The following is a 57,671-nucleotide window of genomic DNA, read 5'->3' as shown; positions in this document are numbered from 1 at the left end:
TAGCGCTCAACCATTAACGGAAAGGCTGGCTTATCCAGCACGCGCAGATCATTCAGCAGGCCGTAGCGCATTTCACCTCGCCAGCCGATGCGCTGTTTGATGCCAGCAAAGAAAGGCACTAACGCCGATTTAAACGAGTTAGGCAGGATATAAGCACGATCATAGCCCTGTATGCTTAGCGCCTTACCCAGGCGACGGCGCTCGGCAATTTCCAGCGCGCCATGTCCCAGCGGCATTGCCAGCGCCTCGTTGACTTCCGGCATGCGGGACAATAGGGGACGGCACCACGCAGGCGCCATCACGTCAATCACCGCCTCAGGATGTGCAGCCTTCAGCGTGCGATACAGACTTTGCGACATCATCATGTCGCCGACCCATGACGGCCCGATCACCAGAATTTTCATCGACGAGATTGCCTTCCTTATGCGTTATGCGTCGCGGTTCAGCCAGGCCATATATTCAGCCACACCTTCAGCTACGGTTTTAAACGGCTTGTCATAGCCCGCAGCACGCAGCTTAGTCAGATCGGCAAGGGTAAATGCCTGATAACGGCCTTTCAGTTTTTCCGGGAATGGCACATATTCAATTTCACCTTTCTGGTGATAATTCAGCGCGGCATCCGCTACTTCCTGGAAGGATTCAGCACGGCCGGTTCCGCAGTTGAAAATGCCGGAGACACCATTTTTCCAGAACCACAGGTTCACTGCCGCCACGTCTTCAACGTAGATAAAGTCGCGTTTAAAGCCGTCGCTACCTTCAAACAGTTTCGGGTTTTCGCCGTTATTCAGCTGGGTATTCAGGTGGAAAGCCACGCTGGCCATGCTGCCTTTATGGCCTTCACGCGGACCATAAACGTTGAAGTAACGGAAACCACAAATCTGCGATTCGGCTTCTGGCAGGATCTGGCGCACATATTGGTCAAACAGTACTTTAGAGTAGCCGTAGACGTTCAGCGGCTGCTCATACTGGCGCTCTTCGATAAAGTCAGTGTTGCGACCGCCGTAAGTGGCGGCAGAAGAGGCGTAGAGGAACGGGATTTCACGCTCCAGACAGAAGTGCAGCAGCTCTTTAGAGTACTGATAGTTGTTATCCATCATGTACTTGCCGTCCCACTCGGTAGTCGAAGAGCAGGCGCCTTCATGGAAAACCGCTTCAATGGTGCCGAAGTCATCGCCGGCAACCACGCTGGCGATAAAATCTTCTTTATCCATATAGTCAGTGATATCTAAATCCACCAGATTGACGAACTTGGTGCCGTCTTTCAGGTTGTCCACTACCAGAATGTCATTAAAGCCGTCTTTATTGAGTGCTTTAACAATATTGCTGCCAATAAAGCCAGCGCCGCCAGTCACGATAATCATGAGCTTAACCTTAACCTTGAACAGTGGCATGAAACAGGAGGTTTCATGCGCTTATAACACTCATCATAACATTTCATTGGCGGGCAGACAGCCAGATGAGTCCGTAACGGAATGTAACTGATGTCTGATGGCGTGATATATGCTGCAAAATTGACAATCGGTATGGTGAATTGTCGTGTATGTAACTTCTCTTCAGTAATATGTGCCGCAGGTGGGCTAATAATGGAGGACAAACATGAGCGGGAATTTTTATCGTCAAATCAATGATCAACTGGCGGAAAGCCGTCGGGAAGGTCTGTTCAAAGAAGAACGCATTATTACTTCCCCGCAACAGGCCGATATCGAAGTGGGCGACGGGCATCATGTCGTCAATTTTTGCGCTAATAATTATCTCGGGCTGGCTAACCATCCGGCGCTGATTCTGGCGGCCAAAGAGGGCATGGACAGTCACGGCTTTGGTATGGCTTCGGTGCGTTTTATCTGCGGCACTCAGGATAGCCATAAACAGCTGGAAAAACGGCTGGCAGAATTTCTCGGTATGGACGACGCCATTCTCTACTCCTCCTGCTTTGACGCCAATGGCGGCCTGTTTGAAACGCTGCTGAGCGCTGAAGACGCCATTATCTCGGATGCGTTAAATCATGCCTCGATTATCGACGGCGTGCGGCTGTGTAAAGCCAAACGCTATCGCTACGCCAATAATGATATGAGTGAGCTGCAGGCGCGGCTGGAAGAGGCAAAAGCGGCAGGGGCACGGCATATTATGATCGCCACTGACGGGGTGTTCTCTATGGATGGCGTTATCGCCAATCTGCGAGGCGTTTGCGATCTGGCTGATCAGTATGGCGCGCTGGTGATGGTAGATGACTCCCATGCCGTCGGTTTTGTCGGCGCCAACGGGCGCGGCACCCATGAATACTGCGAAGTGATGGGCCGTGTTGATATTATTACCGGCACGTTGGGTAAAGCGCTCGGTGGCGCATCCGGTGGCTATACCGCGGCAAAAAAAGAGGTAGTGGAGTGGCTACGTCAGCGTTCACGGCCCTATCTCTTCTCCAACTCGCTGGCGCCGGCGATTGTTGCAGCCTCCATTCGCGTGCTGGATATGCTGGCTGAAGGCGATGGTTTGCGCCAGCGTCTGTGGGATAACGCCCGTTACTTCCGTGAAGAGATGACCAAAGCCGGATTTACCCTTGCCGGAGCCGATCACGCGATTATTCCGGTGATGCTGGGTGAGGCGGCGGTGGCGCAGGAGTTTGCGCGCCTGCTGCAGCAGGAGGGGATCTATGTCACCGGCTTCTTCTATCCGGTGGTGCCGAAGGGTCAGGCACGGATCCGCACGCAGATTTCAGCTGGCCATAGTCAGCAGCAGCTGGTACGTGCGGTGGAAGCGTTTACACGAATTGGTAAGCAACTTAACGTTATTGGCTGAGAGGTGAGGCGATGAGAGCACTGGCAAAACTAAAAGCGGAAGCCGGCATCTGGATGACCGAAGCGCCGATTCCGCAGCCGGGCCATAACGATCTGCTGATTAAAATCCGCAAAACCGCCATCTGTGGTACTGATGTGCATATCTACAACTGGGATGAGTGGTCGCAGAAGACCATCCCGGTGCCAATGATTGTCGGCCATGAGTATGTTGGTGAAGTGGTGGCGATTGGCCAGGAGGTAAATGGCTATCAGATCGGCGACCGCGTGTCGGGCGAAGGTCATATCACCTGTGGTCACTGCCGTAACTGTCGTGCCGGACGTACCCATTTATGTCGGAATACCGTCGGAGTTGGCGTCAATCGACAGGGTTGCTTTGCCGAGTATCTGGTAATCCCGGCCTTCAACGCCTTTAAAATCCCCGATAATATTTCCGATGAGCTGGCGACGATTTTCGATCCGTTCGGTAACGCAGTACATACAGCGCTCTCTTTCGATTTAGTCGGTGAAGATGTGCTGATATCGGGCGCCGGGCCAATTGGTATTATGGCCGCTGCGGTGTGTAAACATGTTGGCGCACGTCATGTGGTGATCACTGATGTCAATGACTATCGCCTTGATCTGGCACGTAAAATGGGTGTGACGCGCGCGGTAAATGTTAATCAGGAAAACCTCAATGAGGTGATGAACCAGCTGGGAATGACCGAAGGGTTTGATGTCGGACTGGAGATGTCCGGCGCACCGCCGGCGTTTCGTACTCTGCTGGCGGCGATGAATCACGGTGGCAGGATTGCGCTGCTGGGTATTCCACCTTCGGAGATGTCAATCGACTGGAATCAGGTGATCTTTAAAGGGCTGTTTATCAAAGGCATCTATGGTCGCGAGATGTTTGAAACATGGTACAAAATGGCGGCGCTGATTCAGTCCGGCCTTGATTTAACACCGATTATTACCCATCGATACAGTATTGATCAGTTTCAGCAGGGGTTTGACGCTATGCGTTCCGGGCAGTCCGGCAAAGTGGTGTTGAGCTGGGATTGATTTTTTTCGCTATGGGCGGCGTTATCGCCGCCCATGCCCAATCAGAACAAACTTTTTAGCGTTTTCACCGGATAACTGTCGGCAATACTGTCGCCAATCACGCCCAGCGCACGGGTGGCTGGCACGGGGTGTAGCGCGTGTTTATTGACGCACTGCTCACCGCCGCGAAATGGGTTACGGGGTTTGGGTTTGCTTTCCGGCGACAGTGGCTGGCTATGGGTACGCTGCGGTTCGTTAAGCAACTGGCTCGGACGCACTAACGTAATATCCGCTGGCAGCGTGGGCAGCATCTGCTGCAACACTTTTACTGTAGTCGGATGGGGATGCCCGATGGCGATAGCTGAACCATCGCGCTGCGCCAGCCGCACCGCGCGGGTAAATTGCTTGCGGATCTCGGCTTCATTCTGGCTGTCATCAAGGAAGACGCGTCGCTTAATCACTTTTACGCTGGTGCCCGCCGCCGCACGCGTTGACTGGCTGTTGGCGATAGTCATGCTGTCGAGAAAGTAAAAGTTATAGTGATCGAGTACCTGCATCACTTTCTGCATGCCAGGCAGGCTGGAGGTCATCGCACTGCCCATATGGTTGTTCAGACCCACCGCCCAGGGGACATCCTTCACCGCTTCGCTGATAATGCGTGCGATTTCGTCGCTGCTCATATCCGGGCGCAGGGTATCTTTTTCCAGCGGTTGCTTGCTGAGTGGCGCCATTGGCAGATGGATCAGGACTTCATGGCCTCGCTGATGGGCTTTGGTCGCCATCTCGCGGGCATGGGGGGCGTTTGGCAGCACGGCGACAGAAATCGCGGGTGGCATCTGCAAAACCTGATTTTCCTGAGCGGGACGATAACCGAAATCGTCAATCACGATAGCCAGTTTCCCGGCATGGGCTGAGCAGGTAAACAGCAGACAGCTCAGGAGTCCGGTGAGTTTTAGGCGCTGAAACAAGACTTATCTTCCTAACCACGGCAGTGGATTGACGGCCTGTCCTTGTCGTCTGATTTCAAAATAGAGTGAAGGCGTGCCCCGGCCGCCGCTGGTACCGACCAGCGCGATTGGCTCTCCTGCCTTAACCTGGGTTCCCACGCTCACCAATGCACTTTGGTTGTAGCCATACAGACTCATATCGCCTTTACCGTGTTCGACTACGACAACCAAACCATAGCCCTGCAGCCAGTCGGCCATTAACACGCGACCATCAGCGATGGCTTTTACTTCGGTGCCTTCCGGTGCGTTAATCACCAGGCCTTTCCAGCGTAGCTCGCCTTGCATGGCTTCGCCAAAGCGATGCTCAATATTGCCGCGCACCGGCCATACCGCCTGGCCTCCGGCGCGACCCAGCCCACCGGTACGAGACATCAGTGAGCGTTCGCTCTCTGTTGGTTTGTAAGTGGTGCCTTTGCTCTTCGCCTGTTGCTGGCGGGCACGGACGCGTTCAGCTTCTTTCGCTTCACGTTCGGCACGGGCGCGAGCTTCGCGCTCGGCTTTGGCGATTTTATCCTGCAGACGTGCCTGGTTCTGACGCATTTCTGCCAGCTGGGCCTGATCTTTTTCCAGCGACGATTCCAGCGTGGTGATGGTTTTCTGGCGGGCGACACGCGCCTGTTCCAGTCTGGTTTGCTGGTTCTGCTGCTCGCCAAGCAGGGATTTCTGTTGCGCCTGTTTATCGACCAGCGATGCTTTCTGCGCCGTGAGTTGGCTACGCGTCTGCTGTAAATCGTCGATATTCTTCTGACGCGCTTCGTTCAGATAACCGAAATAGGCAAGGATACGTTCGCTGCGCTGGCTCTCTTCGCCGCTCAGTACCAGCTGCAAACCGTTGTGCTGACCCTGACGAAACGCGGCGTCCAGCTGTTGAGCGAGCAGTTTTTCCTGCTCAACCTGCTGTTTTTGCAGTTTGCTGATCGACGCGTTTAACGCCTCGATCTCTTTATTGAGTGAGGTTAGCGAAATTTGCGTGCTGCGCAGTTTGCGGCTGGCTTCGGCAATGCTTTTTTCCTGGCTCTGCAGTTGATTGAGCAGCTGACTACGTTGCTGCTTTTGTAATTTGACGCTCTTTTCCTTCTCCGCGATGTCCTGCTGGATGGATTTGAGCTGCGACTTACTATCGTCGGCCGCCTGGCTATAAACAGGCAACAGCAAAACGCCAGCGCATAATACGCTGGCGGACAGAGTGGACAATCTTGAGAGTGACGATACGCGCCTGGCCAATCCGTTACCCTGGGTCCGTAAAGATGAAACTGTCGCTTTTTCCCGCATGGGGAAGGATTATTCCACGATGAACAGCGGCTTACCAGTCATCTCTTTGGGGATTTCTATTTCGGATGGTGACAGTATTGTGATGATCGGGCGCAGTCGGCATCTTCAGCGCTGTGCAGTAATACAGCAGCCAGCCAGATAGCCGCGGCAAAAACATCAGTGCAACCGGCGGTTAACATCCTAAAATCCGCATTAATCCCGATTCACTGACTGGAAGCAGCGAAACCTTTACTTACAAATGGCAGGGTTATCCGGGGCGCCATTAATGACTGCTCAGGAACGCAACAGCACGGCCGGCAATATCCGTTTTCAGTGCGATCACACTTTTTTTTGGAATCTACCGCATAAAACGTAACTCTGGCGCCTTCGCGACTGTACATGAGAAGTGGCGCAGGTATACTCAGAAACCTTGTTTTAGCTTATTAACCCGGTCGGGAGTTGTTACCCCTCATGCAAGAAATTATGCAATTCGCAAGCAATCACCCAATATTAGGTATGGCGTGGGTTGTCTTGCTGGTTTTGGTGATCGTGACCACAGTTAAGGGCATGTTCTCTAAAGTAAAAACTATCAGTCGTGGTGAAGCAACGCGTCAGATCAACAAAGAAGATGCGGTTGTGGTCGACGTCCGTTCACGTGATGATTATCGTAAAGGTCATATCTCTGGCGCACTGAACGTGGTTGCGGCAGATATTAAGAAAGGCAATTTAGGCGAGCTGGAAAAGCATAAAGCGCAGCCTGTAATTGTCGTTTGCGCCACCGGAACGTCGGCAGCAGAGTCTGCAGCCCAGCTGAGTGCTGCCGGATTTGCTCAGGTTTCGGTGCTTAAAGAAGGTGTTGCGGGCTGGAGCGGCGATAATCTGCCCCTCGTTCGTGGAAAATAACCGATTCGAGGTACTGTAAATGGCTAACGTAGAGATCTATACCAAAGCGACCTGCCCTTTTTGCCATCGCGCAAAAGCACTGTTAAGTGAGAAAGGCGTGGCGTTTCAGGAAATCCCCATTGATGGCGATGCCGATAAGCGGGAAGAGATGATTAAACGTAGCGGCCGGACGACCGTACCTCAAATCTTTATCGATGCGCAGCACATTGGTGGCTGTGACGACTTGTATGCGTTGGATGGACGCGCAGGGCTCGACCCGCTGTTGAAATGATGCTCCGCCAGCGCGATGATGGATTATTAACGAATAGGATTGAGTAAAATGTCAGAACAAAGCTCCAGCGAAATGTCTTTCCAGATTCAGCGTATCTACACTAAAGATATCTCTTTTGAAGCGCCGAACGCGCCACAGGTTTTCCAGAAAGAGTGGGAACCGGAAGTGAAACTGGATCTGGACACTGCTTCCAGCCAGCTGGCGGATGGCGTTTTTGAAGTGGTTCTGCGTGTGACCGTCACGGCTACTGTTGAAGAAGACTCTGCATTCCTGTGTGAAGTGCAGCAGGCAGGTATCTTCAGCATCTCCGGTATCGACGGCAACCAGATGGCGCATTGTCTCGGCGCATACTGCCCGAACATTCTGTTCCCGTATGCGCGTGAGTGCATCACCAGCCTGGTTTCCCGCGGTACTTTCCCGCAGTTGAACCTTGCGCCAGTAAACTTCGATGCGCTGTTTATGAACTATCTGCAGCAGCAGGGTGAAGGTGAAGGTGCAGAACCCCGTCAGGATGCCTGATGAAAAATCTTAACGCGTCTATGACCGTTATCGGTGCCGGCTCGTACGGCACCGCACTGGCAATTACGCTGGCCCGCAACGGCCACAATGTGTTGTTGTGGGGGCACAACCCGCAGCACCAGGCACAACTGCAAGCCGATCGCTGTAATGTCGCTTTCCTTCCTGATGTTCCCTTTCCCGATACACTGCTGTTAGAGAGCGATCTCCAGTACGCCATTGCCGCCAGTCGTGATTTACTGGTGGTGGTGCCGAGCCATGTGTTTGGTGACGTATTGCGTCAGATTAAGCCGTTTTTACGCGCTGATTCACGCATCGTCTGGGCAACCAAAGGGCTGGAAAAAGAGACCGGACGTCTGTTGCAGGATGTGGCGCGTGAGATCCTCGGCGATGCCATTCCGCTGGCAGTGATCTCCGGCCCAACCTTTGCCAAAGAGCTGGCGGCCGGGTTGCCGACTGCTATCGCGCTGGCAGCGACGGATGCGCAGTTTGCCGAAGATTTGCAGCAGTTGTTGCATTGCGGAAAAAGTTTCCGCGTCTATAACAACCCGGACTTTATCGGTGTGCAACTGGGCGGGGCAGTGAAAAACGTGATTGCGATTGGTGCCGGTATTTCCGATGGCATCGGCTTTGGCGCCAATGCGCGTACTGCGCTGATTACCCGTGGATTAACGGAGATGACGCGTCTCGGTACCGCGCTGGGTGCCGATCCTGTTACCTTTATGGGAATGGCGGGATTGGGCGATCTGGTGCTGACCTGTACCGACAATCAGTCGCGTAACCGTCGTTTCGGCATGATGCTGGGACAGGGTGTGGATGTTGAGAGCGCCCAGAACACCATCGGCCAGGTAGTAGAAGGTTACCGTAATACTAAAGAAGTTAAAGCGTTAGCTGCTCGCTGTGGCGTTGAAATGCCAATAACTGAGCAAATTTTTCAGGTGTTGTATTGCGAAAAAAGCGCTCGCGAGGCAGCATTGACGTTACTGGGTCGCGCAAGGAAGGACGAAAATAGCACCAGCTGATGCAGGAAGCACAGCACCTTCACCTGTAGCGTACCGGTTTTGCCGGGCGCTGTTTTTTTATCGGGAGAGAGCAATGCCGTCTGAAGAGTTAGAACTGGTCTGGAATAACATCAAAGCTGAAGCCCGTACACTTGCGGACTGTGAGCCGATGTTGGCCAGTTTTTACCATGCGACATTGCTGAAGCACGAAAATCTCGGCAGCGCGCTGAGCTATATGCTGGCGAATAAACTTGCCAACCCGATTATGCCCGCCATTGCCATTCGCGAAATTATTGAAGAAGCTTACAGCCGCGATCCTTCGATGATCGCCTCGGCAGCCCTTGATATCCAGGCGGTGCGTCTGCGTGACCCGGCGGTGGATAAATACTCCACGCCACTGCTCTATCTGAAGGGCTTTCACGCGCTGCAGGCCTACCGTATCGGCCACTGGTTATGGAATGAAGGACGTCGTGCGCTGGCGGTCTATCTGCAAAATGAAATATCCGTCTCGTTTGCGGTCGATATCCATCCTGCCGCCCGCATCGGTCACGGCATTATGCTCGACCACGCGACCGGCATAGTGATCGGTGAGACAGCGGTGGTGGAAAACGATGTTTCCATCCTGCAATCGGTCACCCTTGGTGGTACCGGTAAAACCAGCGGCGATCGTCATCCGAAGATCCGTGAAGGGGTGATGATTGGCGCCGGAGCGAAGATCCTCGGTAATATCGAAGTAGGGCGCGGGGCGAAAATTGGCGCCGGCTCGGTAGTGTTACAACCGATTCCGCCACATACTACGGCCGCCGGCGTACCAGCACGTATTGTCGGTAAGCCTGGCAGTGAGAAACCTTCGATGGAGATGGATCAGCACTTTAATGGCATGGTGTCCGGATTCGAATTTGGCGACGGGATTTGATGCTGTTTGTAGGGGCGGCGTTATCGCCGCCCTTATTCAGCAGGCACTGTGCAAATCATCGGCACGGGCGGCGAAAATGGCGCCCCTACGTCTAAATTATCTAATTACCGCACCCGCATAATCCAGCTGCCGCCACGCTTCATACACCACCACTGACACCGCATTCGACAAATTCATACTGCGACTGTCGGGCTGCATCGGGATGCGAATCTTCTGCTGCGCGGGCAGGGCATCCAGAATGGTCGCGGGCAGGCCACGGGTTTCCGGGCCAAACAGCAGATAATCCCCTGGCTGATAGCTAACCGCGCTGTGTGCAGGCGTGCCTTTGGTGGTCAGCGCAAACAATCGTTGCGGCGCTTCTGCCGCGAGGAAAGCAGGGTAATCGGCATGACGCTTAATATGGGTGAATTCGTGATAATCCAGACCCGCGCGTCGCAGGCGTTTATCGTCCCAGGCAAAGCCCATCGGTTCAATCAGATGCAGCTGAAAGCCAGTATTAGCACACAGGCGAATAATGTTGCCGGTATTCGGTGGGATTTCAGGTTCAAACAGTACGATATTTAACATCTGTAGCGGCCCTCAATAGCGAGGGCCGCAGGATAGCAAAATATCAACGGCTGGAGTACAGCGGCAGCCAGATTGTCAGGCGTAAACCGCCTAACGGGCTGTCATCAGCCTTCACCCAGCCACGATGCTGCTGAATAGCGGTTTCAACAATCGCCAGCCCCAGCCCGGTGCCGCCTGATTCGCGGTCGCGTGCTTCGTCGGTACGATAGAAAGGACGGAAAATCTGTTCGCGATCTTCCGCGCTGACGCCCGGGCCATCGTCATCGACATGCACGGTAATTCCCTGATTGTCGACAGAAAAACTGACGGAAATACGGGTATGTGAGTAGCGCAATGCATTACGCACAATATTTTCCAGCGCGCTGTCCAGCGCATTGGGGTTACCGTACAGCGGCCATGGCCCCGGTGGATAGGGCACTTCGAGGGTTTTGCCCATCTGTTCGGCTTCAAATTTTGCGTCGTCCAGCACGCCAGCCCACAGCTGATTCGCTTTCATCGCTTCACTGACCAGTGCATTTTTATGCTGAGTACGCGACAGCACCAGCAGGTCATTAATCATGCCGTCCAGACGCTGGGCTTCCATCTCAATGCGTTGCAGCTCTTTGCCTTCACCATGACGACGACGCATCAGGGCGGTCGCCAGCTGCAGGCGCGTCAGTGGCGTGCGCAGCTCATGGGAGATATCCGACAGCAGGCGTTGCTGCGCGGTCATCATTCTTTCCAGCGCGCTAACCATCTGGTTAAAGCTCGAACCGGCGGCGAGGAACTCTTGTGGGCCTGCCTCTAACTCGGGATGTTGTCGCAGGTTGCCGCTGGCGACTTCATCCGCCGCGTGTTTAAGCTTACGCGCGGGTTTCGCCAGGCTCCAGGCCAGCCACAGCAGCAGAGGGGAGCTGATTAGCATAGTGACAATCAGCAGCAGTAACGGACGGTCAAACAGCAGATTGATAAAATCCAGCTGTGAACTGCCCGCCGGGCGGATTAAATAGAGCTGATAATTATCTTCACCATCGCGCACCGAGAAAGGGCCAACCAGTTCGACACGGCCATATTTCTTTTTCTGCGGGTGATCGGAATTATCAGACTGACCAATAAAGTTGCGGATAATCTGCATTTCATTGTGCTGGGCGCCAATAACGCGACCTTCGCTGGTCACCAGCAGCAGGCGCTGGCCAGGCGGCGCCCACTTATCAATCGCGCGAAACAGGCGACGCCACCACATCAAATCATTGGGTGGATCGTGGCCCAGTTCGGCTTCAACATGCTGCTCAATCATGATCCCCTGGCGCTGCTCACTTTCGAGCAGCGAGGTCATTTGACGGGAATCGAGTTTCGGAACCATCAGTACCAGCATCAACACCAGCGCCAGGGTTAACCAGAAAATGGCGAAGATGCGGGTGGTCAAACTACTTATCATGTTGCGGAGACCATTAAATACCCGCGTCCACGTAACGTTTTAAACCACGGATGCCCGTCACGGCGCTCAGGCAGTTTGCGGCGAAGATTAGAGATATGCATATCAATAGCGCGATCAAACGGTGTCAGGCGCTTACCCAGTACTTCCTGGCTGAGGTGTTCTCGCGATACGACCTGGCCCAGATGCTGCGCCAGTAAGTAAAGCAGAGTGAACTCAGTACCGGTCAGATCTAGGGTGACGCCGTCGAAACTGGCTTCCTGACGGCCTGGATTCAGGCGCAGAAAATCGACTTCCAGTGTCGGGGAGCTATTGTCATGCTGCTGCTGTTGCTCACTCCAGTTCGAACGCCGCAAAATCGCACGTATGCGCGCGACCAGTTCACGATCGTTGAATGGCTTAGGCAGATAGTCATCTGCGCCCAGCTCAAGCCCCAGAACGCGATCCAGCTCGCTGCCGCGTGCGGTCAGCATTATCACTGGCGTTTGATGCTGTTGGCGTAATTCTTTCAAAGTGTCGATACCGTTTTTCTTCGGCATCATGACATCAAGTAATAACAGGTCGATGGAGCTGTCCAGGATATTGAGCGCCTGCTCGCCATCGCTGGCGACAACCACGTCAAACCCTTCCATTTCCAGCAACTCTTTCAGTAGCGAAGTTAATTCGCGGTCATCGTCAACCAACAGGATTTTATTCATTTTTATTTCCCTCCGCAGGCAAAATACCTTGATCCCATCGCCTCAATCCATCGCTTTACGTAGTTTTACACCCCCTGACGCTAGTTTGCAGCCATCTCCGTACACTGAACCTCGTTGAATCGAAATACGGAAACATAACCGGGAGTGAACGATGCGCAACTTAACCGCCGTCGTCATTGTTTCAGCGATGGTAGTCAGTTTCTCCAGCGCATGGGCAGCAGACGTAACGACGATTGATGAGATGCATCAAGATGACGACGGATTGACGAATCGCAGTATGGCGCAAAATTCGCAAAGTCACATGTTTGATGGCATCAATCTGACAGAGCAGCAGCGTCAGCAAATGCGAGACCTGATGCAGCAAGCGCGTCATGAGCGTTCTCCCATTAGTATTAGTGATTTAGAAACCATGCATGACTTAGTCATTGCAGACAAATTTAATGAAACGGCCGTCAAGGCTCTGGCAGAAAAGTTAGCACAAGCTCAGGTTGAAAGGCAGGTCGAAATGGCCCGCGTTCGCAACCAGATGTATCACCTGTTAACGCCCGGCCAGCAGGACGTTTTAGAAAAGCGACATCAGCAGCGCATGAAAGAGATGCGCAAGCTAACGAACGTGCAGCAGTCTTCATCGCTGCAGGCAGTGAGTAGTACCGGCAGTAACCAGTAATATAGTATCCCTGTTTTCCTTGCCATAGACACCATCCCTGTCTTCCCCCTCATGATGAGGGGGTTTTTTTTACCCTTTTTTCACCACCCCAATCACTCCGCCTCAGCCCCAGGCTGCTGAAAACTGTGCAAACTGATATGCCCGTCAGACATCCTGAAGCCGTTTTTGCCAGCGCGTTTGGTCTCATATAGCGCGTGGTCCGCATGGCGCAACCATTCCGACGCTGATGTCGCCACTTTTGCCGGTGCGATACCGATACTGACGGTGCAGCGATAGACTTCATCGCAGGGAAGGCGGATTTTTTCTATTCTTTCAAGCATCCTGGCGGCGAGCTGGAAAGCATCATGCTCATCGCTGTGATAGATGATCACCGCCAATTCATCGCCGCCAAATCTTGCCGGAACATCTTTCACGCTGATGACATCGCGCAACGCTTCAGAGACTTCGGCCAGCAGAAAATCGCCGACCTCATGACCGTAGCTATCATTCACCTGCTTAAAATTATCGACATCCAGCAGCATAAGATATGCCGCATGGGTTCCGCGCTGCGATTGCAGCCAGGCGCTCGCCAGCCGTTGTTCAAACAGGCGCCGGTTTGGAATATGCAGACGGGGATCCAGTAACGCTACCCGCTCAAACTCGCGGCTTTTATCCCGTAGTCGCACAGTCAGCTGGCGTGAGAGGATACTTAGCGCCACCAGATAAACGGTGGCTAACGGCAGAGTCAGCCACACGGTCTGCGAACTAAAGTTTAAACGGATCGGGCATCCTGTTGCTGACCAGACGATAATAAACGTCAGACAAAAAGCGAACAGCGCGGGCCTCAGCTGCTTCCATCCGCCCGCAGAGTAGCGGTCAGAAATTTGAATTGCCAGAATGATCAACGAAGGGATGGGACTGATACCCATAATCGCCACCCACATCCCACCCCACAGCGCATCAATAGTCAGATTGCGTTGTTCGACCTTGACCAGATCCTTCGAGCGGCTACTTAGCAGATAAGCCACGGCGGGCCACAGAAAGGCGTTCAGTGCCAGCATAACTAATGTCGTTTTCCCGGCGCCGTTTTCCAGCAGCACTGACATTATCGGGAAAAAACACAGAAATGTTCCCAGCTGACGCATCAGAAACATGCGACGAACAAAGCGCAAACTGCGGATCTTTAAATATTCGTCATCAGTGGGAAGCGAGAGCATGACATCAGCCTGCGGCATATGTTGATTGAGGGTCAATTTAGCAAAATTCCGCAGAGGAAAGGCACTATTTAACGGACATACAGAAATTTTCTGGCTCCGGATGCTCTGTCAGCTCTGTATAAGGCAGATAAACGCATCTTATTGCCTGGGCTGGCGGATAGCGTGACAAAAACGCCGGGGCTTTTTCCCCCTCAATTTCAGTATACTGACACACCAATAGCCTGCGGAGTGCGGCATGAATCCTCAATATGCACGTCTGGTTAATGCAGCAGCGATCGCGGCGACGATTTTGGCTTCGCTACTGCTAATTATCAAAATCTTTGCCTGGTGGTATACCGGCTCGGTGAGTGTGCTGGCGGCACTGGTCGATTCACTGGTGGATATCGCCGCCTCGCTGACCAACCTGCTGGTAGTGCGCTACTCTCTGCAACCGGCAGATGCCGAACATACGTTTGGCCATGGTAAAGCGGAGTCGCTGGCGGCTCTGGCGCAAAGCATGTTTATTTCCGGTTCAGCGCTGTTTCTGTTTCTTACTGGTATTCAGCATCTTGCGCAGCCAGCCACCATGCATGCACCGCTGGTAGGGATAATCGTTACGGTGATTGCGCTGTTCTCCACGCTGGGTCTGGTGGCTTTTCAACGCTGGGTGGTACGCAAAACCCGCAGCCAGGCGATTCGCGCCGATATGCTGCACTATCAATCCGATGTGGTGATGAATGGCGCAATTTTGATTGCACTGGCGTTAAGCTGGTATGGTTTCTCACGCGCCGATGCCCTGTTTGCGCTGGGTATCGGGGTGTGGATCCTCTATAGCGCGCTACGTATGGGTTACGAGGCAGTGCAATCGTTATTAGATCGGGCTTTACCGGACGATGAACGTAATGAGATTATTGATATTGTCTCTTCGTGGCCAGGAGTCAGTGGCGCACATGAGTTACGCACGCGCCAGTCGGGACCGACGCGCTTTATCCAGCTTCATCTGGAGATGGATGACCATTTGCCGCTGGTAAAGGCGCATCTGGTGGCCGAGCAGGTTGAACAGGCATTGCTGCGGCGTTTTCCCGGCGCGGATATCATTATTCACCAGGATCCCTGTTCGGTGGTTCCGGCTGAGCGTCAGGGGTTTTTCGAGTTATAACCTAAGGTTATTAAGCAGATAGCGGATGAATAGTTCAAAGCGTGAGGCTAAGCAGATATTTTTGCCGAAACTTGCCTGACCTGAATCAATTCAGCCAGAAGTGTTTGATATACTATGTGTCATTATCAGGCGATAAGCTCGCTGTCTGTTTTTACGCGTCGAGGCCTTCCGGCGTACTGAATTCATCATTTTGCATCAACAAGTTCAGAGGTTGTCATGATCAAAAAAATCGGTGTACTGACAAGTGGCGGTGACGCTCCGGGAATGAACGCAGCCATTCGTGGGGTCGTTCGCGCCGCACTGAGTGAAGGTCTGGAAGTTTTTGGTATTTATGATGGCTATCTGGGCTTGTATGAAGATCGCATGACCAATCTCGATCGCTACAGCGTGTCCGATATGATTAATCGTGGCGGTACTTTCCTCGGCTCTGCGCGTTTTCCTGAGTTCCGCAATGATGAAGTGCGTATGGTCGCGATTGATAATATGAAAAAGCGCGGCATCGATGCGCTGGTGGTGATTGGCGGCGATGGCTCCTATATGGGTGCCAAGCGTCTGACCGAGATGGGCTTTCCCTGTATTGGCCTGCCAGGCACCATTGATAACGATGTTGCCGGCACTGACTACACCATCGGCTATTTCACCGCGCTGGAAACGGTAGTGGAAGCGATTGACCGCCTGCGCGATACCTCTTCCTCGCACCAGCGTATTTCAATTGTCGAAGTGATGGGCCGATACTGTGGTGATTTGACCCTGGCGGCGGCAATTGCCGGTGGTTGTGAATTTATCGTGCTGCCGGAAATTCCTTACACCCGTGAAGAGCTGGTGGAAGAGATCAAAGCAGGTATCGCCAAAGGTAAAAAGCACGCAATCGTGGCGATCACCGAGCATATCTGTGATATCGACGACCTCGCGAAATTTATCGAAGCTGAAACCAAACGCGAAACCCGCGCCACGGTGCTGGGCCATATTCAGCGTGGCGGTGCGCCGGTCGCCTATGACCGCATTCTGGCTTCGCGTATGGGCGCTTACTCCATCGAGCTGCTGCTACAGGGCTACGGCGGACGTTGCGTCGGTATTCAGAATGAGAAGATGGTGCATCATGACATTATTGATGCCATCGAAAATATGAAGCGTCCGTTTAAAGGCGACTGGCTGGATACGGCGAAAAAACTCTACTGATTACGCTTTATACAGAGGCGCTGCGGGTTCAGCGCCTCTGTTATGCAAAGATATATTCCATTACGATATAAAGGTTACTTTTTAATTCTTTAAATCGCAGATAACTTTGTGTCACGCTTCTCACATAACAACTTTGGGAGTGTGTGCGATGAATAAGTGGAGTGTGGGTTTTACCCTGTTACTGGCTTCAACCAGCGTGCTGGCAAAAGATATTCAGCTGCTGAATGTGTCTTACGATCCAACGCGTGAATTATACGAGCAGTACAACAAAGCTTTCAGCGCACATTACAAGCAGGAAACCGGTGACAATGTGGTTATCCGTCAGTCACACGGTGGTTCAGGCAAACAGGCGACGTCAGTGATTAACGGTATTAAAGCCGATGTGGTCACGCTGGCGCTGGCTTCGGATGTTGATGCGATTGCCGAACGCGGCAGCATTGATAAAAACTGGATCAAACGTCTGCCAGACAACTCTGCACCTTATACTTCCACCATCGTCTTCCTGGTTCGCAAAGGCAATCCTAAACAAATCCATGACTGGCCAGATTTGGTCAAGCCGGGCGTGGCGGTGATTACGCCAAATCCGAAAACCTCGGGCGGCGCGCGCTGGAACTATCTGGCAGCGTGGGGCTATGCTCTGGATAAAAACCATGGCGATCAGGCGAAAGCACAGGCGTTTGTCAAAGATCTGTTTAAGAATGTTGAAGTACAGGATTCTGGTGCGCGCGGCGCCACCAACACCTTTGTGGAGCGTGGCATCGGTGACGTGCTGATTGCATGGGAAAACGAAGCGTACCTGGCGGTTAATAAGCTGGGTAAAGATAAGTTTGAGATTGTCACGCCAAGCGAATCGATTCTGGCGGAGCCAACGGTTTCTGTCGTCGATAAAGTGGTCGATGAGCGTGAGTCGCGCAAAGTTGCTGATGAATACCTGAAGTATCTCTACTCACCACAAGGCCAGGAGATCGCGGCGCAGAACTTCTATCGTCCGCGTGATGCTGCGGTGGCGAAGAAATATGCCAGCACTTTCCAGCCGGTAAATCTGTTTACCATTGATGGTAAGTTCGGTGGCTGGACCGCTGCGCAGAAGACCCACTTCTCTGAAGGCGGCAGTTACGATCAGATTATGAAGCGTTAATACTCCACCGGGCAGGCGGCTTTGATTGCCGCCTGCTGTGGCTTCGCAATGCGTGACTTTTATCGGCACTTCGGCGACTATTCGTCCGGGTGAAAAGATCAAAAGGTGACGCTGATGCAGCAAGGAAGAAATCGCGCGGTTACTGTTATCGTGCTGGTCATTGCCCTGCTGGTGGCAGGACTGGCGATAGCCGCATTGAGTTTGCAAAAAAATGCTGATGCGTTGTGGCAGACAATCAGTGAGAAATGTGTGCCTGGCCAGCAACAAAGCGGCAATCCTGCACCCTGCGAGAATGTCGATATGGCCCAGGGCTATGTCACCATGAAGGATCGCAACGGGCCGCTACAATATTTACTGATGCCAGTTGCCAGAATCAGCGGTATCGAAAACCCGCTGCTGCTTAATCCACGAACACCCAACTTCTTTTTCCAATCCTGGCGGGAACGCCACTTACTGGCCGACAAACGTGGCGCACCGGTTGCCGATAGCGCAATTTCGCTGGCGATTAATTCGCAGTATGGCCGCACGCAGAATCAGCTGCATATTCATATCTCTTGTCTGCGGGCGGATGTGCGTCAGCAGTTAGACCAGCTGGCGCCCTCGTTAGGCGAGCACTGGCAATCCGCCACCCTCTTAAAGCACCCTTATCTGCTCAGAACGCTGACCGTTGAACAACTGGCGCAGCAGAGTGCGTTTATCCGTCTGGCCGATGAAGTGCCCGATACGCATGCAGGAATGGGAAAGTATGGTCTGGCGCTGGCAGCACTGCCGGATGGCCGCCTGGTGCTGATGGCGATTGAACGTAACTGGCTGAAGTTAAATCGTGGGTCGGCAGAAGAGATTCAGGATCATAGCTGTAAGATCCTCGGCAAAGCGGCATAAATAACAGGGGCGACGATAACGCCGCCCGTAAACATCTTATTTCTTCGCTGCGGCAGCGGCTTTTACGATTACCGCAAAGGCGTCTGCTTTCAGAGAAGCACCACCGACCAGCGCGCCGTCGATATCGGGCTGGGTAAACAGTTCTGCTGCGTTTTTATCGTTAACAGAACCGCCGTACTGAATGATTACCTGGTTAGCAATGGTGGCATCTTTCTTCGCGATATGGTCGCGAATAAATTTGTGTACGGCCTGAGCCTGCGCAGGGGTGGCGGATTTGCCGGTACCAATCGCCCATACTGGCTCGTAAGCAACCACCACACCTTCGAACGCTGCTGCGCCCTGTGTTTCCAGCACCGCATCAAGCTGACGTGCGCAAACTTCTTCAGTCTGGCCCGCTTCGTTCTCTGCTTCGGTTTCACCGATGCACAGTACCGGAACCAGACCTGCGGCTTTCACCACAGCGAATTTCTTCGCGATAAACTCATCGCTCTCTTTATGGTAAGTACGACGCTCAGAGTGGCCGATAATAATGTATTTCGCGCCGATATCTTTCAGCATATCCGCGGAAACTTCACCGGTGAACGCGCCAGACAGGTTAACGTCGACGTTCTGTGCGCCCAGAGCAATATGGCTACCAGAAATGGCATGCTTCGCCTGGTCCAGGTACAGCGCCGGTGGTGCGATAGCAACGCCGCAACCATCAACGGTGCTCAGCTCTTTACGCAGACCTTCGATCAACTCGTTGACCATATGTTTGTTGCCGTTCAGTTTCCAGTTACCCATCACTAATGGATGTCGCATCATATCCTCCACGCTTAACGTGATACTTTGAAGTAGCACTGCCTTCCGACAGTGTTGTCTGCCAGACAGTATAGAGATCAAAACCGTGAAAGGCTTTGCTTTTCGTCATCTTTGCCTGTGCTGCTAAGGGGTTGCCAGCGATAGTTTTATCGGCTCAATGGCGAATGTCAGGCCTTTTTCACCATTATCCGCCACCACAAAGCGCAGAGCGCCCTCCGTCTGGGCAAAATAACGCGATCCTTTGCCTTTATTCAGTAAATTATTCATACGCTTAGTAGCTTCTTCCGCGGAAATTCCCGGTGCGAAAAAGCGCATCATTGCCGTCATATAAGCCAGTGCTTTCTCATGGGCGCTCTTCTCTTCCGCGCCCTGAATCGGCAGCCAGGTAATCTGTAAGGTTTTGATTTTTCCGGTGCCGTGTTCCAGCGCGGTGGAGGCATACAAGTTTTCGTTAATTTTACTGGCGGCACGGGTCAGATTGCTTTTGTCATCGCGATTATCGATGGCGCGGTATTCACTAATCGGTAACTCAGGATTGGCAAGATTATACTTTTCACGGAACTGCGCGATGGTCATATCGAAAGTGGGCGCGCCGGCCAGCAGGTAGGGGGCGGCTGGCATATGTTCAGCGCGATCCTGCGGCTCGGGATCGGCCCAGGCGGTTTGCCACAGTAAACATCCGATAATTAATGCCGTACCACGCGCTTTCTTCATTTTGTTGACCCTAACCAGTAAACTCAGCCAACGATTAGAACGGTTTTTACCCGCCAAAGTCAAAAGCTGCGGCCTTTTAATGATGCTTTTTCCGGGACGGATGCATGACTCTACAACAATGGTGCTTTTCTTATCGCGGTCGTCTGGGACGCCGTGACTTCTGGATCTGGCAGGCTGTATGGCTGATCGCAATGGTGCTGCTGTTCAGTCTGGCGGCTTATGGCTGGCTGGATACGCAGATGGCGGCGTTTGGCGTGGTGTGCCTGCTGTGGCCATCGAGTGCGGTGATGGTTAAGCGTTTGCATGACCGCAATAAAAAAGGTTACTGGGCGCTGCTGGTGATTCTGGCGTGGATACTGCTGGCGGGCAACTGGGCCGTGCTGGGTGTCAGCTGGCAGTGGGCATTAGGCCGCTTTATACCCACGCTGATCTTTATTATGGTGCTGCTCGAACTCGGGGTAATTACCGGCACCAATGGCGACAACCGCTTCGGCAGCGCAGCGCAGCCGGTAAATTACCTCAGGAAAGCGGATTACCAGTAATGCTCACTGGTCATATGACCGGGCTTACGCCGCAGATGTTTACGCATCTGACGGGTATCCTTCAGCAATTGCTGGGTATCACGCACCATCTGCGGATTACCACACAGCATAACGTGACTGGTTTCCGCATCGATCTTCAGGTCAACGGCCTGTTCCAGCTGGCCGCTCTCAATCAGTGCCGGTACGCGCCCGGTCAGTGAACCGGCAACCTCTTCGCGGCTGACTACCGTCTGAATCTGTAGTTTGCCGTTATAGCGTTGCTGTAACTGCTGCATCAGCGGCAGATAGCTGAGGTCGGCGGCGAAACGCGCGGCATGCACCAGTACAATGTGGCGGAAACGCTCCAGATCCTTGCCTTCCTGCAGAATCGACAGATAAGGGCCGATGGCGGTGCCGGTGGCCAGCATCCACAGGGTTTCGCATTCGGGGATCTCGTCGAGGATAAAGAAACCGGCGGCATCTTTGGTAATCATCAGTTCATCGCCCGGCCGCAGGGCAAACAGGCGTGGACTGAGTTTGCCTTCCGGCACCGTTACCAGATAGAACTCAAGGTTTTCATCACTGGGAGCATTTACATAGGAGTAAGCGCGCTGCACGCGTTCGCCGTCAACTTCCAGCGCCAGTTTGGCGTACTGACCGGCATTAAACGCCGCCACGGGGGCATGTACGGTGATACTGAACAAACTATCGGTCCAGTTAGTCACTTTGGTCACTTTTCCGGTGATCCATTCAGCCATGTAAACTCCTTAATGGTTGATTTTTAGCTCGCTATTCTCGTCTGCTGCCATCTTCGCCAGGCTGTAGGGGTTTTTCCACCCCCCGGCCAGCGGCAAAGCTCGTATCGACAAATTTGCCCTGCCATTAAGCACAATCTGGACTTAAACCCTGGATTACAAAATATACTGGTGCAGGTCGCTATCTTTCCGGTCAAGGTAGTGAATCGACTGAATGCGGCGAATGGTGCGCGATTTGCCACGAATCAGCAGGGTTTCGGTGGTCGCCATATTGCCGTTGCGGGTAATGCCTTTTAGCAGATCGCCGCTGGTGATGCCGGTGGCGGAGAAAATCACGTTATCGTTACGCGCCATCTCATCCAGTTGCAGCACTTCACCCGCGGTAATGCCCATTTGCTGACAGCGCGCCAGTTCCTGCTCGCCAATGCGGCGATTCTCCTGATTATCGCCTTTGACCACATGACGCGCCAGTAAACGGCCCTGCATATCGCCATCCAGCGCCCGGATCACCGCTGCGGACACTACTCCTTCCGGCGCACCGCCAATGCCATACAGCACATCAACTTCGCTGTCCGGCATACAAGTCAGAATCGAGGCGGCAACGTCGCCGTCAGGGATAGCGAAAACGCGCACACCCAGCTGCTGCATCTGACGAATAATTTCATCGTGACGCGGCTTCGCCAGGATGGTGACGGTCAGGGCGTTAAGCGGCTTGCCGAGCGCTGCGGCGATCCGCTTTAAATTCTCCGCCAGCGGCAGATTCAGATCGATACAGCCTTTGGCGGCAGGTCCGACAATCAGTTTTTCCATATACATATCAGGTGCATGCAGGAAGGTACCTTTATCGCCGACTGCCAGCACTGCCAGGGCATTGGCCTGACCCATTGCCGTCATGCGCGTGCCTTCAATGGGATCAACCGCGATATCGACCGCCTCACCATTGCCGGTGCCGACCTTTTCACCGATATACAGCATCGGTGCTTCATCAATTTCCCCTTCGCCAATCACGATTTGCCCGTCGATATCGACTTTGTTCAGCGTAATGCGCATGGCATGCACGGCGGCGCCATCGGCGGTATTTTTATCTCCGCGTCCTAACCACTTATAACCGGCCAGCGCAGCAGCTTCGGTAACACGTGAAAATTCAATGGCGAGTTCTCGTTTCATGATTTGCCTCGGGGGAATTGATGAGGCGATGAGTTTATCACAGATAGACTTTGCCGCTGGGAGTGGGACAGTGCAAAACATTGGCACGGGCGGCGAGAACGCCGCCCCTACGGGGAAAATGAACATATTGCAGGGGCGGCGTTCTCGCCGCCCGCAGGATTAATTACTCTTCGTGATCTTCCCATGCTTTCGCACGCGCCACTGCTTTCACCCAACCAGCATAACGATAGTTACGTTCAGTGGTTTCAATGCTCGGGCGGAATTCACGTTCAATTACGGCCTTAGAACGCACTTCATCCAGATCCTTCCAGAAGCCAACGGCCAGACCCGCAAGGTAAGCGGAACCCAGTGCCGTAACTTCACGAACTTCCGGGCGCTCAACGCGGGTGCCCAGAATATCGGACTGGAACTGCATCAGGAAGTTATTGGCAACTGCACCGCCATCGACGCGTAAAGACTGCAGACGCGTGCCGGCATCGGCCTGCATCGCTTCCAGAACATCACGTGTTTGATAGGCGATAGATTCCAGTGTGGCGCGAATAATATGGTTGGCATTGGCGCCGCGCGTCAGACCGAAGATAGCGCCGCGTGCATACGGATCCCAGTATGGCGCGCCCAGACCGGTAAAGGCTGGTACCACATACACGCCATTGGTATCTTTTACTTTGGTGGCAAAATATTCGGAATCTTCAGACTCGCTGATCATCTTCATCTCGTCACGCAGCCACTGAATCGCTGCGCCACCGATAAACACCGCACCTTCCAGTGCATAGTTCACTTCACCGCGCGGACCGCAGGCAATGGTGGTCAGCAGGCCATGAGTTGAGGTTACCGCTTCGGTGCCGGTGTTCATCAGCATAAAGCAGCCGGTGCCGTAGGTATTCTTCGCCATACCGGTGCTGACGCAAAGCTGACCATACAGCGCTGCCTGCTGGTCACCAGCGATACCGGCGATAGGAATACGTGTACCGCCTTTACCACCGATATTAGTCTGGCCATAGACCTCGGAAGATTTGCGTACTTCTGGCAACATCTCGCGCGGAATATCCAGAATATCCAGCATGCGCTGATCCCACTCCAGCTTGTGGATATTAAACATCATGGTACGGGATGCGTTGGTGTAATCGGTGATATGCACCCGTCCCTGCGTCATTTTCCATACCAGCCAGGTGTCGACGGTACCGAACAGCAGTTCACCGCGTTTTGCGCGCTCACGTGCGCCTTCAACATGGTCGAGGATCCACTTCACTTTGGTGCCGGAGAAGTAAGGGTTAATCACCAGCCCGGTGGTGTGGCGGATATACTCTTCCAGACCCTCTTTCTTCAGCTTTTCACAATAGTCGGCGGTACGCGGACACTGCCAGACAATCGCGTTATAGATTGGTTTACCGGTCTCTTTATCCCAGACAATCGCGGTTTCACGCTGGTTGGTAATACCAATGGCGGCGATTTGGTCGGAACTGATATCCGCTTTCGCCAGCACTTCTACTAAGGTTGAGCTTTGTGAAGCCCAGATTTCCATCGGGTCATGCTCAACCCAGCCAGCTTTAGGATAGATTTGCTGAAATTCGCGCTGTGATACGGCGACAATATTGGCGTCATGATCCAGGATTACGGCTCGTGAACTGGTGGTACCCTGGTCAATGGCAACGATGTATTTTTTTTCTGTAGTCATAATTCAATTCCTGATGGTGTAAAGGATGAGCACAATTACGCTTTACGTTGCTCAGCGCGCGCGACGGGCTTTTCTGCTTTCTCGTCATCATCTACGCAAACATCGCATGGCAGGTGACGACCAATCAAGGCACGATATCCGAATGCGCCCAGGCTTGCGCCGACTAATGGTCCAAAAATCGGAACCAGGAAGTAAGGGATGTCACGTGCGCCAGTGAAGGCGACTTCACCCCAGCCTGCTAACCAGGCGAAGATTTTAGGTCCGAAGTCACGGGCCGGATTGAGTGCAAAGCCGGTCAGTGGACCCATTGCTGCACCGATTATCGCAATCAGCAGGCCAATCAGCAGCGGCGCCAGCGGACCACGCGGGATGCCGTTGCCGTCATCGGTCAGCGCCATAATCAGCGCCATCAGTACGGCGGTAATCACCATTTCAACCAGAAACGCCTGACCGACACCAATATGTGGGTTCGGATAGGTGGAGAAGATGCCGGCAAGGTCGAGGCTTTCAGTGCTGCCGCGTACCATCTGGTGCGTTTGTTCGAAATCGATAAACAGATTGTAGTAAAGACCGTAGACCAGTGCAGCCGCGCAGAAGGCGCCGGCAATCTGCGCGAAGATATAGGGCAGAACTTTACGGCGGTCAAAGCAGGCGAACAGCCACAGCGCGACGGTAACCGCTGGGTTAAGATGAGCGCCGGAAATCGCCGAGCTCATATAGATCGCCATGGAGACGCCGAGGCCCCAGATGATGCTGATTTCCCACTGACCAAAACTGGCGCCAGCCAGTTTCATCGCGGCAACGCAGCCAGCACCAAAGAAAATAATTAAACCGGTGCCGAGAAACTCGGCGATACATTGACCTTTAAGCGTACTTGTTGCTGTCTGGCTCATAGTGAAATTCCTGAAGGCGAGGTTAAATGTTGTCGTTCTTTGTTTTCATTCATCAGTCACCCCGATCTAATGTAGGGCTGATGTAAATTTATCGTTAACGAGCATAATCGAGAAATAGCGAAATCAAAAACTGTGTACTACGTCATAAAAATGCGCGCTTTCGCGTCTTTTGGTTTTCCAAAAGCATCATAAAAGCGGTTAAAAAAGTTCCAATAGGGTTTATTGGTGCTTAAAAAAACAAAGTGCTACTTTCACCCGCTGACTTTAAGCATAAGCTGAAAATTGTTACAGACTGCACTCTGCAAGGGTTCGTTGCTGGACTTGGGGTGACAGGCTACATACAATCGGGGAATCGTTGCTATCCGCGGAGTTTTCGATAAACCTCATAGTCAGCGGCTAGCATCATCAACGCCTTGCGATTAAGGAGAGGTTATAAAGATGTCATTTGAAGTGTTCGAGAAACTGGAAGCGAAAGTCCAGCAGGCGATTGATACCATCACCCTGCTGCAGATGGAAATTGAAGAACTGAAAGAGCAAAACAATACGCTGAAGCAGGAAGTGAATCAGGTTTCGGGCAACACCGAATCACTGGTACGCGAAAACCAGCAGCTGAAAGAAGAGCAGCATGTCTGGCAGGATCGTCTGCGTGCATTGCTGGGAAAGATGGAAGAAGTCTGATCGGCGAGCAATGAAAGAACTTAGAACGGGTGCCTCAGGCACCCGTTTTGCCTTGTGAGAAAGGCTATTCGATATCCAGTGGATCCTCTGAGAGGATCATCCCGGTATTATCCGCATACAGATGATCGCCGGAGAAGAAGGTGACGCCACCGAAGTTAACCCGGATATCGCTCTCACCAATGCCTTCGCCCGCCGCACCGACCGGAATCGCGGCAATCGCCTGAATACCAATATCCAGCTCTTCCAGATCGTCGACCTGACGCACCGAGCCATAGACCACAATGCCTTCCCACTCGTTTTGCACCGCCAGACGCGCCAGCGCCGCATCAACCAGTGCGCGACGGACTGAGCCGCCGCCATCAATCAGCAGGATACGCCCGCGGCCATTCTCTTCCAGCAGATCGTAGAGCAGCCCGTTGTCCTCGAAACATTTCACTGTGATGATCTGCCCACCAAAAGAGGTGCGACCACCAAAGTTCGAAAATAGCGGTTCCACAACATTCACTTCTTCATGATAGATGTCGCAGAGTTCGGAAGTATCGTATTTCATAGGAGTTTCGTCTGTTTGCCACAGGAGCGCTAAGTATATCGCTTATTGGCTGATGTTGGCAAAATCATCAATTATCAGAAATCAGGGACATTCGTCACCTGCCGTTAACTCAGTATCAGGCCCAGCGCGAACAGCACATTAACCAGCAGCGCCATTTTTACCGTCTTCTCCAGCATCGGACGCATCGCCAGTGGGCTGGTTTCCCGCAGGATATAGCGTGCTTGCGGGTAAATCAGCGGTGTCGCTAACAGAAACAGCCAGCTGCCAGCGGATTGTGCAGCAAACAGGGCAAAAAAGGCGAAGCACAGCAGTGCGCAGGATAATAATCCGGCATGGTAGCGGCGCGCATTAACCGGCCCCAGACGCACCGCCAGCGTAAACTTGCCATTCTGGCGGTCGTTGTCGATATCACGCAGATTATTTACGTTCAGTACCGCCGCCGCCAGTAAGCCACAAGCGGTGGCAGGCAGCAGGTCAATCAGGTTCAGATGATGGGTTTGCAGATACTGGCTGCCGTTGACCCCCAGCCAGCCGAAAAAGATCAGCACCGACAGATCGCCGAGGCCGAGATAGCCATAAGGCTTCTTACCGACGGTATAGGCAATTGCCGCCACCATCGCCAGCGCGCCAAGCGCAATAAAGCCCAGCATATCGCTGAGCGTGGTGCAGGCCAGCACCACCAGCGCCATACCGCAGAACAGGGTGATCACCCCGGTTAACACTAATGCCGAGCGCATCTGTAGCGGGCTGATAGCGCCTTTCTGCATGCCGCGCAGCGGACCGATGCGTTGCGGGGTATCGCTACCTTTCTGCGCATCGCCATAATCGTTCGCCAGATTAGACAGAATTTGCAGCAGGGCGGAGGTGAGCAGGGTAAGCAGCGCGATACCCGGGGTAAAATGTCCCTGCCAGTAAGCCAGCGCCGAACCGTTGATAATCGAAGCAAAGGCCAGCGGCAGCGTACGCAGTCGCAAGCTTTCCAGCCAGGCGCGTGAGGCACTAAGACGTGGCGCCAGTTGAATATTTTCCATAGATTTCACCGGATGGTCGCAGATACGGATTGAACGCTTACCGGTAGTGTACGTGCAGGCAGGAGGGGAAAAATTAATCTTCGTCAATAAAGAAGGAGGTTGGCAAGGGATTTGCTGGTGAGACGGGAGCCGTTAACGGCTTCCTGGCAGACTACTCACGGGCGGCGTTATCGCCACCCGTGCTAACCATTACAGAATAAAGCGGCTGAGATCTTCGTCAGCAATCAGCACATCCAGATGTTTGCCAACGTAGGCTGCATCAATGGTGATCGATTCACCCTGGCGATCGCTGGCGTCGTAGGAGATATCTTCCATCAGACGTTCCAGCACGGTATGCAGACGACGCGCACCGATATTTTCGGTGGATTCGTTTACCTGCCATGCCGCTTCGGCAATACGACGGATGCCGTCGTCGGTGAAATCAACCGTTACCCCTTCGGTGCCCATCAGCGCTTTGTACTGCACGGAGATGGAGGCGTTAGGCTCGGTCAGGATACGTTCGAAGTCATTGACCGTCAGCGCCTGCAGTTCAACACGAATGGGCAGACGACCCTGCAATTCCGGGATCAAATCAGAAGGCTTGGCCACCTGGAAGGCGCCGGAAGCGATAAACAGAATGTGGTCGGTTTTCACCATGCCGTGTTTGGTTGATACGGTACAGCCTTCGACCAGTGGCAGCAGGTCGCGCTGCACACCTTCACGCGACACATCCGGGCCGGAAGACTCACCGCGTTTACAGATTTTGTCGATCTCATCGATAAACACGATGCCGTGCTGCTCGACGGCTTCAATCGCTTCCTGCTTCAGCTCTTCCGGATTAACCAGTTTCGCTGCTTCTTCTTCGATCAACAGCTTCATCGCTTCTTTGATCTTCAGCTTACGCGGTTTTTGCTTCTGGCCGCCCAGATTCTGGAACATTGACTGCAACTGATTGGTCATCTCCTCCATGCCTGGAGGCGCCATAATCTCTACGCCCATTGAGGTGGCGGCGAGATCGATTTCAATCTCTTTGTCGTCCAGCTGGCCTTCGCGCAGTTTTTTACGGAACGACTGGCGCGCAGCGGAAGGTTCCGCGGCCGCTTCGGCCTGTCCCCAGTTGTTTTTCGCTGGTGGGATCAGGACGTCGAGAATACGTTCTTCAGCCATCTCTTCTGCGCGATAGCGATTTTTATCAATGGCCGTCATCCGTACCATTTTCAGCGCGGCGTCGGTCAGATCGCGGATAATCGAATCCACTTCTTTACCAACATAGCCCACTTCGGTGAACTTGGTCGCTTCAACTTTAATAAAAGGCGCATGCGCCAGCTTGGCCAGACGACGGGCGATTTCGGTTTTACCGACACCGGTTGGGCCGATCATCAGAATATTTTTTGGCGTCACTTCATGACGTAACTCTTCGTCCAGTTGCATGCGGCGCCAGCGGTTGCGCAGGGCGATAGCCACGGCTTTTTTAGCGCCGTCCTGGCCAATGATAAATCGGTTCAGTTCGCTGACGATTTCGCGCGGAGTCATTTCAGACATAGTTAGGATCCTTACGCTTTGGACGGTAGTTCTTCGATGGTGAGATTATGGTTGGTGTAAATGCAGATATCCCCTGCAATGCCCAACGCTTTTTCCACGATATCGCGTGCGCCGATATCGGTATTTTCCAGCAGCGCGCGCGCGGCTGCCTGAGCGTAAGGACCACCTGAACCGATGGCAATAAGATCGTTCTCGGGCTGAATTACGTCACCGTTACCGGTGATGATTAGCGAGGCGTTTTCGTCGGCGACCGCCAGCAGGGCTTCCAGCTTACGAAGCATACGGTCGGTACGCCAGTCTTTCGCCAGTTCCACGGCCGCTTTAACCAGATGACCCTGGTGCATTTCCAGTTTGCGTTCAAACAGTTCAAACAGGGTAAAGGCATCTGCAGTGCCGCCAGCAAATCCGGCGATAACCTTGTCGTTGTAGAGACGACGCACTTTTTTAACATTGCCTTTCATCACGGTATTGCCGAGAGTAGCCTGGCCATCGCCGCCAATCACTACCTGGCCGTTGCGTCGTACACTTACTATTGTTGTCACGGGCAGACCCCTTGTTGTCGATCGGAAGATCCCCCCGCACACAAGGTACGGGGCTTTATGCAACAAGATATGGGGCGAGTTTGGCGGGTTTCAACCCCCGATGGCGAGGGGAATGCAGTTTGAGTGGCCAGAACTGCGCAGGCGCTTCAGGGTGCTGTCGGCGCTGGCGCGGCTGTTATACGGGCCCACCACCACACGATTCCAGCCACCGCCGGTGGTAATCCGGCTCTCGAAGCCTTCAAATGCCAGCGCGGCGCGCACAGATTCGGCCTGATCGGTGCCTTTGAAGGAGCCGCACTGCACCATCCAGCTTTGCGTCTTCGGTTTCTCTTCTTTCTCTTTGGCTTTCGCCGTTTCCTGCGGTTTGCTGGCCTGCGCAGGCGGCGCCTGGCGTACCGGCTCACGGGCTACCGGCGCAGCGGGTTGCGTCTGCTGTTGCGGCATTCGTGACTGTTGCTGCAATTGGTTTTGCTGCAACATCCGCTGTTGTTGTTGCTGAACCTGTTGCTGTTGTTGCTGATGCTGAATCGTCTGCTGACGCTGCGCCGGGGTTTGTTCGTTCCATGGCACTTCGTTTAGCTGAGTCGGCTGCTGGCGCATATCAGCCTGCATCTGCTCCAGCAGCTGGCGCTGTTCATCGGTAAGCTGAGTCTGGGAATGCACTTCTCCACCAGCAGAAGGCTCTGTCGGCGTCGGCACGCCAATCTGACGGTTTTCCAGCTCTTTGATATAGCGCCAGCGCTCTTCCGGTTTTGGCGGCAAGCCATTACCGGCGGCTTTGTGGTCAGGAATAACCGGCGTATCGTCTTTCTTATGATGAGCGAGAAACCACAAAATCCCGATAAAGGCGATCAATACGGCAACTGCCAGTACCACCATAAATTTGGAAACACCTGAGCCGTTGCTGCGTTTTTTGCTGCGGCCGGTGGTTTTTTTGCGACGCGTCCCTGTCGAACGCCCGCGGCCTACATAATCTTTTTGTGCCACTATCGTTCCGCTAATATCAAATAAGAAAAGGCACGCCGGGCAAGAATTTGCAATGCGCGTGAAAAGTCAGCACTTTATGAACCCGGCTATTAGCCCGACATGTTACTCAAGGGCTGGAAGTTTGACCAGCAGTGAGTCACCCAGGATTAGGCTGAATCTCACGCCGTCAGGAAAACCACCGGCTACTTATGCTGGGTGGCCCGTGCGCTGCTGCCGCGAATTTTTAGTTCAAAATCAAGCAGGCGCGAGCCATTGCTGACCACTTTGCCCTGTAGCTGTTCGAGTAACAATAGCATCGCTTCACGACCGATATCAAAACGCGGTTGTGCGACGGTGGTCAGTTGCGGATCGCTGTAACGAGCCAGTTCGATGTCGTCAAAGCCAACCAGCGACAGATCCTGCGGTACGCGCAGGCCGCTGTTTTTGGCCTGCGACATCGCGCCCAGCGCCATAATGTCGCTATGGCAGAACAACGCATCGGGTGGCTGCGGCAGGGCCATCAGCTGCTTCAGCGCCTTAGCGCCGGCTTCAAAAGTGAAATCACCGCGCACAATATATTCCGGGTCGACCGTCAGGCCATTGCGCCGCAGCGCCTGGATATAGCCCTGTAAGCGATAGTGACACAGCGGCATCTCTTCAGGTCCGGCAATACAGGCGATACGGCGATGTCCCAGCTGATGCAGATGATTAACCGCTTCAAATGCGGCGGTGAGGTTATCAATATGCACCGTTGGCAGTTCCAGCTCCGGGGCAAACTCATTGGCCATCACCATCGGCGGCAGATTGCGTTGCTCTTCTATCCCGGTATCAAAAGGTACCTGCGAGCCGAGCAGCACCATGCCATCGATTTGCCGCGTCAGCATCAGATTTAAAAATGAGGTTTCCTGCTGATTCTGATGGGCGCAGTCGCCAATCAGCACCAGATAGCTCTCCTGTGCAGCGGTGACTTCAATACCGCGAATAATTTCGCTGAAAAAGGGATCGCAGATATCTGGCACGATAACCAGAATGGTGCGTGATTCGCTACGCCTGGCGTTGCGCGCCAGCGTATGCGGTGAGTAGCCGACTTCGATCACCGCCTGTTCCACTTTTTGTCGCGTTGCGACTGAAACCTTCTCCGGGTTCATCAGTGCGCGTGACACGGTGGCCGTTGATACGCCTGCTCTTTCAGCCACGTTTTTCATGGTGGCTGCCGTAGTCTGTTGATTCTGCTCCAACGCTTTTCTCCTCACGCCAGCGAGGCTGACCTGACTTGTTGAATTTTCTTTAGATTTTTATCGCTACAATTTGCGGCCATTAGCTGATGGTCATCTCATTCTTAACAGATTGCGGCCGGGTGCTGTTACTTAATTTGCATAAAAAGTGTGACTTGTGCGACTTTTTTCGATCCTGCTCGCACAACTGTTGTCGTCATCAGTCATTCATCAGCTTTCAGTGGGATCGACGTCGAGTGTCCACTTGACCTTGCGCGACAGCGGCAAGGTGCTGACCAGCGGTAAACTGCTTTTCAGCAGACGCTGCAACAGCGCCCGCGAAGGATGCTGTAATAACAGTTGCCAGCGATAGCGCCCGCTACGTTTTGCCAGCAGTGCCGGTACCGGCCCCATCGCCCATAACGCCTCATCTTTTAACGGACTGGCTTCAAACAGATTACGTAGCTGGTGCAGGAAGGCGGATGCCTGCTGGTTGTCGTGATCTTCGGCGCGGATCAGGACATGGCTGGTAAATGGCGGTAAAAATACCGTTTTGCGCTCCTGCAGCGTCTGTTGCGCAAAAGCGTCATAACCGAGATGCAGTAAGGTTTGCAGCAGCGGATGATCCGGGTGATGCGTCTGTAACAGCACCTCACCCTGTTTCCCTGCGCGTCCGGCGCGTCCGGCGACCTGGGTATAGAGCTGAGCAAAGCGTTCGGCAGAGCGGAAATCGGCAGAGAACAGCGCGCCATCGACATCAAGCAGTGACACCAGCGTGACATCGGGAAAGTGGTGGCCTTTCGCCAGCATCTGGGTGCCGATCAGAATGCGCGCGCCGCCGCGATGCACCTCATTCAGATGCTGTTCCAGCGCCCCTTTGCGGCTGGTGGTGTCGCGGTCAATACGCGACAGCGGAGTATTGGGAAACAGTGCCGCCAGATTATGCTCCAGCTGTTCTGTGCCAAGGCCGACCGGTACCAGATGGGTCGAACCGCATTGCGGACACTGATGCGGCACCGGGCGCTGACTGTCACAGTGATGGCAGCGCAGCTGGCGCTGATTCTGATGCAGAGTGTAGTAATGATCGCAGCGCTGGCATTCGGCAATCCAGCCGCACTCATGGCAGAGCAGCGCCGGGGAGAAACCACGGCGATTCAGAAACAGCAGTACCTGGTTATCAGCTTGCAGATGCTGGCGAATTTTCTGGATCAGCGCTGGCGACAGACCGCCTTCCAGTTTCACGCCTTTTAAATCAATCAGCTGTTGAGTGGCCTGACGGGCATTACCGGCGCGCTTACTGAGATTCAGCTGGCGATATTTCCCCATCTGTACGTTCTGCAGGGTTTCCAGCGCCGGGGTCGCAGAACCCATCACAATCGGGATGTCCTCTTCGCGCGCGCGAAACACCGCCAGATCGCGCGCCTGATAGCGCCAGCCCTCTTGCTGTTTATAGGAGCTGTCATGCTCTTCATCGATCACAATCACCCCCAGACGGGCAAAGGGCGTAAACAGCGAGGAACGGGTGCCAATCACGATGGCGGTTTCACCGCTACGTGCGCGTAACCATACCGCCATACGTTCGCTGTCGTTTAACGCCGAGTGCAGCACGTCGATCGGCGCGTCAAAGCGTTCACGGAAGCGGGCGATGGTTTGCGGCGTCAGGCCAATTTCCGGCACCATAATCAGCGCCTGGCGACCGCTGGCCAGCACATTCTCCAGAATACTGAGATAGACCTCGGTTTTACCCGAGCCGGTAATCCCTGCCAGTAGCCAGGCGGCAAAGTGATCGTCTTCGCTGCGGATTGCGCCGACGGCGGTGGCCTGTTCGGTATTGAGCCGCAGGCGTTCGCCTTTTACTGCAAAGTGGGTGCGCCAGTCTTCTGCGGCGCGCTGATGCTCGCGCAGTTCGCATAAACCTTTGGCGCGCATCGCCTGCAGGGTGGCGTCGGTCATCTCCTGCTGGGTGACTTCATGGCGGTAAATCGGGCGCTGGCGCAGCGCGGTTAATGCCTGCTGCTGTTTCGGCGCGCGCTTCAGGCTCTCAGGCGCGGTTTCACGTCCCAGCTCGGTGATAAACCATTGCCATAGCGGCGCTTCCTGCGCCGGTTTGCCCTGACGCAGCAGTACCGGAATCGCATGGAATAACACTTCGCCCAGCGGAAAATGATAATAGTCAGCCGCCCACAGCAGAATGCGCCACAGGGAAGGGGGGAACAGGGATTGCTGATCGAGAACCTCATGCACTGCTTTTAACTGGTCGACTGGAAAATCGCTGCTTTCGCTGATGCCGACCACAATGCCAGTCGCTTTGCGTTTACCAAAAGGCACGCTCACGCGTCCACCCACCACCGCATGGAGGTGAGCGGGCAGCAGATAGTCAAAATTACGGGCAAGTGGTACGGGCAGCGCGACCTGAACAACGGGCATGAATTCATCCGGATGAAAAAAATGACGAGATAGTGTACACTGTGTGGCCTGCAATGTGCGGATTCGATTGCAGGCGCTGGCGACTTTCTGTATAGTTCGCCGCCTTTGATACCGTGTTTTAGTATCAATGACACCTAATTTTTTTAATCTTCGTGTGGTGCCGGTGCAGGAATTTTCCTGGCACGGGAGAGCGACGCGGCCTTAACTGAGGTTTTCCCATGAAAAAAGGTATTCACCCTAAATATACTGAAGTTACTGCTAAATGTTCTTGCGGTAACGAAATCAAAATCGGCTCTACTGTCGGTCGCGATCTGAACCTGGACGTTTGTGGCAAATGCCACCCGTTCTACACCGGTAAGCAGCGTGACGTTGCTAGCGGTGGCCGTGTTGACCGCTTCAACAAGCGTTTCAGCATCCCAGGCAGCAAAGCTTAATAAAACCACTCTGGTTTTGTTAATAAGAAAAACCCGGCTTCGGCCGGGTTTTTTTATGGCTGATATTCAGCGCCAGAAAAGCAACAGGCGGGCATCTGCGTGAAAAAGATGCCCGCCCGTGGGGTACTGAAAGAGGATTAATATTCCCAGGTATCGGGATCGACACCCATTTCCCGCATGATGGCTTTGGCTTCTTCGGGAATTTCATCGCTACGTTCTTTGCGCAGATCGACATCATCCGGCAACGGCTGACCGGTAAATGCGTGCAGAAACGCTTCGCACAGCAGCTCACTATTGGTCGCATGACGTAAGTTGTTTACCTGACGGCGCGTGCGCTCATCGGTCAAAATCTTCAGAACTTTCAGCGGAATAGAGACTGTAATCTTCTTGACTTGTTCGCTCTTCTTACCGTGCTCAGCGTAAGGGCTGATATATTCGCCGTTCCATTCAGCCATGGGTTACCTTAATCATTATCATTTAAAAGTGGAGTTGCCGGAAATCGGCTAATTATGCCCGATCTTGCCGCTTCTCACTAATAAATGTCAGCAGGGAGGCGGGTGGGGCAGCCAGGCAATATACCGCGTAATATTAACGGGTATTGTGTCTTTGCTCAATCTATACGCAAAGACATTTAGATGTCCAGATGTATTGACGTCTATTACTATGATGCTATCCTGTCACTCTTCTTTATTTCAGTCAGGAACAGTGAGCACCATGACGCGTAAACAGGCAACTATCGCAGTACGTAGCGGTTTGAATGATGACGAGCAATATGGCTGCGTTGTCCCACCGATTCATCTCTCCAGTACTTATAACTTTACCGACTTCAATCAGCCGCGTGCCCATGACTATTCACGTCGTGGTAACCCGACGCGTGATGTGGTGCAGCGCGCGCTGGCGGAGCTGGAAGGTGGAGCAGGCGCGGTGATGACCAATACCGGCATGTCGGCGATTCATCTGGTGTGTACGGTGTTCCTGAAGCCTGGCGATCTGCTGGTGGCCCCACATGACTGTTATGGCGGCAGCTATCGTCTGTTCGACAGCCTGAGTAAGCGTGGCGCTTATCGCGTTAAGTTTGTCGATCAGAATGACGCGGCGGCATTGCAGGCGGCGCTGGCGGAAAAACCGAAGCTGGTGCTGATTGAAAGCCCAAGCAATCCACTGCTGCGTGTCGTGGATATTGCGGCAATCTGTAAAGCTGCGCGTGAAGCCGGCGCCATCAGCGTGGTGGATAACACTTTCCTTAGTCCGGCGTTGCAAAACCCGCTGGCGCTGGGCGCTGATTTAGTGCTCCACTCCTGTACTAAATACCTTAATGGTCACTCCGATGTGGTTGCTGGTGCGGTAGTGGCGAAAGATGCCGCAACGGCTACCGAACTGGCATGGTGGGCAAATAATATCGGTGTCACCGGCGGTGCGTTCGACAGCTATCTGCTGCTGCGCGGTATGCGCACCCTGGCGCCGCGTATGGCGGCGGCACAACGCAATGCGCTGGCGATTGTTGATTACCTGAAGCAACAACCGTTAGTGAAAAAGTTGTATCATCCTTCACTGCCGGAAAATGTCGGGCATCAGTATGCGGTACGTCAGCAACGTGGCTTTGGCGCGATGCTGAGTTTTGAGCTGGATGGCGATGAACAGAGAATTCGCCGCTTCCTGAAAGCGCTGGAACTGTTTACCCTGGCAGAATCGCTGGGCGGCGTGGAAAGCCTGATTTCCCATACGGCCACCATGACCCATGCGGGCATGTCGGCGGAGGCGCGAGCCGAGGCGGGAATTTCAGAGTCGCTGCTGCGTATTTCTGTTGGCATTGAGGATCACGAAGATTTAATAGCCGATCTGGATAATGCATTCCGGGTTGCGGCCGAGAGGTAATCATGAGTATTTCAGCAGTAGCAGGGACGCACAACACGCGGCAATTGCATAAATTTGGCGGCAGCAGTCTGGCTGATGCCAAATGTTACCAGCGCGTGGCCGGGATTATGGCGGATTACAGTCAGCCGGGCGATCTGATGGTGGTTTCGGCCGCCGGTAGCACCACCAATCAGCTGATTAGCTGGCTGAAACTCAGCCAGAGTGATCGTCTGTCGGCTCATCAGGTGCAACAGACGCTGCGTCGTTATCAAACGGAACTGATTACCGGCCTGCTGCCTGCTGAATTTGCCGAACCGATGGTTGCCGAATTTATTCACGATCTGGAAAAGCTGGCGGCGCTGCTGGATAGCAAAATCACCGATGCGGTGTATGCCGAAGTGGTGGGTCATGGTGAAGTGTGGTCGGCACGGTTGATGGCGGCGGTGCTTAATCAGCGCGATATGGAAGCGGGCTGGCTGGACGCCCGCGATTTTCTGCGTGCCGAACGCGCCGCGCAGCCACAGGTGGATGAGGGTAAATCCTGGCCACTGCTGCAACAACTGATGGCGCAGCATCCGCATAAGCGACTGGTGGTGACCGGTTTTATCTGCCGCAATGAGGCCGGTGAAACCGTACTGCTGGGACGTAATGGTTCCGACTACTCTGCCACGCAAATTGGTGCGCTGGCTGGTGCTTCCCGCGTCACCATCTGGAGTGATGTGGCCGGGGTGTACAGCGCTGATCCGCGTAAAGTAAAAGATGCCTGCCTGCTGCCGTTGCTGCGTCTTGATGAAGCCAGCGAACTGGCGCGTTTAGCGGCGCCGGTACTGCATACCCGCACCCTGCAGCCGGTTTCCGGCAGCGATATCGATCTGCAACTGCGCTGTAGCTATCAGCCCGAGCAGGGTTCCACCCGCATTGAGCGTGTGCTGGCTTCCGGTACCGGCGCACGTATTGTCACCAGTCATGATGATGTCTGCCTGATTGAGTTCCTGGTGCCGCCGTCCCATGATTTCGTCAGTGTGCATAAACAGATCGACCTGCTGCTGAAACGTGCGCAGGTGCGCCCTCTGGCGACCGGTGTGCATCCGGATCGCAACCTGTTGCAGCTGTGCTACACCTCGGAAGTGGTTAACAGTGCGCTGGATATTCTGCAGGATGCCGGTTTGCCGGGTCACCTGCAGCTGCGCGACGGTCTGGCGCTGGTAGCGCTGGTTGGTGCGGGCGTCAGCCGCAATCCACTGCACAGCCACCGTTTCTGGCAGCAGATTAAAGATCAGCCGGTGGAGTTTATCTGGCAGTCGGAAGACAGTATCAGCCTGGTGGCGGTACTGCGCGTCGGCCCGACCGAGCATCTGATTCAGGGTCTGCATCAGTCGCTGTTCCGTGCGGAAAAACGTATCGGTCTGGTGCTGTTCGGCAAAGGCAATATCGGTTCGCGCTGGCTGGAGCTGTTTGCGCGTGAACATGAAATCCTTTCCGCCCGCACCGGTTTTGAATTTGTGCTGACCGGGGTGGTGGACAGCCGCCGCAGCCTGCTGAGCTATGACGGGCTGGATGCCAGCCGGGCGCTGGCATTCTTTGAAGATGAAGCGGTGGAGCAGGATGAAGAGTCGCTGTTTCTGTGGATGCGTGCGCACCCGTTCGACGATTTGGTGGTGCTGGATGTCACCGCCAGCGCGCCATTAGCCGGACAGTATCTTGATTTCGCCAGCCACGGTTTCCATGTGATTAGCGCCAATAAAGTCGCAGGCGCGTCTGACAGCCAGACGTATCGTCAGATCCGCGATGCATTTGCTAAAACCGGCCGTCACTGGCTGTATAACGCCACGGTTGGCGCCGGGTTGCCGGTGAACCATACGGTGCGCGATCTGCGCGAAAGCGGCGACAGCATTCTGGCGATTAGCGGGATTTTCTCCGGCACGCTGTCGTGGCTGTTTTTACAGTTTGATGGCACGGTGCCATTTACCGAGCTGGTGGATCAGGCGTGGCAGCAGGGCTTAACTGAGCCGGATCCGCGCGTGGACCTTTCCGGTCAGGACGTGATGCGTAAGCTGGTGATTCTGGCGCGTGAAGCGGGCTATAACATCGAGCCGGATCAGGTGCGCGTCGAGTCGCTGGTGCCGGCGGGCTGTGAAAGCGAGTCGGTCGATCACTTCTTTGAAAATGGCGAAGCGCTCAACGATCAGATGGTGCAGCGCTTAGAAGCGGCGCAGGAGATGGGGCTGGTATTGCGCTATGTCGCGCGCTTCGATGCCAACGGTAAAGCGCGTGTCGGCGTGGAAGCGGTACGCCCGGAGCATCCGCTGGCGTCACTGCTGCCCTGTGATAACGTCTTTGCCATCGAAAGCCGCTGGTATCGCGATAACCCGCTGGTGATTCGTGGTCCGGGCGCCGGACGTGACGTGACCGCTGGCGCAATTCAGTCAGATATCAATCGCCTGGCGCAACTGCTGTAGTCTGAACGCCGCCCTTAGCCGCTCTGATGCAGGGGCGGCGTTCTCGCCGCCTGTTTGACCTACCCTGTTTCTCTATCCTGAATTTCTTTCACCTTCGGTGAGAATTTGTCACGCATGTTGATCATTTTTTTGTTGACGAGTTAACCAGGATCGTTCATTTTGAGTGTCTGGACGTCTAAACGTATGGATGTTCAACTTACGCCGTCATAATGACATAAAGCGATTGATGAGGTAGCAGTTATGAGTTTCTTTCACGCCAACCAGCGCGAAGCATTAAATCAAAGCCTTGCAGAGATTAATGGCCAGATTAATGTCTCTTTTGAGTTTTTCCCGCCGCGCACCAGTGAAATGGAACAGACTCTGTGGAGCTCTATCGATCGCTTAAGCAGTCTGAAACCAAAATTCGTCTCCGTCACTTACGGCGCTAACTCCGGCGAGCGTGACCGTACCCACAGCATTATCAAAGGGATCAAAGATCGCACCGGCCTCGAAGCTGCACCGCATCTCACCTGTATCGACGCGTCCCGCGATGAACTGCGTACTATCGCGCAGGACTACTGGAACAACGGTATTCGCCATATCGTGGCGCTGCGCGGTGACCTTCCGCCGGGCGGCGGCAAGCCGGAAATGTACGGCGCCGATCTGGTGGCGCTGTTAAAAGAGGTCGGTGACTTTGATATCTCGGTTGCGGCTTACCCGGAAGTGCATCCGGAAGCGAAAAGCGCACAGTCGGATCTGATTAACCTGAAGCGTAAAATTGATGCCGGCGCGAATCGTGCGATTACTCAGTTCTTTTTTGATGTCGAAAGCTATCTGCGTTTTCGTGATCGCTGTGTATCGACCGGTATTGATGTCGAAATCGTTCCGGGCATTCTGCCGGTCTCTAACTTTAAGCAGTTACAGCGTTTTGCCACCATGACCAATGTGCGTGTACCGGGCTGGATGACCGCGATGTTTGAAGGACTGGATAATGATCCTGAGACGCGCAAAATGGTCGGCGCCAATGTAGCGATGGATATGGTGAAGATCCTCAGCCGCGAAGGGGTGAAGGATTTCCATTTCTACACGCTGAACCGCGCGGAAATGAGTTACGCCATTTGTCATACGCTGGGTGTGCGTCCGGCTGCGGCGGTCTGACCGGCTTGGGCGGCGAAAACGCCGCCCCTACAAAGTAATCATAGAATTATGTAGGGGCGGCGTTCTCGCCGCCCGTATGATGTTGAACGAGATTAACCCGTATTACGCATTCCTGCCGCCACACCGGCGATAGTCACCATCAATGCCTGCTCAACGCGAGCATCCGGCTCACCACCACTCTGCTCCTGCTGACGTGAACGATGCAACAGCTCGGCCTGCAACACGTTTAGCGGGTCGGTATACACGTTGCGCAGGGCGATAGATTCCGCAATCCACGGCTGGTCGGCCATCAGATGTGAATCATTGGCGATAGTCAGCACCGCTTTGATATCGGAATCCAGCTGATCACGCAGCTGTTTGCCCAGCGGCCACAGCGAGGTGTCCACCAGACGCTGATCGTAATATTCCGCCAGCCACAGATCCGCTTTCGAGAACACCATCTCCAGCATGCCAAGACGGGTGGAGAAGAACGGCCAGTCACGGCACATGGTTTCCAGCTGATCCTGATGGCCCTGTTCCATCGCTTTCTGCAATGCCGCGCCAGCGCCCAGCCAGGCGGGCAGCATCAGACGGTTCTGCGTCCAGGCGAAGATCCATGGAATGGCGCGCAGTGACTCGACGCCGCCGGTCGGACGACGTTTGGCCGGACGTGAACCGAGCGGTAGTTTGCCCAGTTCCTGCTCCGGCGTCGCCGAACGGAAATAAGGCACAAAGTCAGCGTTTTCGCGCACATAGCCACGGTACATATCGCAGGAGACTTTCGACAGCTGGTCCATAATGCTGCGCCACTCTTTCTTCGGTTCCGGCGGTGGCAGCAGGTTCGCTTCCAGAATCGCGCCGGTATACAGCGAAAGACTGGAAATAGTGATTTCCGGCAGTCCGTACTTAAAGCGGATCATCTCACCCTGTTCGGTGACACGCAGGCCACCTTTCAGGCTGCCCGGCGGTTGTGACAGCAGTGCCGCCTGCGCCGGTGCGCCACCACGGCCGATAGTGCCGCCGCGTCCGTGGAACAGTGTCAGGGCGATACCCGCTTTCTCGCAGGTTTTGATTAATGCGTCCTGCGCCTGATACTGCGCCCAGGAAGCGGCCATCACCCCGGCGTCTTTTGCCGAGTCAGAATAGCCAATCATCACCATCTGTTTGCCCTGGATAAAGCCGCGATACCAGTCAATGCTGAGCAGCTGGCTCATAACATCGTTGGCGTTATTCAGGTCATCAAGGGTTTCAAACAGCGGGGCTACCGGCATGGCGAACGGAATACCGGCTTCTTTTAACAGCAGATGCACCGCCAGCACGTCTGATGGCGTTTTCGCCATCGAGATCACATAGGCGGCAATCGACCCTTTCGGCGCCTGAGCGGCGACGCGACAGGTCTCCAGCACTTCATGAGTATTGGCGCTCGGTTCCCACTGACGTGGCAATAGCGGACGTTTGGAGTTTAGTTCGCGGATCAGGAATGCCTGTTTATCCGCTTCTGACCAGCTTTCGTAATCACCAAGGCCGAGATAACGCGTCACTTCAGCAATGGCTTCCGTATGGCGGGTGCTCTCCTGGCGGATATCAATCCGCACCAGCGGCACGCCGAAGCATTTCACACGACGCATGGTATCCAGCAGCTGGCCGTTGGCGATAATGCCCATGCCGCACGCCTGCAGTGACTGATAACAGGTATAGAGCGGATCCCACAGCTGGTCATTGGAAATCAGCAGATCGGCTGGACGCGGCAGGCGTTCGCCTTTCAGTCGCGCTTCCAGATAAGCCTGGGTATTGCTTAACTGACTGCGCAGATGCTTCATAATTTCACGGTACGGCTCCAGCGCTTCCGGATTGCCGCACAGTTTACGCACTTCAGGCGTACACTCCGACATCGACAGCTCGGAAACCAGCACCGCAATATCGCGCAGGAACAGGTCGGTGGCTTTCCAGCGACTTAATTGCAGCACGTGGCGGGTAATATCGGCGGTGACATTTGGGTTGCCATCACGGTCGCCGCCCATCCACGAGGTAAACTGCACCGGCACAAAGTCGACCGGCAGTTTGTAACCAAAGGAGGCTTCGACCTGCTCATTCAGTTCGCGCAGGAAGTCAGGTACGCCTTCCCACAGGCTGTTTTCCACCACCGCAAAGCCCCATTTGGCTTCATCGACCGGCGATGGACGATATTTACGGATCTCATCAGTATGCCAGGCCTGAGCCACCAGCTGACGCAGGCGGCGCATAATCTGGCCACGGTCGTAATCTGACAGATCGTTATGGTCGAGCTGCTTCAGGCAGGTGTTTACTTCCACCAGTTTATGAATCAGGGTGCGACGGGTGATTTCAGTCGGGTGTGCAGTGAGCACCAGCTCCAGTGACAGCGACTCAATCGCTTCACGGACGGCTTCTTCGCTAAGCTCAGGTTGCTGCTTCAGGCGGTCAAACACCTTCGCCAGCATCTCAGGATTATTTGCGCCTTCACCTTTTGGTGAGATGGTGTGGTACTGCTCGGCGGTGTTAGTCAGATTGAGAAACTGACTGAATGCTCTCGCCACCGGCAGCAATTCATCATTCGACAGGTTTTGCAGCGTATTCAGCAATTCCTGACGATCGGCGTCATTTCCTGCGCGGGATGACTTGGAGAGTTTGCGGATGGTTTCCACCCGGTCGAGGATGTTCTCTCCCAGCGCATCCTTAATCGTATCCCCGAGCAGTTTGCCGAGCATACTGACATTACTTCGCATTGCGGAATATTGTTCGTTCATATGACCCCTGACACCCTTATATTTTTCTGTAACTTTATTTCACCGTCGCCGGTATAACTTCGTCTTTTATCTAGCCATGTAACTATCCATTCGTCAAATGACTTAAACAGGCGCTATCCTGCGGCTAAATGACGGTAATTTATGAAATTTAATTACATCAAGGTGGGATAAGTTATTCTTATCGCTAAACACGGAATAAATCAGGGGTAACTGGCCGGATAGCCAGCCAAATCCCCCTCTTATCACTGTTTAATGGCAAAAGTGCTGCACCACCTGCGCAATCAGTTCACGTGTTGGCTTGATAAAGGCCATATCGATAAATTCGTCGGGCTGATGCGCCTGATTAATCGAGCCCGGACCCAGTACCAGCGTCGGACAGATCTGCTGGATAAACGGCGCTTCGGTACAGTAGTTCACCACTTCAGTTGGCGTTCCCAGCAGTTTTTCAACGACCTGCACCAGCTGATGATCGGGCGGGCATTCGTAGCCGGGGATGGGCGGATGCAGTTCACCGACGGTCAGCCGGCCTGGCCAGCGCTCACTCACCGGCGCCAGCGCTTCATTCAGCAGACCATCAAGATCGCTGAGCGTCAGTCCCGGCAGCGGACGAATATCCATATGCAACTCACAGCAGGCGCAAATGCGGTTTGCCGCGTCGCCACCGTGGATATGACCAAAGTTCATCGTTGGATAAGGAATGGCAAAGCCGTCGTGGTGATAGCGCTCTTTCAGCGTATTACGCAGATTCATCAGATGACCAATACTCTCGTGCATCAGCTCGATAGCGTTAACGCCGCGGCCCGGATCGCTGGAGTGACCAGATTGCCCCTCTATACGAATTGCCTGCGACAGATGGCCTTTATGGGCGCGCACCGGCTTCAGTGATGTTGGCTCGCCGATAATCGCGCAGTCAGGGCGCAGAGTGGTGGACTGGGCGAAATAGCTGGCGCCCGCCATGGTGGTCTCTTCATCCGCGGTGGCGAGGATATACAGCGGTTTTTCCAGCGTGGAAATATCCACATCGCGCAGCGCATCAAGAATAAAAGCAAAGAAGCCTTTCATATCGGCGGTGCCCAGACCGTACAGCTTGTTCTCGTGTTCGGTCAGGGTAAAAGGGTCACGGGTCCAGCGGCCATCATCATAGGGTACGGTGTCGCTGTGACCGGCTAATAACAGACCACCAGCGCCGAGTCCGCTCTTCGCCAGCATATTAAATTTATGGCGTGTTCCTGGCACCGGTTGTACTTCAACACTGAAGCCAAGGTCGCGAAACCAACCGGCCAGCAAATTGATTAAAGTTTCATTACTCTGATCGAGCGCGCTGTCGGTGGCGCTGATTGACGGTATAGCGATCAACTGGCGGTAGAGTTCAATAAAAGGGGGTAATTTTGTCTTCACTGTTGACAGTCCTTGAGTTAGGATAGTATCAATATTCATGCAGTAATAGTGAATAAAAATACATTATCGCCAGGCTTAAGGGAACGGTTAATTGGTTCCTGAATAAAAAAACGCCTGACTTCGTCGGTGAGGAGCCAGCAGGCTGCAACCCGGAATTTTGTGACTGTAAGAAGGTATACAGCCTGATGTTGAATACGCTGATTGTAGGCGCCAGCGGATACGCTGGTGTAGAGCTCGCGACCTTTCTGAATCGCCATCCGCATATGAACATAACCGCTTTAGCAGTTTCAGCGCAAAGTCCGGATGCAGGAAAGTTACTTTCCGATCTTCACCCGCAGCTGAAAGGGGTGATCGATCTGCCCTTGCAGCCGCTGAGTGATCCTGCCGAATACGCGGATAAAGTGGATGTGGTGTTCCTCGCCACCGCCCACGAAGTCAGCCACGATCTGGCGCCAGAATTCCTGAAAGCGGGCTGCGTGGTGTTTGATCTCTCGGGCGCTTTCCGCGTCAACGACGAAAACTTCTTTACCGAATATTACGGCTTCAGCCATCAGCACCAGCAGTGGCTGGATAAAGCGGTGTATGGTCTGGCGGAGTGGCAGCACGACAAAATTAAAGAAGCACAGCTGATTGCGGTGCCGGGTTGTTATCCGACCGCCGCGCAGCTGGCGCTGAAGCCGCTGGTCTCCGCCGATCTGCTGAATAACGCGCAGTGGCCGGTGATTAACGCCACCAGTGGTGTTAGCGGCGCGGGTCGTAAGGCCAGCATGAATACCAGCTTCTGCGAAGTCAGCCTGAAAGCGTACAACCTGTTTGCCCATCGTCATCAGCCAGAAATCGCGGCACACCTTGGCGTACCGGTGATTTTTAACCCGCATCTTGGCAACTTCCCGCGTGGCATTCTGGAAACCATCACCTGTCGGGTGAAGGCGGGGGTGACGCGTGAAGATGTGGCGCAGGCGTTCCAGAACGCCTATCACGATAAACCGCTGGTGCGTGTCTATCCGCAGGGCGTACCGGAGCTGAAAGCGGTAGTGGGCCTGCCGTTCTGCGATATCGGTTTTGCTATCCAGGGTGAGCATTTGATCATCGTGGCGGTGGAAGATAATCTGCTGAAAGGCGCTTCGTCGCAGGCGATTCAGTGTTTAAATATTCGTTTCGGCTTCCCTGAAACGCAGTCACTTATTTAACAGGCGAGTTTGAACACCATGACTAATCCATTAATTATCAAACTGGGCGGCGTGTTGTTAGACAGCGAAGAGGCGCTGGCGCGTCTGTTTGATGCGCTGGTGACTTACCGTGAATCGCATCAGCGTCCGCTGCTGATCGTGCACGGCGGCGGCTGCCTGGTTGACGAACTGATGAAGAAGCTGGCGCTGCCGGTGGAGAAGAAGAACGGCCTGCGTGTTACCCCGGCGGATCAGATTGATATTATCACTGGCGCGCTGGCGGGTACCGCTAACAAAACGCTGCTGGCGTGGGCAAAAAAATATGCTATCAATGCTGTTGGCCTGTGTCTCGGTGACGGTAGCAGCGTAAATGTGACGCAGCTGGATGAAGCGCTGGGCCACGTCGGCAATGCCACGCCGGGTTCACCGGTGTTGATTAACTCCCTGCTGGCGGGTGGTTTTCTGCCGGTGATCAGCTCAATTGGCATCACCGCAGAAGGCGAGCTGATGAACGTCAACGCTGACCAGGCGGCTACCGCGCTGGCAGCCACGCTTGGCGCCGATCTGATTCTGCTGTCCGATGTCAGCGGTATTCTGGATGGCAAAGGTCAGCGCATCGAAGAGATGACGGCGGCAAAAGCCGAGCAGCTGATCGCGCAGGGCATTATTACCGATGGCATGATTGTGAAAGTGAACGCCGCTCTGGATGCCGCCCGTACGCTGGGCCGTCCGGTTGACATTGCCAGCTGGCGCAATGCGGAACAACTGCCAACTTTATTTAACGGTGTGTCCATTGGCACCCGGATTCTCGCATAACGAAACGCTTTAAATTCAAGGATTAAAAGATGCAAAACCAAGGCATTAAAAAAATCGTTCTGGCTTACTCCGGTGGTTTGGATACCTCAGCAATTATTCCATGGCTGAAAGAGAATTACGGTGGCTGTGAAGTGGTTGCCTTTGTGGCGGATATCGGTCAGGAGCGTGGCGATCTGGAAGGCGTTGAGCAGAAAGCGCTGCAGTCAGGCGCTTCTGAGTGTCACGTGGTGGATCTGCGTGAAGAGTTTATCCGTGATTACGTCTATCCGGTGCTGCAAACGGGCGCCCTGTACGAAGGCACTTATCTGCTGGGTACCTCGATGGCGCGTCCAATCATTGCCAAAGCACAGGTTGAGCTGGCGCTGAAAGTGGGTGCGGATGCCCTGTGCCACGGTGCGACCGGTAAAGGTAACGACCAGGTACGTTTCGAAACTACCTATACCGCGCTGGCGCCACAGCTGAAAGTGGTTGCGCCATGGCGTGAGTGGAACCTGCGTTCCCGTGAAGCGCTGCTGGATTATCTGAAAGAGCGTAATATTCCGACTACCGCGTCACTGGAAAAAATCTACAGCCGTGACGAGAACGCCTGGCATATCTCTACCGAAGGCGGTGTGCTGGAAAACCCGTGGAATGCACCGAACAAAGATTGCTGGGTGTGGACCGTGGATCCGCTGGAAGCGCCGGATCAGCCAGAGCAGGTAACGGTTTCGGTGGAAAAAGGGCGTGTGGTTGCGGTTAACGGCGAAGCACTGAGCCCGTTCGGCTGTCTGGATAAGCTGAATGCTATCGGCGCGAAACATGGTGTCGGTCGTATCGATATCGTGGAAAACCGTCTGGTAGGCATCAAGTCTCGCGGCTGCTACGAAACCCCGGGCGGCACCATTATGGTTAATGCGCTGCGCGCCGTTGAGCAGCTGGTGCTGGATCGCGACAGCTTCAAATGGCGTGAGCAGCTGGGCCATGAGATGTCTTACGTGGTGTATGACGGACGCTGGTTCGCACCGCTGCGCAAATCTCTGCAGGCTTCCGCTGAAGCGCTGGCAGAAGAAGTGAATGGCGAAGTAGTACTGCAACTGTATAAAGGCCAGGTCACGGCGATTCAGAAAAAATCACCTGACAGCCTGTACTCTGAAGAGTTTGCTACCTTCGGCGAAGACGAAGTGTATGACCATCGTCATGCTGGCGGCTTTATCCGTCTGTTCTCGCTCTCTTCACGTATTCGCGCGCTGAACGAAAAGAAATAATATCCCGACCTGTAGGGGCGGCGTTCTCGCCGCCCGTTTTAATGGCATCACCTATTTATTATCAAACGGAGCACTAACATGGCACTTTGGGGTGGACGGTTTACTCAGGCAGCAGATCAACGTTTCAAGCTTTTTAACGACTCGCTGCGCTTTGACTATCGTCTGGCAGAGCAGGATATTGTTGGTTCCGTCGCCTGGTCCAAAGCGCTGGTAACGGTTAACGTGCTGACCGCAGAAGAACAGCAGCAGTTAGAAGCCGCATTAAGCGTATTGCTGGAAGAAGTGCGTGCCAATCCGCAGCAGATTCTGGAAAGCGATGCCGAAGATATTCACAGCTGGGTGGAAGGGCGTCTGATCGACAAAGTCGGCGCGCTGGGTAAAAAACTCCACACTGGCCGTAGCCGTAACGATCAGGTCGCTACCGATCTGAAACTCTGGTGTAAAGAGCAGGTCAGCGAACTGCTGACTGCCACCCGCCAGCTGCAGCAGGCGCTGGTCGCCACTGCCGAAGCCAATCAGGACGCGGTGATGCCGGGCTACACCCATTTGCAGCGCGCGCAGCCGGTGACCTTTGCTCACTGGTGTCTGGCTTACGTCGAGATGCTGGCGCGTGATGAGAGCCGTTTGCAGGATACCCTGAAACGTCTGGATGTCAGCCCGCTGGGTTGCGGTGCGCTGGCCGGTACCGCCTATGCCATTGACCGCGAGCAACTGGCTGGCTGGTTAGGCTTTGCTTCCGCCACCCGTAACAGCCTTGATACCGTCTCCGACCGCGATCATGTCTTAGAACTGTTGTCGGATGCCTCGATCGGTATGGTGCATCTGTCACGTTTCGCTGAAGACCTGATTTTCTTTAACACCGGTGAAGCAGGCTTTGTTGAGCTGTCAGATCGCGTTACTTCCGGCTCTTCACTGATGCCGCAGAAGAAAAACCCGGATGCGCTGGAACTGATTCGTGGCAAATGTGGCCGTGTACAGGGCGCACTGACCGGTATGATGATGACGCTGAAAGGCCTGCCGCTGGCGTATAACAAAGATATGCAGGAAGACAAGGAAGGGCTATTTGATGCGCTCGATACCTGGTCCGACTGTTTGCATATGGCGGCGCTGGTGCTGGATGGTATTCAGGTGAAACGTCCGCGTTGTAAAGAAGCGGCCGAACAGGGTTATGCCAATGCGACTGAGCTGGCGGATTACCTGGTGGCTAAAGGTATTCCGTTCCGCGAAGCACATCATATTGTTGGTGAAGCGGTAGTTGAAGCAATTAATCAGGGTGTGGCGCTCGAAGCGCTGTCGCTGGCCGATCTGCAGAAATTTAACAGTGTGATTGGCGATGACGTTTATCCATTCCTCGCCTTGCAGTCATGTTTAGATCAGCGTAAAGCCAAAGGCGGTGTTTCACCGCAGCAGGTTGCGCTGGCGATTAGCGAAGCGAAACAGCGTTTGAATTAATTCAGCGGGCGGCGAGAACGCCGCCCCTACGGAACATTTGTAGGGGAGCCGTTTTCGGCTCCCTGTTTTTATGCCGCAAAAAACTTTTCCAGATCGTCGCTGCCACCAATATGGCGGCCGCCGATAAACACCTGTGGTACAGTCGCACGGCCGGTGACGGCGCGCAGGCTGACAGTGGTGGCATCCTGGCCCAGCACAATTTCTTCGTACTGAATACCGCGATCCAGCAGCATCTGTTTAGCTTTGGTGCAGAACGGACAGCCCGGCTTGGTAAACAGTGATACCGATTCCTGCACTTTAAATTCAGGCGCCAGATAGCGCAGCAGGGTATCGGCATCTGACACTTCAAACGGGTCGCCCGGCTTGTTTGGTTCCACAAACATCTTCTCTACCACACCGTTACGCACCAGCATCGAATAACGCCATGAGCGTGGACCAAAGCCGAGGTCAGCTTTCTCAACCAGCATCTCCATGCCGCGGGTAAAGTCGCCGTTACCGTCCGGGATAAAGGTGATGTTATCGGCGTGCTGATCGGCTTTCCATGCGTTCATCACAAAGGTGTCATTAACCGAGACGCAAAGAATGCTGTCAACGCCATGCTGAGCAAACACCGTGGCCAGTTCGTTGTAACGCGGCAGGTGGCTTGATGAGCAGGTTGGCGTAAAGGCGCCTGGCAGAGAAAAAACAATTACGGTTTTATCTTTAAACAGCTCATCAGTTGTAATGTCGACCCAGCGATCGCCCTGACGCGTATGAAAAGTGACTTGCGGGATGGACTTACCTTCCTGACTAGCAAACATAAAATACCTCAAAAATGAAATGGATAAATCGGGTCGTTGCCGAATGTTGGACATTATTGCTATATCAGCTTGATAGGGATAATCGTTGATTGCTATCCTATCTATCGCCACGGACTATCGTGGCTCGGAGGGTAATAATGAATATTCGTGATCTTGAATATCTGGTGGCGTTAGCCGAGCATCGTCACTTTCGACGTGCTGCTGATTCCTGCCATGTCAGTCAGCCCACGCTGAGCGGACAAATTCGTAAACTGGAAGATGAATTAGGCGTGATGCTGCTGGAGCGCACCAGCCGTAAGGTTCTGTTCACGCAGGCGGGTTTGCTGCTGGTGGATCAGGCGCGTACCGTGTTACGTGAAGTTAAAGTGCTGAAAGAGATGGCAAGCCAGCAGGGCGAAGCGATGTCCGGGCCGCTGCATATTGGTCTGATCCCGACAGTGGGCCCTTATCTGTTGCCGCAAATTGTGCCGATGCTGCATCAGGGCTTTCCGAAGCTGGAGATGTATCTGCATGAGGCGCAGACCCAGCAGCTGCTGGCGCAACTGGACAGCGGTAAGCTGGACTGTGCGATTTTAGCGCTGGTGAAAGAGAGCGAAGCCTTTATCGAGGTACCGCTGTTCGACGAGCCAATGAAGCTGGCGATCTATGCCGATCACCCGTGGCACGATCGCGATCGTGTCGCAATGTCTGAGCTGGCAGGTGAAAAACTGCTGATGCTGGAAGATGGTCACTGTCTGCGCGATCAGGCGATGGGCTTCTGTTTCCAGGCCGGTGCTGATGAAGATACCCACTTCCGCGCCACCAGTTTAGAAACCCTGCGTAATATGGTGGCAGCGGGCAGCGGCATCACCCTGCTACCGTCACTGGCGGTGCCTAACGAGCGCATCCGTGATGGCGTCTGCTATCTCTCCTGCTACAAGCCGGAGCCGCAGCGTACTATCGCGCTGGTCTATCGTCCTGGTTCACCCCTGCGCAACCGTTATGAACAGCTGGCAGAGGCGATTCGCACCCATATGCAGAGCTATATGGGCAGTAGCTTAAAACAGGCGGTTTAAGCCGTTCAGCGCTGCAACCCGATAGGCTTCCGCCATCGTCGGATAGTTAAAGGTGGTATTCACGAAGTATTCCAGCGTGTTGCCACCGTTTTTCTGCTCCATAATCGCCTGGCCGATATGAATAATCTCGGCAGCGCGCTCACCAAAACAGTGGATCCCTAAAATCTCTTTGGTTTCGCGGTGGAACAGAATTTTCAGGCTGCCGACGTTCATGCCGACAATCTGCGCCCGCGCCAGATGCTTAAACTGCGCACGACCTACTTCGTATGGCACTTTCATTGCCGTCAGCTGCTGTTCGGTTTTACCGACCGAGCTGATTTCCGGAATGGTGTAGATGCCGGTCGGGATATCTTCAATCAGATGCGCGCTCGCTTCGCCTTTAATAATCGCCTGCGCGGCAATACGTCCCTGATCATAAGCCGCGGACGCCAGGCTTGGATAACCGATCACATCGCCCACCGCGTAAATATGCGGCTGTGCGGTCTGATACATGCTGTTGACCTTCAGCAGGCCACGGCTGTCCGCTTCCAGACCGACGTTTTCCAGCGTCAGTGAATCGGTGTTACCGGTACGGCCATTGGCATATAGCAGGCAATCGGCTTTCACTTTCTTACCGGATTTCAGATGGACAATCACGCCATCCTGCACCCCTTCGATCTTCTCAAACTCTTCGTTATGACGAATCACCACGCCGCTGTTCCAGAAGTGGTAAGAGAGTGAGTCGGACATTTCCTGATCGAGGAACGCCAGCAGACGATCGCGGGTGTTAATCAGATCGACTTTGACATTCAGCCCACGAAAGATCGAAGCGTATTCACAACCGATCACCCCGGCACCATAAATGATCACATGGCCCGGTTCGTGGTGCAGGTTAAGGATCGAGTCGGAGTCATAGATGCGCGGGTGAGTAAAATCGACATCGGTTGGATGATAAGGGCGCGAGCCGCAGGCGATAACAAATTTGCCGGCGGTCAGGCGATCTTTGGTGCCGTCGGGAAAATCAATTTCAATCGTGTTTGCATCGATAAAATGGGCGTCGCCCTGAAACATTTCACAATGATTACGCTCATAGAAACCCTGACGCATTCTGGTTTGCTGGCTGATAACGTTTTCGGTGTGATTAAGAATGTCAGCAAACGAAGATCGCATATGGACGCTGTGATCGCTGTAGAGCGGGTTCTGATTAAACTCGATAATACGGCTGACCGCATGGCGCAGGGCTTTTGACGGAATGGTTCCCCAGTGAGTACAGCCACCACCGATATTATGGTAGCGCTCGATCACCGCGATACGGGCTCCCTGTTTAACCAGGCCCATCGCGGCACCTTCACCGCCAGGACCGGAGCCAATAACAATGGCATCGTAATCGTAAGACTGTTGCATACCGATACGTCCTATATTTTATCTACATTTTTACAACGAGATTCTAACATCTCACCGCTTACATCCCAATCGGATCACTCATTTTTGCCGCGAATTGCCAAAGTAAAGAGGTTAACAGGCGTTCACAAAGTTGATCGGACTGTACGCTGAAAAGTTTGCTATAGTTCCGCTTCGGCAGGTCAAACAGGCAGAAACATGGGCGTCAGAGCACAACAAAAAGAACGTACACGACGTTCGCTGATTGAAGCGGCATTCAGTCAATTGAGTGCTGAAAGAAGTTTTGCCAGTCTCAGCCTGCGTGAAGTTGCACGTGAAGCCGGTATTGCGCCGACTTCATTTTATCGTCACTTTCGTGATGTAGATGAATTAGGGTTGACGATGGTCGATGAAAGCGGCCTGATGTTACGCCAGCTGATGCGCCAGGCGCGTCAGCGTATCGCTAAAGGCGGCAGCGTGATCCGCACTTCGGTCGCCACCTTTATGGAGTTCATTGGCAACAACCCTAATGCCTTCCGGCTATTGTTACGTGAGCGTTCCGGCACTTCTGCCGCGTTTCGTGCGGCGGTAGCGCGTGAAATCCAGCACTTTATCGCTGAACTGGCCGATTACCTTGAGCTGGAAAACCGTATGCCGCGCAGCTTTACCGAAGCGCAGGCCGAAGCCATGGTTATCATCGTGTTTAACGCCGGTGCGGAAGCGCTGGATATCGATGCTGACCAGCGCCGTCAGCTGGAAGAGCGGCTGGTTTTACAGCTGCGGATGATCTCGAAAGGGGCCTATTACTGGTATCGCCGTGAGCAAGAGAGGTTGGCGGTAACCCTGGAGTCAAATACTTAAGCGGGTTGATAAGGATAATGACATGACTGAAACCACCCATCGGGACAAAGGCACTTTGGTGCTGGCGTTTATCACTGGCCTGTCGATAAACGGTTCTTTCACCGTGCTGTTTAGTTCTATCGTGCCGTTTTCAATTTTTCCGCTGATTGCGCTGGGCCTTGCCGCCTGGTGTTTGCATCAGCGCTATCTCAACCGGGCGATGCCCGATGGCATGCCTTCGCTGGCTGCGGCTTTTTTCCTGCTGGGTATTTTGCTGTATAGCGCGATTGTACGCGCGGAGCATCCGGATATCGGATCGAACTTTGTGCCGACTATTTTGATGGTGGCGCTGGTTTTCTGGATTGGCTTACGGATAAAGGCGCGGAAAAACGGTTAAAGGTGAAAACGGCGAACCCGATTCGCCGTTTTTGCTTTAGCTGCGGGTCAGCAACACACCGCACTCCATATGGTGGGTATAAGGGAACTGGTCAAACAGCGCCAGCCTGGTCACCTGATGGGTTTGCGCCAGTGTTTGCAGGTTTTCGCTTAAGGTCTCCGGATTACAGGAGATATAGAGGATCTGTGGATAAGCCTGCACCATCTTCACCGTTTCGGCATCCAGACCGCTGCGCGGTGGATCGACGAAAATGGTCTCACACTGATAGCTGCTGAGATCGATGCCCTGCAGACGGTTAAATTCGCGTTCACCATTCATCGCCTGGGTGAACTCTTCGGCCGACATACGGATAATCTGTACGTTATCGATCTGGTTAACGGCGATATTGTATTGCGCTGACGCCACCGACGGTTTGGCGATCTCCGTTGCCAGCACTTTGCGGAAATTGCGTGCCAGCGCCAGTGAGAAGTTGCCATTGCCGCAGTACAGCTCCAGCAAGTCCCCTTGTGACTCTTTCGTCACATCCAGCGCCCACTCCAGCATCTGAATATTCATCGCCGCATTCGGCTGAGTAAAACTATTTTCGACCTGACGATAAATCAGTTCGCGACCCGCGACCGGCAAACGCTCATCAACAAAGTCCTGGTCGAGACAGATTTTGGTTTTGGTGGCGCGGCCAATCAGATGCAGATTGATGCCCTGTGCGCGCAGAGCATCACGCAGCTGCGCCGCTTCCTGCTGCCACTCATCATCCAGCGCACGGTGATACAGCAGCGAGACGACGATTTGATCGCTCATGGTCGAGAGATAATCGATCTGAAACAGTTTACGGCGTAATACGCGATTATCACGAATCGCCTCGATTAATAGCGGCATCAGGCGGTTAATCAGCTGGCTCGCCGCCGCGAAACTGTCGACGCGAATGCGCTGGCGCGTCTGCTGATCAAACATAATATGATAGATGTCGTCGCCGTCATGCCACAGGCGGAACTCCGCACGCATGCGGTAATGACTTACCGGCGAACGAAATACCTCAACCTCAGGCGCGGCAAATGGCGACATCATCCCCTGCAAACGGGTGACTTTTTCCGCCAGTTGGGCGTCATAATTTTCGATGGGTAGTTGTTCGGGCGTCATATGCGTTCCTGATTGAATGTCTGACTTGCCGGGCGATTGTAGGGATTCGATCGTCGATGTCCAGTATTGTCGCGAAAAGCGTTATTTTAGCACTCTGGAAGTCTGGACTTCCATTACCCTTAAACGTAGTATGCGTTTTCCGGCCTCCTGAGAGTTAAAAGGGAATCCAGTGTAAATCTGGAGCTGACGCGCAGCGGTAAGGATTGTCGTGGCGATTGCGGATGCAGACACTGTCTTAATGATGGGAAGTCTTTGCCACTATAAACGACACCAAGCCCGAAGACCTGCCGGGGTACGTCGCACTTCGTACGATTATCGCGTGCTATCGATCGTATGCCTGCGGCATCCTGCTACATATGTTTGGATGCTTAAATTCAAATGATGAAAACAAAAACTTCGCTGCTGGCGTTTAGCGTCACGGCTATTTCTCTCTGGGCGCAACACGGCTTTGCGCAGCAAAACAGTAATGATGAACTGGTAGTAACCGCCAACCGCTTTGCGCAGCCTGTCTCCTCGGTGCTGGCATCGACAACGGTCGTCACTAAAGAAGAGATCGATCGCTGGCAGTCAAAAAACCTGGTGGAAGTGATGCGTCGCTTACCGGGCGTAGATATTGCGCAGAGTGGCGGTATTGGTCAGAGCGCCTCTATGTATATCCGTGGCTCTGAAGCGCGTCATACGCTGGTGCTGGTCGATGGTATTCCGCTGGCCAAACCGGGGATTTCCGGTGTGGCGGATTTCAACCAAATTCCAATTTCGCTGGTGCAGCGTATTGAGTTTATTCGTGGGCCGCGCTCTGCGGTCTATGGCGCCGATGCCATTGGCGGGGTAATCAATGTTATTACTCAATCCGATGAAGATAAAAACAACCTGACTGTCGGCGCCGGTTCAGATCACTATCAGGAATACAGTGGTAGCCTGAATCAACATATTACTGACAGCACGCGCGTTACTGTTGCAGGTTCTTATCAGGATACGAAGGGCTTTGACGTCAACTCGACCTCAACGGCGCCGATTGATAATGATCGCGACGGCTGGCGCAATAAAGCCTTCTGGGCGGGTGTTGAACACCAGTTTAATCAGCAGTTCAGTGGTTTCTTCCGCGGTTATGGTTATGGTGCTAACTCTGATTATGATGGCTTTGGCGGTACCGATGAGCAGCAGATTGATAATCATACCTTTGATACCGGTTTGCGCTTTACCCAGGGAGATTATGCTTCCCAGCTGGTTGCCAGCTATCAGAAATACAGTTATCTGAACTATGTCAGTACCGAAGGGCGTTACAGTGATAACCATACGCTTGACGATATGGATCAGCGCAACCTGCAGTGGGGTAATACCTGGCGTGTAGGCCATGGCATGATCAGTGCCGGGCTGGACTGGCAGCAGCAAAAGCTTACCTCTAATGGGTTCAGCTATGACACCTTTGCGCGGGCGACCGATAACTATAAACGAGACAATACTGGCGCGTATCTGACAGCACAGCAACAGTTTGGCACCGTGACGCTGGAAGGCTCAATGCGTGGTGATGACAATGAACAGTTTGGTCGTCATGGCACCTGGCAGACAGCAGCAGGCTGGCAGTTTTTACCAGATTATCGTGTCTCACTCTCTTACGGTACCGGATTCCAGGCACCTACGCTGGGGCAACTGTATGGGCAGAAGAGTTTTAGCATCAACTCTAATGAGAACCTCAAACCTGAAGAGTCTAAGCAGTGGGAAGCGGCGCTGGAAGGTTTGACTGGCCCATTAAGCTGGCGCTTAGCGGCTTATCATAATCAGATCGATAACCTTATCGATTACAGTTACGACTCTGCCACCTTTAAAGGTACTTACTATAATGTGAGTGCTGCAACGCTGAAGGGGATTGAGTGGACCGGCGAGCTGGATACGGGGATTCTCCATCATCAGGTCACCCTTGGCTATCTTGATGCCCGTAACGATGCCGATAACCGCGAACTGGGGCGTCGTTCAAAGCAGCAGGCCAAGTATCAACTGGGCTGGACTATGTATGACGTTGATGTCGACATGATTTATCAGTACTTCTCTAAGCGTTTTGACAACAGCACCAGCGCGGCGCAACGTTTGCCGAGTTACAGCACGGTAGATCTCGCCGTTTCGTATCCGGTCACATCTCAGTTCACCGTTCGTGGTAGAATTGCCAACCTGTTCGATAAAGATTACGAGACAGCGTATGGCTATCCAACTGCAGGACGCGAATACTTCGTTAACGGCAGCTACACCTTCTGAATTAAGACCCACCGTGCTGGTATTTGATTCCGGCGTCGGTGGGCTCTCCGTCTATCAGGAGATGCGGCAACTGCTGCCGGATCTCCACTATCTGTATGCCTTCGATAATGTCGCTTTCCCTTATGGTGAGAAAAGCGAAGAGTTTATTGTTGAGCGCGTCGTCGACATTGTTACCGCTATTACCCGCGACACACCGCTGTCGCTGGTGGTGATTGCCTGCAATTCCGCCAGCACTGTTACTTTGCCGGCATTGCGTGCGCGCTTTGCTTTTCCGGTGGTCGGTGTGGTGCCAGCGATTAAGCCGGCGGCACGTTTAACCCGTAACGGCAGCGTCGGTTTGCTGGCCACCCGTGGCACAGTGCGCCGTCCTTATACCCATGAACTGGTGGCCCGTTTTGCCGGTGAGTGCAAGATTGAAATGCTGGGGTCAGCGGAGCTGGTGGAACTGGCTGAGGCGAAGCTGCAGGGTAAAGCGGTGCCATTAGATGAGATCAGACGTATTCTGCAGCCATGGCTGCGCATGTCTGAACCGCCTGATACCGTGGTGCTCGGCTGTACCCACTTTCCGCTGTTAAGTGAAGAGTTGCAGCAAGTATTACCGGAAGGCACGCGTTTGGTGGATTCAGGCGCGGCAATAGCACGTCGTACAGCGTGGTTACTGGAGCATGAGTCGCCAGTTGCGCTTTCCGCCGAGGGTAATACCGCTTATTGCATGGCTTTTACGGAAGAAACCGCGCAATTAATGCCCGTTTTACAACGTTATGGCTTTGAAAAGCTCGAAAAACTGACGTTTTGAGTAAAAAAACATCACTCAGAAAGTTTTTTGCAATTAGCACTTGTTACTCGTCAGGAACTCCCTATAATGCGCCTCCACTGACACGGAACAACGGCTTACACAGCGCGGTGTCAGGAAGAGAAAAAGTGATTAATTCCTTGACTCTTCAGCGGGAAGGCGTAATATACGCAGCCCGCGCCGCAGAAGATTGTGGCGCTGCTCTTTAACAATTTATCAGACAATCTGTGTGGGCACTCGCAGGGTTGATATCGCAAACCATCTCCGGATGGAAAAAATTTGAAATATCAAGTCTCAAGAGTGACTACTATATTCATTACGAATA

At 53.7% G+C, this 57,671-nt stretch carries 54 protein-coding genes and 1 riboswitch (1 of these 55 running past the window's edge); of the genes, 27 read left to right on the top strand and 27 right to left on the bottom strand.

What is annotated here, in order from left to right; genetic code table 11:
- Nucleotides 1–404: the 5' portion of an ADP-heptose--LPS heptosyltransferase RfaF gene (gene rfaF / locus N5923_RS03410; RefSeq protein ID WP_267142871.1), read on the bottom strand. The gene continues 646 nt to the left of window position 1, outside the view; 404 of the gene's 1,050 nt are visible here — the first part of the coding sequence; the start codon lies at nt 402–404; its stop codon lies beyond the left edge, outside the window.
- Nucleotides 405–428: 24 nt separating this feature from the next.
- Entirely contained in the window at nt 429–1,361 is a 933-nt protein-coding gene (rfaD, locus tag N5923_RS03405) for an ADP-glyceromanno-heptose 6-epimerase (RefSeq protein WP_267142872.1), read from the bottom strand.
- A 235-nt stretch (nt 1,362–1,596) separates the two neighbouring features.
- On the opposite strand from rfaD, the gene N5923_RS03400 reads away from it, so the two are divergent.
- Together N5923_RS03400 and tdh are read left to right on the top strand one after the other, a co-directional pair.
- Nucleotides 1,597–2,793: a glycine C-acetyltransferase gene (locus N5923_RS03400; protein WP_267142873.1), complete on the top strand. Its 1,197-nt coding sequence runs from the start codon at nt 1,597–1,599 to the stop codon at nt 2,791–2,793.
- A gap of 11 nt (nt 2,794–2,804) precedes the next feature.
- Nucleotides 2,805–3,830, top strand: a complete 1,026-nt coding sequence (gene tdh, locus N5923_RS03395; RefSeq protein WP_267142874.1) for an L-threonine 3-dehydrogenase — start codon at nt 2,805–2,807, stop codon at nt 3,828–3,830.
- A gap of 41 nt (nt 3,831–3,871) precedes the next feature.
- Here tdh and N5923_RS03390 read toward each other — a convergent pair whose 3' ends face one another.
- Together N5923_RS03390 and envC are read right to left on the bottom strand one after the other, a co-directional pair.
- Nucleotides 3,872–4,777 (bottom strand): divergent polysaccharide deacetylase family protein, encoded by a 906-nt coding sequence (locus N5923_RS03390; protein WP_407704373.1) that lies wholly within the window; start codon nt 4,775–4,777, stop codon nt 3,872–3,874.
- 3 nt (nt 4,778–4,780) lie between these two features.
- A complete protein-coding gene (envC, locus tag N5923_RS03385) occupies nt 4,781–6,088 on the bottom strand; it encodes a murein hydrolase activator EnvC (protein WP_267142875.1) in 1,308 nt (435 codons plus the stop codon).
- A gap of 450 nt (nt 6,089–6,538) precedes the next feature.
- Between envC and N5923_RS03380 the strand changes: the two genes are divergently transcribed.
- The 5 genes from N5923_RS03380 to cysE all read left to right on the top strand — a co-directional run bounded on the left by N5923_RS03380 (nt 6,539) and on the right by cysE (nt 9,674).
- Nucleotides 6,539–6,970: a rhodanese-like domain-containing protein gene (locus tag N5923_RS03380; protein ID WP_026111756.1), complete on the top strand. Its 432-nt coding sequence runs from the start codon at nt 6,539–6,541 to the stop codon at nt 6,968–6,970.
- Nucleotides 6,971–6,989: 19 nt separating this feature from the next.
- On the top strand, nt 6,990–7,241 hold the full coding sequence (grxC, locus tag N5923_RS03375) for a glutaredoxin 3 (protein WP_267142876.1): 252 nt from the start codon (nt 6,990–6,992) through the stop codon (nt 7,239–7,241).
- Between the two features lie 48 nt (nt 7,242–7,289).
- On the top strand, nt 7,290–7,760 hold the full coding sequence (secB, locus tag N5923_RS03370) for a protein-export chaperone SecB (protein WP_267142877.1): 471 nt from the start codon (nt 7,290–7,292) through the stop codon (nt 7,758–7,760).
- A complete protein-coding gene (gene gpsA, locus N5923_RS03365; protein ID WP_267142878.1) occupies nt 7,760–8,779 on the top strand; it encodes an NAD(P)H-dependent glycerol-3-phosphate dehydrogenase in 1,020 nt (339 codons plus the stop codon). Before secB ends, gpsA begins: the two co-directional genes overlap by 1 nt.
- Nucleotides 8,780–8,852: 73 nt before the next feature.
- Entirely contained in the window at nt 8,853–9,674 is an 822-nt protein-coding gene (gene cysE / locus N5923_RS03360; RefSeq protein WP_267142879.1) for a serine O-acetyltransferase, read from the top strand.
- A 96-nt stretch (nt 9,675–9,770) separates the two neighbouring features.
- Here cysE and trmL read toward each other — a convergent pair whose 3' ends face one another.
- The 3 genes from trmL to cpxR are packed head-to-tail and all read right to left on the bottom strand — an operon-like array spanning nt 9,771 to nt 12,353.
- On the bottom strand, nt 9,771–10,241 hold the full coding sequence (gene trmL / locus N5923_RS03355; RefSeq protein ID WP_267142880.1) for a tRNA (uridine(34)/cytosine(34)/5-carboxymethylaminomethyluridine(34)-2'-O)-methyltransferase TrmL: 471 nt from the start codon (nt 10,239–10,241) through the stop codon (nt 9,771–9,773).
- 43 nt (nt 10,242–10,284) lie between these two features.
- On the bottom strand, nt 10,285–11,658 hold the full coding sequence (cpxA, locus tag N5923_RS03350; RefSeq protein ID WP_267142881.1) for an envelope stress sensor histidine kinase CpxA: 1,374 nt from the start codon (nt 11,656–11,658) through the stop codon (nt 10,285–10,287).
- Complete coding sequence (cpxR, locus tag N5923_RS03345) at nt 11,655–12,353, bottom strand: envelope stress response regulator transcription factor CpxR (RefSeq protein ID WP_017801544.1); 699 nt, start codon at nt 12,351–12,353, stop codon at nt 11,655–11,657. Before cpxR ends, cpxA begins: the two co-directional genes overlap by 4 nt.
- 151 nt (nt 12,354–12,504) lie before the next feature.
- On the opposite strand from cpxR, the gene cpxP reads away from it, so the two are divergent.
- Complete coding sequence (gene cpxP / locus N5923_RS03340) at nt 12,505–13,020, top strand: cell-envelope stress modulator CpxP (protein WP_267142882.1); 516 nt, start codon at nt 12,505–12,507, stop codon at nt 13,018–13,020.
- Between the two features lie 92 nt (nt 13,021–13,112).
- On the opposite strand, the gene N5923_RS03335 is transcribed toward cpxP, so the two are convergent.
- Nucleotides 13,113–14,216, bottom strand: a complete 1,104-nt coding sequence (locus N5923_RS03335; protein WP_267145216.1) for a diguanylate cyclase — start codon at nt 14,214–14,216, stop codon at nt 13,113–13,115.
- 235 nt (nt 14,217–14,451) lie between these two features.
- Here N5923_RS03335 and fieF point away from each other — a divergent pair, with 235 nt between their 5' ends.
- The 4 genes from fieF to N5923_RS03315 all read left to right on the top strand — a co-directional run bounded on the left by fieF (nt 14,452) and on the right by N5923_RS03315 (nt 18,553).
- The gene (fieF, locus tag N5923_RS03330) at nt 14,452–15,354 is read left to right on the top strand and encodes a CDF family cation-efflux transporter FieF (RefSeq protein ID WP_267142883.1); all 903 of its coding nucleotides are present in this window, start codon (nt 14,452–14,454) and stop codon (nt 15,352–15,354) included.
- A 216-nt stretch (nt 15,355–15,570) separates the two neighbouring features.
- Nucleotides 15,571–16,533: a 6-phosphofructokinase gene (gene pfkA / locus N5923_RS03325; RefSeq protein WP_017801539.1), complete on the top strand. Its 963-nt coding sequence runs from the start codon at nt 15,571–15,573 to the stop codon at nt 16,531–16,533.
- A gap of 148 nt (nt 16,534–16,681) precedes the next feature.
- Nucleotides 16,682–17,671, top strand: coding sequence for a sulfate ABC transporter substrate-binding protein (locus N5923_RS03320; RefSeq protein ID WP_267142884.1), 990 nt, complete (start codon nt 16,682–16,684; stop codon nt 17,669–17,671).
- Nucleotides 17,672–17,785: 114 nt separating this feature from the next.
- Nucleotides 17,786–18,553 carry a CDP-diacylglycerol diphosphatase gene (locus N5923_RS03315; RefSeq protein ID WP_267142885.1) on the top strand — a complete coding sequence of 256 codons (768 nt, stop codon included), beginning with the start codon at nt 17,786–17,788 and terminating at the stop codon, nt 18,551–18,553.
- 36 nt (nt 18,554–18,589) lie between these two features.
- Here the strand turns inward: N5923_RS03315 and tpiA are convergent, their stop codons facing one another.
- The gene (gene tpiA / locus N5923_RS03310) at nt 18,590–19,354 is read right to left on the bottom strand and encodes a triose-phosphate isomerase (RefSeq protein WP_267142886.1); all 765 of its coding nucleotides are present in this window, start codon (nt 19,352–19,354) and stop codon (nt 18,590–18,592) included.
- 123 nt (nt 19,355–19,477) lie between these two features.
- Complete coding sequence (locus N5923_RS03305; protein WP_267142887.1) at nt 19,478–20,068, bottom strand: YiiQ family protein; 591 nt, start codon at nt 20,066–20,068, stop codon at nt 19,478–19,480.
- 104 nt (nt 20,069–20,172) lie between these two features.
- Between N5923_RS03305 and N5923_RS03300 the strand changes: the two genes are divergently transcribed.
- On the top strand, nt 20,173–20,610 hold the full coding sequence (locus N5923_RS03300) for a DUF805 domain-containing protein (RefSeq protein ID WP_267142888.1): 438 nt from the start codon (nt 20,173–20,175) through the stop codon (nt 20,608–20,610).
- Here the strand turns inward: N5923_RS03300 and fpr are convergent.
- The 4 genes from fpr to N5923_RS03280 all read right to left on the bottom strand — a co-directional run bounded on the left by fpr (nt 20,601) and on the right by N5923_RS03280 (nt 25,079).
- Nucleotides 20,601–21,347, bottom strand: a complete 747-nt coding sequence (gene fpr / locus N5923_RS03295; protein WP_267142889.1) for a ferredoxin--NADP(+) reductase — start codon at nt 21,345–21,347, stop codon at nt 20,601–20,603. The genes N5923_RS03300 and fpr overlap by 10 nt on opposite strands.
- A gap of 153 nt (nt 21,348–21,500) precedes the next feature.
- Nucleotides 21,501–22,511 carry a class II fructose-bisphosphatase gene (glpX, locus tag N5923_RS03290; protein ID WP_267142890.1) on the bottom strand — a complete coding sequence of 337 codons (1,011 nt, stop codon included), beginning with the start codon at nt 22,509–22,511 and terminating at the stop codon, nt 21,501–21,503.
- A 163-nt stretch (nt 22,512–22,674) separates the two neighbouring features.
- Nucleotides 22,675–24,186: a glycerol kinase GlpK gene (gene glpK, locus N5923_RS03285; protein ID WP_267142891.1), complete on the bottom strand. Its 1,512-nt coding sequence runs from the start codon at nt 24,184–24,186 to the stop codon at nt 22,675–22,677.
- 35 nt (nt 24,187–24,221) lie between these two features.
- Entirely contained in the window at nt 24,222–25,079 is an 858-nt protein-coding gene (locus tag N5923_RS03280; RefSeq protein WP_267142892.1) for an MIP/aquaporin family protein, read from the bottom strand.
- A gap of 438 nt (nt 25,080–25,517) precedes the next feature.
- Here N5923_RS03280 and zapB point away from each other — a divergent pair, with 438 nt between their 5' ends.
- Entirely contained in the window at nt 25,518–25,757 is a 240-nt protein-coding gene (gene zapB, locus N5923_RS03275; protein WP_267142893.1) for a cell division protein ZapB, read from the top strand.
- Between the two features lie 64 nt (nt 25,758–25,821).
- On the opposite strand, the gene rraA is transcribed toward zapB, so the two are convergent.
- From rraA to priA, 7 genes are all read right to left on the bottom strand, one after another.
- Nucleotides 25,822–26,307: a ribonuclease E activity regulator RraA gene (gene rraA, locus N5923_RS03270; RefSeq protein ID WP_017801528.1), complete on the bottom strand. Its 486-nt coding sequence runs from the start codon at nt 26,305–26,307 to the stop codon at nt 25,822–25,824.
- Between the two features lie 104 nt (nt 26,308–26,411).
- Nucleotides 26,412–27,338 (bottom strand): 1,4-dihydroxy-2-naphthoate polyprenyltransferase, encoded by a 927-nt coding sequence (locus tag N5923_RS03265; RefSeq protein ID WP_267142894.1) that lies wholly within the window; start codon nt 27,336–27,338, stop codon nt 26,412–26,414.
- A 189-nt stretch (nt 27,339–27,527) separates the two neighbouring features.
- Entirely contained in the window at nt 27,528–28,859 is a 1,332-nt protein-coding gene (gene hslU / locus N5923_RS03260) for an HslU--HslV peptidase ATPase subunit (protein ID WP_267142895.1), read from the bottom strand.
- A gap of 11 nt (nt 28,860–28,870) precedes the next feature.
- Complete coding sequence (hslV, locus tag N5923_RS03255) at nt 28,871–29,401, bottom strand: ATP-dependent protease subunit HslV (RefSeq protein WP_004154863.1); 531 nt, start codon at nt 29,399–29,401, stop codon at nt 28,871–28,873.
- Nucleotides 29,402–29,491: 90 nt separating this feature from the next.
- Nucleotides 29,492–30,388 (bottom strand): cell division protein FtsN, encoded by an 897-nt coding sequence (ftsN, locus tag N5923_RS03250; RefSeq protein WP_267142896.1) that lies wholly within the window; start codon nt 30,386–30,388, stop codon nt 29,492–29,494.
- A gap of 182 nt (nt 30,389–30,570) precedes the next feature.
- The gene (gene cytR / locus N5923_RS03245; protein WP_267142897.1) at nt 30,571–31,605 is read right to left on the bottom strand and encodes a DNA-binding transcriptional regulator CytR; all 1,035 of its coding nucleotides are present in this window, start codon (nt 31,603–31,605) and stop codon (nt 30,571–30,573) included.
- A 207-nt stretch (nt 31,606–31,812) separates the two neighbouring features.
- Nucleotides 31,813–34,008 (bottom strand): primosomal protein N', encoded by a 2,196-nt coding sequence (gene priA / locus N5923_RS03240; protein ID WP_267142898.1) that lies wholly within the window; start codon nt 34,006–34,008, stop codon nt 31,813–31,815.
- Between the two features lie 218 nt (nt 34,009–34,226).
- On the opposite strand from priA, the gene rpmE reads away from it, so the two are divergent.
- Nucleotides 34,227–34,442, top strand: coding sequence for a 50S ribosomal protein L31 (rpmE, locus tag N5923_RS03235; protein ID WP_267142899.1), 216 nt, complete (start codon nt 34,227–34,229; stop codon nt 34,440–34,442).
- 137 nt (nt 34,443–34,579) lie between these two features.
- Here rpmE and metJ read toward each other — a convergent pair whose 3' ends face one another.
- Nucleotides 34,580–34,897 (bottom strand): met regulon transcriptional regulator MetJ, encoded by a 318-nt coding sequence (gene metJ / locus N5923_RS03230; RefSeq protein ID WP_013200201.1) that lies wholly within the window; start codon nt 34,895–34,897, stop codon nt 34,580–34,582.
- Nucleotides 34,898–35,156: 259 nt separating this feature from the next.
- On the opposite strand from metJ, the gene metB reads away from it, so the two are divergent.
- The 3 genes from metB to metF all read left to right on the top strand — a co-directional run bounded on the left by metB (nt 35,157) and on the right by metF (nt 39,892).
- The gene (gene metB / locus N5923_RS03225) at nt 35,157–36,317 is read left to right on the top strand and encodes a cystathionine gamma-synthase (protein WP_267142900.1); all 1,161 of its coding nucleotides are present in this window, start codon (nt 35,157–35,159) and stop codon (nt 36,315–36,317) included.
- A 2-nt stretch (nt 36,318–36,319) separates the two neighbouring features.
- Nucleotides 36,320–38,755, top strand: coding sequence for a bifunctional aspartate kinase/homoserine dehydrogenase II (locus N5923_RS03220; RefSeq protein ID WP_267142901.1), 2,436 nt, complete (start codon nt 36,320–36,322; stop codon nt 38,753–38,755).
- Nucleotides 38,756–38,995: 240 nt separating this feature from the next.
- A complete protein-coding gene (metF, locus tag N5923_RS03215) occupies nt 38,996–39,892 on the top strand; it encodes a methylenetetrahydrofolate reductase (RefSeq protein ID WP_267142902.1) in 897 nt (298 codons plus the stop codon).
- Between the two features lie 92 nt (nt 39,893–39,984).
- On the opposite strand, the gene ppc is transcribed toward metF, so the two are convergent.
- Nucleotides 39,985–42,636, bottom strand: coding sequence for a phosphoenolpyruvate carboxylase (gene ppc / locus N5923_RS03210; RefSeq protein WP_267142903.1), 2,652 nt, complete (start codon nt 42,634–42,636; stop codon nt 39,985–39,987).
- A gap of 249 nt (nt 42,637–42,885) precedes the next feature.
- Nucleotides 42,886–44,034, bottom strand: a complete 1,149-nt coding sequence (gene argE / locus N5923_RS03205; protein WP_267142904.1) for an acetylornithine deacetylase — start codon at nt 44,032–44,034, stop codon at nt 42,886–42,888.
- Nucleotides 44,035–44,219: 185 nt separating this feature from the next.
- On the opposite strand from argE, the gene argC reads away from it, so the two are divergent.
- From argC to argH, 4 genes are all read left to right on the top strand, one after another.
- A complete protein-coding gene (argC, locus tag N5923_RS03200) occupies nt 44,220–45,224 on the top strand; it encodes an N-acetyl-gamma-glutamyl-phosphate reductase (protein ID WP_267142905.1) in 1,005 nt (334 codons plus the stop codon).
- A gap of 18 nt (nt 45,225–45,242) precedes the next feature.
- The gene (gene argB, locus N5923_RS03195) at nt 45,243–46,019 is read left to right on the top strand and encodes an acetylglutamate kinase (RefSeq protein ID WP_267142906.1); all 777 of its coding nucleotides are present in this window, start codon (nt 45,243–45,245) and stop codon (nt 46,017–46,019) included.
- A gap of 29 nt (nt 46,020–46,048) precedes the next feature.
- A complete protein-coding gene (locus N5923_RS03190) occupies nt 46,049–47,263 on the top strand; it encodes an argininosuccinate synthase (RefSeq protein ID WP_267142907.1) in 1,215 nt (404 codons plus the stop codon).
- A 78-nt stretch (nt 47,264–47,341) separates the two neighbouring features.
- Nucleotides 47,342–48,715 carry an argininosuccinate lyase gene (gene argH / locus N5923_RS03185; RefSeq protein ID WP_267142908.1) on the top strand — a complete coding sequence of 458 codons (1,374 nt, stop codon included), beginning with the start codon at nt 47,342–47,344 and terminating at the stop codon, nt 48,713–48,715.
- A gap of 68 nt (nt 48,716–48,783) precedes the next feature.
- Here argH and N5923_RS03180 read toward each other — a convergent pair whose 3' ends face one another.
- Nucleotides 48,784–49,515 (bottom strand): redoxin family protein, encoded by a 732-nt coding sequence (locus N5923_RS03180; RefSeq protein ID WP_267142909.1) that lies wholly within the window; start codon nt 49,513–49,515, stop codon nt 48,784–48,786.
- A 137-nt stretch (nt 49,516–49,652) separates the two neighbouring features.
- Here N5923_RS03180 and oxyR point away from each other — a divergent pair, with 137 nt between their 5' ends.
- Nucleotides 49,653–50,570, top strand: coding sequence for a DNA-binding transcriptional regulator OxyR (oxyR, locus tag N5923_RS03175; protein ID WP_267142910.1), 918 nt, complete (start codon nt 49,653–49,655; stop codon nt 50,568–50,570).
- On the opposite strand, the gene sthA is transcribed toward oxyR, so the two are convergent.
- Nucleotides 50,553–51,953: a Si-specific NAD(P)(+) transhydrogenase gene (gene sthA / locus N5923_RS03170; protein ID WP_267142911.1), complete on the bottom strand. Its 1,401-nt coding sequence runs from the start codon at nt 51,951–51,953 to the stop codon at nt 50,553–50,555. The genes oxyR and sthA overlap by 18 nt on opposite strands.
- Nucleotides 51,954–52,148: 195 nt before the next feature.
- Here sthA and fabR point away from each other — a divergent pair, with 195 nt between their 5' ends.
- Both fabR and N5923_RS03160 read left to right on the top strand, forming a co-directional pair.
- A complete protein-coding gene (gene fabR / locus N5923_RS03165; RefSeq protein ID WP_267142912.1) occupies nt 52,149–52,790 on the top strand; it encodes an HTH-type transcriptional repressor FabR in 642 nt (213 codons plus the stop codon).
- A gap of 22 nt (nt 52,791–52,812) precedes the next feature.
- Nucleotides 52,813–53,166 carry a YijD family membrane protein gene (locus N5923_RS03160; protein WP_017800707.1) on the top strand — a complete coding sequence of 118 codons (354 nt, stop codon included), beginning with the start codon at nt 52,813–52,815 and terminating at the stop codon, nt 53,164–53,166.
- A gap of 36 nt (nt 53,167–53,202) precedes the next feature.
- Here N5923_RS03160 and trmA read toward each other — a convergent pair whose 3' ends face one another.
- Nucleotides 53,203–54,303, bottom strand: a complete 1,101-nt coding sequence (gene trmA, locus N5923_RS03155; RefSeq protein ID WP_267142913.1) for a tRNA (uridine(54)-C5)-methyltransferase TrmA — start codon at nt 54,301–54,303, stop codon at nt 53,203–53,205.
- Nucleotides 54,304–54,426: 123 nt separating this feature from the next.
- Nucleotides 54,427–54,609, top strand: a riboswitch (cobalamin riboswitch).
- Between the two features lie 72 nt (nt 54,610–54,681).
- Between trmA and btuB the strand changes: the two genes are divergently transcribed.
- Together btuB and murI are read left to right on the top strand one after the other, a co-directional pair.
- Entirely contained in the window at nt 54,682–56,553 is a 1,872-nt protein-coding gene (gene btuB / locus N5923_RS03150; protein ID WP_267142914.1) for a TonB-dependent vitamin B12 receptor BtuB, read from the top strand.
- The gene (murI, locus tag N5923_RS03145) at nt 56,498–57,349 is read left to right on the top strand and encodes a glutamate racemase (protein ID WP_267142915.1); all 852 of its coding nucleotides are present in this window, start codon (nt 56,498–56,500) and stop codon (nt 57,347–57,349) included. The genes btuB and murI overlap by 56 nt, the downstream gene beginning before the upstream one ends.
- Nucleotides 57,350–57,671 lie beyond the last annotated feature (322 nt).

This window comes from Winslowiella arboricola, assembly GCF_025527015.1.
In the GTDB taxonomy this organism is placed as follows: Bacteria; Pseudomonadota; Gammaproteobacteria; order Enterobacterales; family Enterobacteriaceae; genus Erwinia; species Erwinia arboricola.
This window is presented reverse-complemented; position numbering and strand designations above follow the sequence as displayed.

Coding starts and splice junctions, on each gene's coding strand:
- oxyR (WP_267142910.1), top strand. CDS start 49,653: ATGAATATTCGTGATCTTGAATATCTGGTGGCGTTAGCCGAGCATCGT.
- trmL (WP_267142880.1), bottom strand. CDS start 10,241: ATGTTAAATATCGTACTGTTTGAACCTGAAATCCCACCGAATACCGGC.
- N5923_RS03220 (WP_267142901.1), top strand. CDS start 36,320: ATGAGTATTTCAGCAGTAGCAGGGACGCACAACACGCGGCAATTGCAT.
- N5923_RS03180 (WP_267142909.1), bottom strand. CDS start 49,515: ATGTTTGCTAGTCAGGAAGGTAAGTCCATCCCGCAAGTCACTTTTCAT.
- zapB (WP_267142893.1), top strand. CDS start 25,518: ATGTCATTTGAAGTGTTCGAGAAACTGGAAGCGAAAGTCCAGCAGGCG.
- envC (WP_267142875.1), bottom strand. CDS start 6,088: ATGCGGGAAAAAGCGACAGTTTCATCTTTACGGACCCAGGGTAACGGA.
- N5923_RS03400 (WP_267142873.1), top strand. CDS start 1,597: ATGAGCGGGAATTTTTATCGTCAAATCAATGATCAACTGGCGGAAAGC.
- btuB (WP_267142914.1), top strand. CDS start 54,682: ATGATGAAAACAAAAACTTCGCTGCTGGCGTTTAGCGTCACGGCTATT.
- rfaD (WP_267142872.1), bottom strand. CDS start 1,361: ATGATTATCGTGACTGGCGGCGCTGGCTTTATTGGCAGCAATATTGTT.
- gpsA (WP_267142878.1), top strand. CDS start 7,760: ATGAAAAATCTTAACGCGTCTATGACCGTTATCGGTGCCGGCTCGTAC.
- secB (WP_267142877.1), top strand. CDS start 7,290: ATGTCAGAACAAAGCTCCAGCGAAATGTCTTTCCAGATTCAGCGTATC.
- N5923_RS03160 (WP_017800707.1), top strand. CDS start 52,813: ATGACTGAAACCACCCATCGGGACAAAGGCACTTTGGTGCTGGCGTTT.
- cpxP (WP_267142882.1), top strand. CDS start 12,505: ATGCGCAACTTAACCGCCGTCGTCATTGTTTCAGCGATGGTAGTCAGT.
- hslU (WP_267142895.1), bottom strand. CDS start 28,859: ATGTCTGAAATGACTCCGCGCGAAATCGTCAGCGAACTGAACCGATTT.
- sthA (WP_267142911.1), bottom strand. CDS start 51,953: ATGCAACAGTCTTACGATTACGATGCCATTGTTATTGGCTCCGGTCCT.
- grxC (WP_267142876.1), top strand. CDS start 6,990: ATGGCTAACGTAGAGATCTATACCAAAGCGACCTGCCCTTTTTGCCAT.
- cpxA (WP_267142881.1), bottom strand. CDS start 11,658: ATGATAAGTAGTTTGACCACCCGCATCTTCGCCATTTTCTGGTTAACC.
- argC (WP_267142905.1), top strand. CDS start 44,220: ATGTTGAATACGCTGATTGTAGGCGCCAGCGGATACGCTGGTGTAGAG.
- N5923_RS03380 (WP_026111756.1), top strand. CDS start 6,539: ATGCAAGAAATTATGCAATTCGCAAGCAATCACCCAATATTAGGTATG.
- glpK (WP_267142891.1), bottom strand. CDS start 24,186: ATGACTACAGAAAAAAAATACATCGTTGCCATTGACCAGGGTACCACC.
- ppc (WP_267142903.1), bottom strand. CDS start 42,636: ATGAACGAACAATATTCCGCAATGCGAAGTAATGTCAGTATGCTCGGC.
- murI (WP_267142915.1), top strand. CDS start 56,498: ATGGCTATCCAACTGCAGGACGCGAATACTTCGTTAACGGCAGCTACA.
- N5923_RS03335 (WP_267145216.1), bottom strand. CDS start 14,216: ATGCTCTCGCTTCCCACTGATGACGAATATTTAAAGATCCGCAGTTTG.
- N5923_RS03190 (WP_267142907.1), top strand. CDS start 46,049: ATGCAAAACCAAGGCATTAAAAAAATCGTTCTGGCTTACTCCGGTGGT.
- N5923_RS03320 (WP_267142884.1), top strand. CDS start 16,682: ATGAATAAGTGGAGTGTGGGTTTTACCCTGTTACTGGCTTCAACCAGC.
- N5923_RS03265 (WP_267142894.1), bottom strand. CDS start 27,338: ATGGAAAATATTCAACTGGCGCCACGTCTTAGTGCCTCACGCGCCTGG.
- rpmE (WP_267142899.1), top strand. CDS start 34,227: ATGAAAAAAGGTATTCACCCTAAATATACTGAAGTTACTGCTAAATGT.
- metB (WP_267142900.1), top strand. CDS start 35,157: ATGACGCGTAAACAGGCAACTATCGCAGTACGTAGCGGTTTGAATGAT.
- cysE (WP_267142879.1), top strand. CDS start 8,853: ATGCCGTCTGAAGAGTTAGAACTGGTCTGGAATAACATCAAAGCTGAA.
- fieF (WP_267142883.1), top strand. CDS start 14,452: ATGAATCCTCAATATGCACGTCTGGTTAATGCAGCAGCGATCGCGGCG.
- argB (WP_267142906.1), top strand. CDS start 45,243: ATGACTAATCCATTAATTATCAAACTGGGCGGCGTGTTGTTAGACAGC.
- metF (WP_267142902.1), top strand. CDS start 38,996: ATGAGTTTCTTTCACGCCAACCAGCGCGAAGCATTAAATCAAAGCCTT.
- fabR (WP_267142912.1), top strand. CDS start 52,149: ATGGGCGTCAGAGCACAACAAAAAGAACGTACACGACGTTCGCTGATT.
- N5923_RS03300 (WP_267142888.1), top strand. CDS start 20,173: ATGACTCTACAACAATGGTGCTTTTCTTATCGCGGTCGTCTGGGACGC.
- N5923_RS03305 (WP_267142887.1), bottom strand. CDS start 20,068: ATGAAGAAAGCGCGTGGTACGGCATTAATTATCGGATGTTTACTGTGG.
- trmA (WP_267142913.1), bottom strand. CDS start 54,303: ATGACGCCCGAACAACTACCCATCGAAAATTATGACGCCCAACTGGCG.
- cpxR (WP_017801544.1), bottom strand. CDS start 12,353: ATGAATAAAATCCTGTTGGTTGACGATGACCGCGAATTAACTTCGCTA.
- pfkA (WP_017801539.1), top strand. CDS start 15,571: ATGATCAAAAAAATCGGTGTACTGACAAGTGGCGGTGACGCTCCGGGA.
- argH (WP_267142908.1), top strand. CDS start 47,342: ATGGCACTTTGGGGTGGACGGTTTACTCAGGCAGCAGATCAACGTTTC.
- glpX (WP_267142890.1), bottom strand. CDS start 22,511: ATGAAACGAGAACTCGCCATTGAATTTTCACGTGTTACCGAAGCTGCT.
- metJ (WP_013200201.1), bottom strand. CDS start 34,897: ATGGCTGAATGGAACGGCGAATATATCAGCCCTTACGCTGAGCACGGT.
- fpr (WP_267142889.1), bottom strand. CDS start 21,347: ATGGCTGAATGGATCACCGGAAAAGTGACCAAAGTGACTAACTGGACC.
- rraA (WP_017801528.1), bottom strand. CDS start 26,307: ATGAAATACGATACTTCCGAACTCTGCGACATCTATCATGAAGAAGTG.
- N5923_RS03315 (WP_267142885.1), top strand. CDS start 17,786: ATGCAGCAAGGAAGAAATCGCGCGGTTACTGTTATCGTGCTGGTCATT.
- tdh (WP_267142874.1), top strand. CDS start 2,805: ATGAGAGCACTGGCAAAACTAAAAGCGGAAGCCGGCATCTGGATGACC.
- tpiA (WP_267142886.1), bottom strand. CDS start 19,354: ATGCGACATCCATTAGTGATGGGTAACTGGAAACTGAACGGCAACAAA.
- N5923_RS03280 (WP_267142892.1), bottom strand. CDS start 25,079: ATGAGCCAGACAGCAACAAGTACGCTTAAAGGTCAATGTATCGCCGAG.
- priA (WP_267142898.1), bottom strand. CDS start 34,008: ATGCCCGTTGTTCAGGTCGCGCTGCCCGTACCACTTGCCCGTAATTTT.